We start from the raw sequence: 41,960 nt of genomic DNA on the forward strand, positions 1-41,960 counted from the left end.
ACCATGGAGGCGGGGATCACCCGATCCCATTCCGAACTCGGAAGTTAAGCCCGCCATCGCCGAAAGTACTGCGGAGTCAGTCCGTGGGAGGATAGGGCGTCGCGCTCGCGGAGGATGCTTTTGTCTTCTGCAGGCCCCCGGACCGACACGGCCCGGGGGCCTGCTGCGCGTTGGGGGGTCCTAGGGGGATGCCCGGTTGCTTGGCAACCTGTTGCTTCGATTGTTGCATTACGGTAATGCATATGCTAAGATGCATGGGACGGCGAAGGAGGAGCATGCAGGCGACGCTCAACATACGTATCGATGAGACGCTCAAGGAGCGCGGCGACCGTGTGCTGCGCGACAACGGAGTGAGCACCTCGACGGCAGTGCGATCCTTGTGGGCGCATATGGCGAGCACAAGGGAGCTCCCTGATTTTCTTCGCGCTGAAATCGATCGCCAGGATGGACGCGATCGAAAGAAAGCCGCCCTCAAGGCGTTTGCAGGCATCGCGGAGGGAGCGTGCTCGAACATGACGGACGCGGAGATGCACGCGATGTATAGAAGCCGATATGAATAGCGTGCTCGTGGATACGAACGTGTGGGTGGATATCGCGCTCAAGCGGCCGGACTTCTTCGAGGACTCGCTCGGCTCCGTTATGGCGTGCGTCGAGGAGGGCGCGCAGATATTCGTTGTGGGCACGTCGGTGAAAGACGTGTTCTATTGGGCAGAGAGGTCGGCCGGTGCCGAGGCGGGCTATCGAGCCCTGAGCATGCTGTTCGACATCGCCGACGTGGCAGTTGTAGACGGTCCGGTGTGCAAGAATGCGGTTTCGCTCGAACGTCCCGATTACGAGGACGGGATCATCTCCGCGTGCGCTCGGGCTGAGCAGGTGGAAGTCATCGTCTCGCGCGACGAGGCGGCGTTCAAAGACGCCTGCGCGCCCAAGTTCACGCCGCGCGAGCTGCTCTCGCACCTCGGATACGAGATGGTCGACTTTTGATTGTATTGACGAAAGACGTGGCTGTATTTTTGCATGGCGCCGGGTTTGGATTGAGTTTCAATGAGGCATAATGCGGAGAATCTCCTCGATAGAGCGAAGGCCCTTTCATGAGCACCTATCCCTCCAAGGACATTGAACGCGCAGCATGCACGGCGGCCGGTGAGGACGTACCACCGCGGGCGCTCGTGCGAGCGGTTGCGCCCCTAAGCCCCGCCGACGATGCGGGGTTCGAGCCGGGCTGCTCCGTGACCAGCGTGGACGGGCGTCCCGTGCGCGACCTTATCGACTGGCGGTGGCTCGCATCAGACGATGTGATCGAGCTCGGCTACATCGACCTCGACGGCGAGGCGGGCGTCGTGGAGCTCGAGCGCGAGCCCGGCGAGGACTGGGGCCTCGAGTTCGAGGGCGTCGTGTTCGACGGCGTCAAGCAGTGCCGCAACGCCTGCACGTTCTGCTTCATGCGCCAGCTGCCGGGCGACGTGCGGCCCTCGCTCACGCTGCGCGACGACGACTTCCGCCTGAGCTTCCTCTCGGGCACGTTCGTCACGTTCACGAACCTCTCGGCCGCCGACGAGGCGCGCATCCTCGAGCAGCGCATCTCGCCTTTGCGCGTGTCGCTGCACGCCTCGAACCCCGAGGTGCGCCGCCGCATCATCGGCCGCCACGCGGCCCACGGGCTGGACGCGCTCGACCGGCTGCTGGCCGCGGGCATCGAGTTCCACGCGCAGATCGTGCTCATGCCCGACGAGAACGACGGCGACGTGCTGGCCGAGACGCTCGAGTGGGCCTACGCGCGGCCGGGCGTTCTGGACGTGTGCATCGTGCCGCTTGGGTTCACGAAGCACCAGACCCGCTTCAGCCGCAGCTTCAACGACCCGGCCGCCGCCCGCGCGGCGATGGAGCGCATCGTGCCCTTCCAAGAGCGCGCGCTCGCCGAGCGCGGCACGATGTGGGCCTTCGCGGCCGACGAGTTCTACCACAATGCCTACGGCCCTGCGCTGCTGGAGAACCTGCCACCGGCGGAGCACTACGGCGACTTCGGCATGTTCGAGGACGGCGTGGGCATCATCCGCTCGTTCGTGGACGACTGGGGGCAGGCCGCAGCCGCGGGTCTGCCCGCGCGCGCTGCGGACGCGCTGCGTGCGGCCGGGATACGGGCGCGCTATGTGGTCGGCTGCGCCACGCGGCACTTCCTGGGGCCGCTCGTGGCGGCGAGCCCCCTCGCCGGCGTGCTCGGACCCCTCTACGTGAAAAACGAGTTCTTCGGCGGCAACGTCGACGTGACGGGGCTCCTCTGCGGCTGCGACATAGTGGCGGCCGTGCGCGGGGCCGCGCGCCAGGACGACGAAACGCGCACCCTGTTCCTCCTGCCGCGCGTCATATTCAACGACGATTCGGTGACGCTCGATGACATGAGTTTGGAGGATATGGAAAAGGACGCGGGCGCTCCCCTTGCCGTGGTATCCTGTAACGCGTCCGATTTCCTGCGGGAGATCGTCGACTTGGCCGGGCGCGAGAGCCCGGCCCCTGACCGAACCAACCTGTGAGGTGCCATCATGCCCCTGCCACTCGTCGCGGTGGTCGGACGGCCGAACGTCGGCAAGTCCACCTTCGTGAACCGCATAGCCCAGGCCGACGAGGCCATCGTCCACGAGATGCGCGGCGTCACGCGCGACCGCTCGTACCATGAGGCCGACTGGAACGGCGTCGAGTTCAAGCTCGTCGACACCGGCGGTATCGAGATGGGCGACGACGACGCCTTCCAAGGCTCCATCCGCGCGCAGGCCATCGCCGGCGCGAACGAGGCCGACGTCGTCATATTCATCGTGGACGGCAAGACCGGCATCAACGCCGACGACGAGGCCGTCGCCCGCATCCTCCGCAAGGCGGGCAAGCCGGTGTTCTTGGTGGTGAACAAGATGGACACCCCGAACCGCACCGACGAGCTGTGGGAGTTCTACCAGCTGGGGGTGGGCGATCCCTGGCCGGTGTCCTCCACGCACGGCCACGGCACGGGAGACCTGCTCGACGCCGTGGTGGATGAGCTGCGCCGCGCGGAGGTGCCCGCCGACGAGGAGGAAGAGCCCTCCATCAACGTCGCCATCATCGGCCGTCCGAACGCCGGCAAGTCGTCGCTCACGAACAAGATGACGAAGGGCGACCGCTCCATCGTGTCCGACGTTGCGGGCACCACGCGCGACGCCATCGACACGGCCGTCGAGCACGACGGCACCCTCTATACCATCGTTGACACGGCGGGCCTGCGCCGCAAGAGCCAGATCGACCAGGACGTGGAGTACTACGGCTTCGTGCGCGCCATGCGCGCCATCGACCGCGCCGACGTGGCGCTGCTCGTCATAGACTCCACGCTCGGCCTGACCGACCAGGACCAGCGCGTGGCGGGCTATGCGGCCGAGCGCGGCTGCGCCATGGTCATCGTGCTGAACAAGTGGGACCTGGTGGAGGGCCCAGAGGCCAAGGCCGACATACGCGAGCGCATTGCCGATCGCATGACGTTCGTGGGCTATGCGCCGGTCGTGGCCATCTCGGCCCTCACGGGCAAGAAGGTCGACCGCATCTGGGAGGCCATCGACAAGGCGTACGAGAACTTCAGCCAGACCATCCCCACGAACAAGCTGAACACGTGGCTCTCGGGCATCCGCGAGACGGGGCACACGGTGAGCAACGGCAAGGCCGTGCTGCGCATGAAGTACGTGACGCAGACGGGCACGTGCCCGCCGTACTTCACGTTCTTCGTGAACCGGCCCGACCTGGTCACGGACAACTACGAGCGCTTTTTGGAGAATCGCCTGCGCGAGGGGTTCGACCTCGTGGGCACGCCGGTGAAGCTGAAGTTCAAGAAGAAGGACTAAGGGGTACGATGCAGGATCTGCTGGTTGCGGCCGCGCTGTTCGTCGCGGCATTCCTCCTGGGCTCCGTCCCGTGGGGCCTCATCATCTCGAAGGTGTTCTACCATACCGATTTGCGCGAGCATGGCTCGGGCAACATCGGCACCACGAACGCCATCCGCACGATGGGCAAGGTGGGCGGCTACGCCGTGTTCGTGCTCGACTTCGGCAAGGGCCTGCTCTCGGGCGTGCTGGCCTGGTGGTTCAGCTGGCAGTTCCTGCCGGGCGGGGGGCTGGTGCCCGGCGCGCTCGTCAGCTACGACACCATGCTCGCCGTAGCGTTCCTCGGCTGCGTGTGGGGGCATATCTTCAGCCCCTGGCTGGGCTTCAAGGGCGGCAAGGGCATCGCGGTGGCCGTGGGCTGCCTGTTCGTCACGTTCGGCTGGGTGGGCGCCTGCCTGGAACTGCTCATATTCATCGTGCTGGTGGTGGCCACGAAGCGCGTGTCCATCGGCTCGATAGCTGCGGCGCTATCCTGCCCGTTCTTCTCGCTGTACTACTTCTGGGGCGACTGGATCGCCGTCGCCCTGTGCACGCTGGCGGGGCTGACGGTGGTGTGGGCGCACCGTGGGAACATCAAGCGATTGCGCGACGGCACCGAGAGCAGGATAGGCGACAAGAAGAAAGCGTAGGCGCAGGATGAAGATCGCGGTTATCGGGGCGGGGTCATGGGGAACGGCGCTGGCGCAGGTGCTGGCCGGCAACGGGCACGACGTGGGGCTGTGGGCGCGCAAGCCCGAAGTGGCGGCGGCGATCAACGCCGACCACCGCAACCCGCGCTACCTGAGCGATGTCACGCTGTCCGGGCGCATCGCGGCCGCTTCCGCGTATGAGGACGTGCTGGAGGGCGCCAGCGCCGCCGTGATCGTCACGCCTTCGAGCATCATGCGCGACGTGGCGGACCGGCTGGCCGGCCTCGTGGGCGAAGACTTTCCGGCGATAGTCTGCTCGAAGGGCGTCGAGGAGGGCAGCGGCCTTCTGCCGGTGGAGGTGTTCGAGGCGGAGATGGGCAACGCGGCTCGCCTGGCCGTTCTCTCCGGCCCTAACTTCGCAGCCGAGGTGATACGCGGCATCCCGTCGGGCACCGTGGTAGCCAGCCCCGACGCGGGGACGGCGGCATTCTTCCAGGAGCTGTTCGCCTCCGAGACCTTCCGCACGTACGCGAGCGACGACGTGGTAGGCGTGGAGCTGTGCGCCGCCTTCAAGAACGTCATCGCCATCGCGGTGGGCGTGTCCTACGGAATGGGGTTCGGCGACAACACCGCCGCCATGCTCATGACACGCGGGATCGCCGAGATGAGCCGCCTCGTTGTGCGCTGCGGCGGCCAGGCGCTCACCTGCATGGGGCTGGCGGGCACGGGCGACCTCGTGGCCACCTGCACCTCCGAGCACTCGCGCAACCGCCGCTTCGGCAGGCTTTTGGCCGAGGGCGACACGCTCGAGGGGTTCACGGAGCGCACGCACATGGTGGTGGAGGGCGCGCTGGCCTGCCGGACGCTCAAGACCCTGGCCGACGCAACCGGTGTGGAGCTGCCCATCACCGATGTCGTGCGCAGCGTGGTGTGGGAGGGCGCCGATCCTCGCGACGTGGCCAAGACGCTCACGAGCCGGCCCCTCACCACCGAGTTCTACGGGCTCTAGGGTTCCGTCGGCCTGCCGGCCGACGGAACGCAGCCATCGCCGCGATCTCGGGCCCCACGGCCGGCCTCGCTGACTTGCTACGTCAACCAGGGAGTTCGAGAGTCGTCGGGTCTTTACGAGCCAAGAACGCTCAACTGGGCCATGCCGCCGGCGCCGCGGACGGAGCGGACCTTGCGGGCGGTGAAGCGCAGCCGGCGGTAGTCGGCGACCCAGCAGCCGGCCCCATCATCCCAGAGGTCGTCCTCGCAGGCCTGCTCCAGATCGTCGAGGATGGCGGCGCGCTCGTCCTCGCGGTACAGGTTTAGGCTCTTCGCGAAGAATTGCTCGGCGAACCGGCGCAGGCCCTCCCTCCCGTCGGGGAGCGGGGTGGGGCGGTCGAACGCCTCCATCAGCTCGACCTCGAAGCCGGCGATGCCCAGCAGGCGGCGGTATGCCCCCTCCCTTGGGAAGCAGAACCGTCCCGAGTAATCGCCGCTGTGCTTGCGCAGGGCTTGGGTGTAGCCCTCCTCGATGCGCGCGATGTTGCCGTGGGCGCCCATCTCGGCCACGAGCAGGCCGCCGTCGTCGAGCACGCCCGCCACGCTCTTGAGGAGCGCCACCTGGTCGGGCACCCAGTGGAACACGGCGTTGGAGAACACCACGTCGAATGCGCCCTCGAACGGCAAGGCGCAGGCATCGGCCTCGACGAGGGTGGCGTCGGGATGGCCGCCGCGCGCCTTCTCCAGCATCTCGGGCGAGGAGTCGATGCCGGTGACGGGGCCGATCTCGGCGAGCGCGTCCAGGTGCGCCCCCGTGCCGCAGCCCACGTCGAGGATGCGCAGGCGCTCCGCACCCTCGCCGCGCCGGGCGGCCTCGTCGCACACGAGCTGCACGAGCGCCGTGCCGTACGCCCCCACGTAGCCGTGCTGCCCGTCGTAGAGTTCCGCATCCCATTCCATGTTCGTCCCGCCCCTCTCGATTCGGTTGCATTGCCGTCAAGTATAGCGCAGGCGGGGCGGTTTCCTTGCCTCGTGCAGCTGGGGGCATTCTCCTGGGCGCGGGGCTCGCGGTGGGCGCGAGGTTTACCAGCCGGTTGCATGCCGCCTCCTTTTCGAGGCGGCGCGGCGTGCGCCGCCTGCCCCTCGAGCGTGCCTCGCACCTTGCGGAAGGGGCGCGCCCTGCGCTGCACGCCGTACTGCCCGGGCAGGGCATGCGGGATCCCCGTCCCTGCTCCGCCTTTTCTATGAGCGCGAGGGTGCGCTTTATCTAACGGGGCGGTGACAACGCGATGACCGGGGGCTTACCGTCGGGGGAATCGCGTTGCGGGACGTGCCGTGGTGGCTTAAGGTACCTCTTGTCCGAAACGACGACCCCCTCCGCTCCGGAAACGGCAGCGGACCGCATCGAGAAGGAGCACGCCATGCCCGAGCTAGCAAACCCGTTCGTCGCGAACGTTCCGCGCACGATGACGAAGCAGGAGCTCGTGCAGGCTGTGCGCGTGGAGCTGACCGGCGAGCTGGAGGCCCAGATGCTCTACGAGGCGCATGCGGCGGCCACCGATGACGAGGTGGCGCGCAAGGTGTTCCTGGACATCGCCGACGAGGAGAAGGAGCACATGGGTGAGCTGCTCGCACTGCTCCAGTACCTCGACCCGGCCGAGGCCGGGCACCTGGCGGAAGGCGTGGGCGAAGTTGAGGGCATGATGGCCGAGCTGGGCATCGACAAAAGCGTGGCCGACGATCTCATGGGATCGTCCATACGCAACGACACCGGCACCCAAGAGGAGCTGGAGTCGGGCAGGAACAGCAAGTAGAAGACAACCTATTCGAGTGACCCGTCGTCTCGTCTCTCGTGTGAACCCCCCTCTCTCTCAAACCTTCGACGGGCACGTGAAGCATGCGCACCTTCCCCTTCTCCTCAGTGCGTACTGCATGGCCCTCCTCCGGACCCCCCATCCGGAGGAGGGTCTTTTTGCGCAGACGGGATGCGTTTCTGATATCCTTTGGGAATGATCGGGCGGAGAACGCAGATAGCGGGAATGGCCGGGGTTTCCGGCTGGGCTCGGAGGGAGAGGGATGCTCCATGAGGAAAAGGCTTCTGATTGTCGCCTTGCTGGCAGCCGTGACGCTGATGTTCGGCCTGGCGGGCTGCGGCTCGGGGGATACGGAGGGCCGGGAGGCCCAGGAGGCCCAGGAGGATGTCGAGGGGCTGCCGGCGTGGGCGGACGAGGCCGCCGTCACCGCGCAGGCGCGCGACGCGATAGACCTGTTCGTTGCGGGTGACTACGAGGGCTTGGCGTCGCTGTTCGGCGATCCTGCGCCGGCTGCCTCGGATTTCGAGAAGGCTGCCCGGGCGGCCGAGGACGTCGGCGGCTTCGAATCGTACGGCGACGTGTCCTTCGCGCACTACGACGGGGGCGCGGACGGCATGGCGGCCATCGTGGTCCAGCAGGCGCATTGCGAGAACGACGACCTGGTCTACTCCGTCGGCATCGCCGAGGACGGCAGGCTCGTCGGATTCCGCCTCAGCTAGGTGCCTTGTCGTGGAAGGAGCGACTTTATGAAGAAGAGGATGCTGGCAGCGGCAGCGCTCATGGCTGCGCTGGCCGTGCTGTGCTTGGCGGGCTGCGGGTCGAGCGCCTCGGACGAGAACTACCGGGAGGGGCTGCCGGCGTGGGCGGACGAGGCTGCCGTCACCGAGCAGGCGCGCGAGATCATCGAGCTGGTGAATGCGCGCGATTTCGACGAGGTGGCTGCCCGTTGGGACGACGGGAACGCGACCGCCGAGAAGCTGGAGCAAGGCCTGGGCGGCGCCCTCGACCAGTTCGGCTCGTTCGAGGGCTTCGCAGACGTGAGGTACGGCCAGAGCGAGCCAGGCGGCCGGTCGGCCGCCACCGTCGTCCAGCGCGCCGATTACGAGAACCAGAAAGCCCAGTTCAATGTGAGCTTCTACGAAGACGGCTCCCTGGCTGGGCTCTACGTGTACAAGGTGGAGGGCTAGGCGCGGCCGCTAGGCCCCCGCATCGGCTCCCGCCCCGTCGCCGGCCGCCCTGCGGCGCAGCTCGTCCCGCAGGGCGGGTACGTCCGTGCCGAGCTTCGCCAGCTTCACGGCGCCGGTCCAGGGCGCGGCGGCAGGCTCTACCAAGCCGGGTTTGAACGCGAGCATGGTCACGGTCAGGTCGGCGGCGAACGTCGGCCGTGCCGCGGTGCCGGTTTGGGCCGCAAGGCCGCTCGGCACGTCCACGGCCACGGCGAAGGGCGCCCCCTTCGCCTTCGCGGGCAGCGAGCGCCGGGGCCGTTCGTGCTCCCCGCGCTCGTGCGTGCGCTTGCGGTGGCGGCCGCGTCCCTTGCCACGCGCGCCCTCGAAGCGACGGCGGTTGGCAGCGCGTATCCAGCTTGCATACGGCTCGCGAACCTCGTCGCCGCTGAAGCCGGTGCCCAAGAGCGCGTCCACCACGGCCTCGGCCCGGTCGACGGCATCTGCCAGCACGTCGGCGTCGGGCGCGATGAGCACCGAGAGCGGCAGGTCGCGCGCCGCCGCGTCGGAGAACGCCGCGAGCGCCGTTGTGCGCGCCGGCTCGGCATGCAGGCGCTCGGCCAAATCGGGCGCCACGAGCGTCACGGGGTAACCCGCCTCGGCCAGCGAGCGGGCGCACACCCAGCCGTCGCCGCCGTTGTTTCCCGAACCGGCGAGCACCACGACGGGGGAGGGGTCGGGCACCCAGGCGCGCACCTCGTCGGCAACGGCGGCTCCCGCGTGCTCCATGAGCGTGGCGAGCGGCGTGCCGTCCTCGGCGATGCGGCGCTCGAGAGCGGCCACCTCGGCCACGTCCATCACGGCCCGGCGCTCCCGTGCGACCTCGACGCCGGCCACGGTCATGACCCGCGTGTTCGACAGCACGCCGTTGAGCATGACGAACGGACGCTTCAGCGCCGCCGCGCGCACGGCGCGCACGCCGAGCGACACGGCCCAGGCGGCCATGAACGCGAGCCAGATCCAGATGATGCCCGCTTGGTGTCGTGCTGCGAATGCCGCGAGCGCACCCATCTCGCCCATTCGGTCCGTGTCCAGGCCCACGATGCCCGACAACAGGGCGAACGGCACCCAGGCGAACAGGAGCAGCAGGCCGTAGCGCGCCGCAGGTTGGTACCAACGCGCCGGCGAGGCGTCGGGGCGCACGATGCGCAGCTTCAACAGCTTTTGACCGAGCGTCTGTCCGCGGGTGAGCGCCGGCACGATAGCGAAGAGCACGGCGAGCGAGGCCAGCTCTATGCCCCACACCGCCGCGTCCCAGCTACCGCCTGCGGCCTCGACGGCAGCCTGCGCTCCCAGCATCCTGAAAACGCTGGCGAAGAGACCGGCCGCCGCCTGGGACGCTAGCATATCGACCAGAAACGACAACGCGCGCCGGGTGACGCTGGCGCGCAGCCCCTCCTCGCGCGCCTCCATGTTCACGAGCCGCATGTCGGGCAGCACGCGCATCGCGGGCCCCACCGCCCAGAAGCCCACCATGGCGCCGAGCGTGTTCAGCATGAGGTCGTCCACGTCGAACAGGCGGTACGGGTGCACGTAAAGGCCCCACAAGCCCGTGATCTGCGAGGTTTCGTAGAACAGCGTGGTGGCGAACCCGATGAGCAGCGTCTGCCACCACGTGCGCCTGAAGTAGTAGCGCAGGTACATTCCCAGGGGCACCAGCAGCAGCACGTTGAAGAGGGCCTCGTAGACGTTGGGGTTGCGCAGCAGGCCCGGCCAGGTGGAGGGGTCCGCGAGCGAGGCCGTGGAGCTGTCCGCGATGAGCTGGACGAAGTGGAACGGCACGAGCTGCGGGTGCGCCGCATAGGGCACCACGGCCGAGCGGTTCTCCGGCAGCGGCAGGATGACCATGTAATAGGCCACGAGCATATAGAACACGAACGAGTACACGACGAGCGTGCGCAGCCAGGGGATGGAGCCGAACTTGCGGTACTGGTAGACCATATAGGGCAGCGTGATGGCGAAGGCGATCAGCGGGAAGGTCACAAGGCCGAACACGATGTTGCCGGTGTAGACGCTCATGGAACAGGTTCTCCTTGGGGGTCGGGTGCGCAGGGGCCGTGCGCGGGGCGTGTCCGCACGGCGCACGTGACGATTATAGGCGATGGCGTGCGGGCCGCCCCCCGCGCCATCGCCTCGACGCTTCGGCTGCGCGGCTTCTCTGCACCGCGACCCGGCTCATGCGGTTCTGAACGGTCCTCCGCCTGGGAGCGGGCGTCGGGCCCCGCGTCCTCCCCCTCAGGCGCGCGCCGTCGGCTCCTTCGCCTGCGCCTCGGCCCGTAGGGTGCGTCGTTCCAGGTCCAGCAGGTACGCCTTGGCCTTCGCGTCGTCGCCGTGCCCCGAGGGGGCCCCGTTTGCGCCGATCACGCGGTGGCTGGGCACGATGACGGGCAGCGGGTTCTTGTTGCAGGCGCTGCCCACGGCCCGGCACGAGCGAGGGCTGCCGATGGCTGCCGCTAGGTCGCTGTAGGAGCGCGCCTCGCCGTAGGGCACCTCGCGCAGGGCCTCCCACACGCGTCGCTGGAACTCCGTGCCGGCGGGGGCGAGCGGCAGGTCGAACGCGCGACGCTTGCCGGCGAGGTATTCCTGCAACTGGTTGGCGGCGCGGTTCGTGAGCTCGGTGGCGAGCTTGCGGCCCTCCAGCTCGCGCTCGCCGAACGCGAGGGCCGTGAGCGCCCGCCCGTCCGAGGCGATGGTCACGTGCCCGAGCGGCGTGCGGTAGGCGAAGTAGGTGGGGGCGGGGCCGGTCATGGCGCACCTTCTCTCGGTCGTGGACGGTCTCCATTATAATGCGCGCGCGGTCCTCGCGGCGCGCCGGTGGTCCCTTCTGCATCAAGGCGTCACCTTCGGGGGGCGTGCGGCAACAGGACGCGCTCCCTCCCGCGTCCGCACGGCGGGAAATTTCCGTAGCTGCGGTATACTTGGCCTTGACCTGCGTTTCGATACCGGAAGTTGTCAGGGGCGCCGCAAAAAAGAAGCCGCAAGTTGGTTGAGCGGGCACCGGGGCGCCTGCATGATAGGTTCATCGATCGCACGAACGAAGGACGGGTCTATGAGCTTTCGCGACAACATGCAACATCTGCGCGCCACGCGCAACATGACGCAGGAGCAGCTTGCCATGCTGCTAGGCGTCAGCCGCCAATCGGTGTCGAAATGGGAGGCCGAGCGCGCGTACCCGGAAATGGACAAGCTGCTGCGCATGTGCGCCCTGTTCGAATGCACGCTCGACGAGCTGGTGTGCGGCGACCTGACCGCGCGCCCGGCCGCCGAGGCGGCCAGCGTGCCGGCGGGGAAGCCGCAGGACGTGACCGGCTACGACCAGGCCATGCGCACGTTCGCGTGGAAGCTCCCGCTCGGCATCGCCGTCATCATCCTGGGCGCCGCGCTGGCGCTGCTGCTGTCCGATCCCGCGCTCATGCCGATGCTTGAGGTGCGGAACTTCGCAACCGTGCTCGTGTTCGTCGGCGCGGCCGCCGGGCTCGCGCTCGTCCTTCCCGCGTCGTTCGAGCGCAGCGCGTTCCGCAAGGCGCACCCCTTCGTCGACGACTTCTACACGGCCGACCAGAAAATCCAAGCCCGAACGACCCTTTCGACGGGCCTCGTGGCGGGCATCGCCCTCGTCTTGGCGGGGATGGCTGCGACCATCGTGCTGCAAGCGGACGTGTGGCTCGCAAGCGCGGTGTTCTTCGCCTGCGCCGCGGCTGGCGTGTTCGTCATCGTGCGCAGCTGCCTGCTGGGCTCGCGCTGCAACCTCGCGCGCTACAACCGCAGATCGCTCGGAGGCGTGAGCGAGGAGCAGATCGAGGCCATGGACGACGACCTCGCCGAGCGCGCCCGCCGTGCGAAGCGCGAGAGCGGCACCTACGCTGCCGTCATGTGCGTGGCGACGGCGGTCGGCCTCGTGCTGGCGTTCACGCCCGCGGCGGCCTTCTTCCTGCTGGCGTGGCCCGTCGGCGGCATCGTGTGCGCCGCGATCAAGGCGTTCCGTTCCTCGCGGAGCAGCCGCTAAGGCGTCTCGCACGCCATTCCAAACCGCTCGTTCATATGGTTCAACCCAAGGCGAAGGCTCCTTCGCCCTGGTCGATGATGCCAAAATCCAAAGGAGAACGCATGAATGCTGTAGGAGAGCGCACGCGTGCCACCGTAGTAGCACGCGAGGTCAGGAAATCGTTCAGCGCGGGGAGGGGGAGCAGGCGGCGGGTCGTCGACGTGCTGCGCGGCGTCAGCCTGCGCGTCGAGCCCGGCGAGATGGTCGGCATCGTGGGGCCCAGCGGCTCGGGGAAGTCGACGCTGCTGTACTGCCTGTCGGGGCTGGAATCGGCCGACGCCGGCTCCATAGAGGTGATGGGCCGGCAGGTCGTGCGCGCAAGCCGCACCGCGCTGTTCAAGACGCGTCGCGACCACGTGGGCTTCATCTTCCAGTCGTACAACCTCGTGCCCTCGCTGAGCGCGGGGGAGAACGTGTCGCTGCCCGCGCGCCTTGCGGGCCGTCCGCTCACGACGGAGCAGACGGCCGCCGTGCTCGCAAGCGTGGGGCTGGAAGGACGCGCGAGGAGCCGGCCCGCGGATATGTCGGGCGGCGAGCAGCAGCGCGTGGCCATCGCCCGCGCGCTCGCGGGCGGGGCCGACGTGATCTTCGCCGACGAGCCCACCGGCGCGCTGGACTCGCGCAACGGCCGCGAGGTGCTGGGCATGCTGCGTGGCATCGCCGACGACCCGCAGCACTCGGTGGTGATGGTGACCCACGACCTGGAGGCTGCTTCGCTGGCCGACCGCGTCCTCGTGCTGAAGGACGGCCGGGTGCTGCGTGAGCTGGGACGCTCCGCCCCGGCGGAGATCCTCGAGGCGCTGGAGGCGGCACGATGATCCGGCTTGTGCTCTGCGACCTGCGCGACCATGCCGCCACGTGGACGGGCGCGTTTCTGGTGGCCGTGGCCTGCGGCTTCATCGGCGGCTTCGCGGCGTCGCTGATGGCCACGGCGAGAACGTACCCGAACACGGAATCGCTCGCGGCATCGGTGCTCGTGTTCTCCTCGGTCGCGGCGGTGGCGGTGCTCGTGTCGGCGGCGGGCCTGACGGTCGCGGCGCAGCGTCGAAGCTACGCGCTCTGGCAGTTGGCGAACGTGGGTCCGCGCCGGGTGACCGCGGCGGTGCTAGCGCAGCTGGCCGTGGTAGCGATGCTGGGCGCGGTGGCCGGCACGCTCATCGAGGCCGTCTCGTTCGCCCCATTGTTCCCGCTCGTGTTCAGCTCGCCCCAGTACCAGCCTATCGACCACGTGGTTCCCGACGCAGGGCTGCCGTTCATGCCCGCGGTGTGGCTTGCGGTGGCGTGCGTGTTCCTCGTCGGGGGTTCGAAGGGAGCCCGCAGCGCGGGGAGGACGCCGCCTCTCGACGCGCTGCGCGAACCGGAGCCGGCGCGGAAGGGCATGACGTGGCTGCGCGTCCTGCTGTTCGCGGGGTTGGCTTTCGGCACAGGGCAGTTTGCCGCCTCCCTGCTCGGGAAAGACCTGGACGCTTTGGGCAATTCGCTGTTCCTTCCGCTCTTCATGGCGGCCACGCTCGTTCCGGTGGCTCCCGTGGTCTTCTCCTCCCTGCTGGGGGTTTGGACCTCGCTCGTTCCGCAGGGTCGCTCGTGCGCCTGGTGCCTGGCGCGGCACACCGCGCGCTTCGGCCTTTTGGCCAGCACGTCGGTGGAGACGCCCATAATGGTGGGGTTCGGGCTGGTGGCCGGGATCTTTTCGCTTAGCAGCTCATTGACGGCCGTCATACGGCAGCAGGGCTCGACCCTCAACGCTTCGCTCGACTTCACCTCGGCCATCCTGCTGCTCGGCGGCCCCATCCTCCTGTGCGCCGTGGGCGCGGCAGTGAGCGTGGTCATGTCGTCGAAGACGCGCACTCGCGACGTGGCCCTGCTCGTCGCGAGCGGCGCACGGCCGGGAACGCTGCTGGGGGCCGCCGTGTGCGAGGCGCTCATCCACGCCGTCACCGCCACGTTCGTGGGGGCTGCGGTCGTGGTTGCGTCCAATGCCGTTATCGCCTGCGCGGTGGGACTGCCCCTGTTCGCGAACCTCGCGTTCGGCGAGGGGCTCGTCGTCTCGTTCGCAGGATTCGCCCTCGTCTTGGCAGCGACCCTCGTACCTACGTGCGCTGCTCTCGGCCGAGCGCCTGCAGCCGTGCTGGCGGCGGGGGAGTGAGGCTCTCGTGTCTCCCTCCGGACAGCCGGTCGAGGCGGGAGCGCGGGCGAAGCTGTCCCGGCGCATACGGGCGGTCTCGGGGATTCTCGGTTCTCCGGGACGGTGCGGCTGCGGCCGGAGAGGGCCTTGGGCGTTCTGGCGGGACCTTGCCATCTACTTCTGCGTGTTCAGCGTGGCGGGGCACTGGATGGAGATCGGCTATTGCACGCTCATCCGCTTCGGGCTCATCCCCGGCACCTATGACCCGGGCTCCCAGATATGGTCGGATTGGCTCTACCCGTTCTGCGTGTACGGCTTCGGCGCTGTAGCCTGCGTGCTCGTGCTGTTCCCCGTCAAGAACCGCCTTGAGCGGCATTTCGGGGGCCGTGTCGCGCCGCTGTTCGCGAGCTTCGCCACGAACACGCTCGCGTGCACGCTCATCGAGCTGGCCATGGGCCTCGTGCTGAACCGGCCCGGTCCCGACGGCATGCTGCCGCTGTGGGACTACAGCGACATGTTCTGCAACTTCATGGGCCAGGTGTGCCTGCAGAACGCCCTCGCGTTCGGTGCGGCAGCCACGCTCATGACCTGGGTCGTCCACCCGAAGCTTGCCGCTTTTCTACGGCAGGTGCCCGAAGGTGCCTTGAACCTCGTGTCCGCCGGCATGGGGGCCGGTTTCTGCCTCTTGCTTCTGCCATAGCCTTGCGTCGCGCCGCCGGCACTGCCCGTCGGCGGCGCGGGCGACCAGGGAGACACGCAATCGCCGATTCCTTGCAGGAGGTAATGCCGGTGCGCTCGGTCCTTCCAGGTGCTAGCCGTGCCGCCCACGTGTGGTTTTCTTCGCGTACCCCCTGCCGGGCATGCGGTGGCGCGGGGCGTTGCGCTAGAATGGGGACGGTCAAAGAGCCTGCAACGCCCGGATAAGGAGTTCCTCATGTTCGAACCGGTGAAGATCGCACCGTCCATCCTGTCGGCCGACTTCATGAACCTCGGGCGCGACATCGCCCTCATCGAGGAGGCGGGCGCGGGATACGTGCACGTCGACGTCATGGACGGGCACTTCGTGCCGAACCTCACCATGGGCGTGCCGATAGTGAAGCAGTTGAAGAAGGCCACGTCGCTGCCGCTCGACGTGCATCTTATGATAGACAACCCGTTGGAGCAGCTGCCATGGTTCCTCGATGCGGGCGCCGACCTTGTCACCGTGCATGCCGAGGTCCTGGACGCCGACGGGCTCGCCCGTGCCGTGGCCTCCATCCATGCGGCCGGGGCCAAGGCGGCCGTCAGCCTCAAGCCGCGCACGGCGCCCGGCGTGCTGGCGCCCGTCATCTCCGACGTGGACATGGTGCTGGTCATGAGCGTGGAGCCTGGTTTCTCCGGGCAGAGCTACATCGAAAGAAGCGAGGACAAGGTGGCCCGCGTGGCCGCGCTCGCACGCTCCGTGGGCGCCTCGCCGCTCATCCAAGTGGACGGCGGCATCGGCGAAGCCACGGCGCCGCTCGTGGCCGGGGCCGGGGCCGACGTGCTCGTGTGCGGCAACGCCGTGTTCGCCGCCGAGGATCCCGCACGCGCCCTCGCCGAGGTCGCCGCGGCGGCCGAGGAAGCGCGCCTGGCCGCGCTCGCGGCACGGAAGGAGGCGTAGGCGGCATGCCTTCCTTCGACGCGAACGACTACGTCTACCTGGACTGGGCCGCCACGGCGCCGCTGTGCGAGGAGGCCGCCCGGGCCATGGCGCCCTACCAGGTGCCGGGCCGCGCCAACCTGGCCGTGGGGGGCAACGCGAACTCGCTGCACGCCCCCGGCCGCACCGCATTCGCCGCCCTTGAGGACGCGCGCCGCTCGCTCGCCCGCGACCTGGGCGCCTCGCGGCCCGACGAGATCGTGCTCATGTCGGGTGCCACCGAGGCCGACGATGCGGCGCTGCTCGGCATTGCCCGCGCGGCCGCCGCCGAGCGCCGCCGCCGCGGCGGCGACTTCGTGCCGCATGTCGTGACCACGGCCGTGGAGCACGACGCCGTGCTCGCCCCCGCCAGGCGCCTCGAGGCCGAGGGCTTCCGCGTGACGCGCCTGGCGCCGAATCGCCAGGGCTTCGTGGAGCCGGCCGCGCTCGAGGCCGTGCTGGACGAGGACGCCGTGCTCGTGAGCGTGCAGGCCGCGAACAGCGAGGTGGGGAGCATCCAGCCCATCGCGGCGCTGGCCCGCGCCGCGCACGGCGTGGGCGCGCTCTTCCACACCGATGCCGTGCAGGCGCTCGGGAAGGCGCCCGTGGACGTGGGGGCGTGGGGCGTGGACGCCGCGTCGTTCTCGGCCCACAAGGTGGGCGGCCCCAAGGGCGTGGGCGCGCTGTACCTGAGGGCTCGCACCCCCTTCGAGCCGCAGGCGATCGGCGGCGGCCAGGAGTCGGGGCGCCGCAGCGGCACGCAGAACGTGGCCGGCGCCGCGGGCTTCGCCGCTGCGGTCCACGCGGCGTGCGGCCTGCAGGAGCGGGAGGCGGCGCGCCTGAGCGCGCTGCGCGACCGGCTCTATGCGGGATTGGCCGCCCACGACGCCGTGGAGGCCACGGTGGACGTGGCTCCGGGCAGCGTGGAATTCCTGCCGAACATCGTGCACGTGCTCGTGCGCGGGCTGGAGAGCGAGACGCTCATCCTGCGCTTCGACCTGCGCGGGTTCGGCGTGTCGGGCGGATCGGCCTGCTCGTCGCACTCGCTCGCGCCCAGCCACGTGCTGCATGCGCTCGGTATCGACGACGACCGCGCGCACGGGGCGCTGCGCATATCGATGGGGCGCGGCACGGCCGAGGAGGACGTCGATGCCTTCCTCGGGGCCGTAGCCGGCGTATTGGATTGGAGCTAGGGAACATGGAGCTGGTGACCACGCACACGCACACCTCGTTCTGCGGGCACGGCGAGGGCACGGTGGAGGAGCTCGCAACCGCGGCCGAGGCGGCCGGCGTCACGACCCTCGCCGTGACGGAGCACTACCCGCTCTCGAAGGCGTTCGACCCGCGGGACTACCTGTCCATGCCGGCCGCGCGCATGGAGGAGTACCTGGCGGCGATCGGCGAGGCGCGCGAGCGGCACCCGGGCCTCGAGATCATCGCGGGCTGCGAGCTGGACTGGCTCGGAGCCGACGACGACCGCACCATCGCGGCCGACGACCTGGCCCCGTTCCAGCTCGTGCTGGGCTCGGTGCATTTCGTGGACGCCTGGCCCTTCGACGATCCCTCGCAGCGCGGCCGCTGGGACGAGCCGGGCGCGCCCGACGCCATCTGGCGCCGCTACTTCGAGCTGTGGTGCGACGCCGTGTCCTCGGACGTGCCGTTCCACGTGATGTCGCATCCCGACCTGGCCAAGAAGTTCGCCTACTACCCGACCTTCGACGTGGCGCCGCTCTACGAGCAGGCCGCCGAGGCGTGCGCGGCCGCGGGGCGCATGGTGGAGGTGAACACGTCGGGGTCGTACTACGCCTGCAAGGAGATGTTCCCCGCGCCGGCGCTCCTGCGCCAGTTCTGCCGCGCGGGCGTGCCGTGCACCGTGGGCACCGACGCGCACCGTCCCGACCATGTGGCGCGCGACGTGGAGGCGGCCTACCGCCTGATGTACGAATGCGGTTATCGAACGGTAACGGTTCCCACCGCCACGGGCGACCGGCGCGAGATCGACCTCATACTGTGAAGCAAATGGTCGGCGACGTGCGGGAAGGAAGATGATCGACATGGCTGGATCGAAGAAGGACAAGGTGCAGAAGGGCCTCGCCCAGCGGGCTTCGGGGCCGCTCTCGAGGCAGACGTCCACCGTGACCGTGGGCGCGCTGGAGCGCGCGCTGCTCAAGGAGTTCCCGGCGGCCGACGCCGAGGCGTGGGACCGCACCGGCATGACGGTGGGCGACCCGGCGCGCCTCGTGGAGGGCGTGGCCGTGGCGCTCGACCCCACGGTGGACGCCATGGAGGAGGCCGCTTCGATGGGGGCGAACGTGCTCGTGACGCACCATCCCGCCTTTTTGCAGCCGCCCGACTCGTTCTCGCCGGCCTCCTCGGTGGCGGCGAACCCCGGGGCGCTCGTATGGGCCGCCGTGGCGCGCGGCGTGGCGCTGCTGTCGTACCACACGGCGCTCGACGTGAGCGCGCAGGCCCAGCGTGTGCTGCCCGGCATGCTGAACCTGCAGTTCCGCAGCGTGGAGGTGCCGCTGGCCTCCTCGAAGCGCAAGGGCTACGGCCAGCGCTGCACCGTGAGGGCGGGCGACGGGCCGCTCACGCTCGGGCAGCTGGCCGCACGCTGCACCTCGGTGTTCGCGCGCCAGCCGCGCGTGTGGGGCGACTTCTCCCGCGAGCTGGAGCGCGTGGTGACCACGACGGGCTCGGCGGGCGACGTGGCGGCCACGGCGCTGCACGACCAGGTGGACTGCCTGGTGTGCGGCGAGATAAAGTACCATGAGGCCCTGGCGCTCTCCCAGGCGGGGCTGACCATCGTGGAGCTGGGGCACGATACGAGCGAGCTGCCGCTGGCGGCCGTGCTGGCCGCGGCCGTGGAGGGCGCGGGGGTGCCCGGCGAGCTCATCACCATCATCGACCAGGGAGACAACTGGTCGTATCCGGAGACGACGCGCGTCTAGGCGCGTCGGGGGATTAGGCGCGCGAGCGCCGAACGAAGAGAAGGAAGCACATGCAAGCAACGACCGACGACCTGACCAACTTGCTGCGGATGCAGCAGATCGACCTCGACCTGATGAAGGCGAAGAAGAAGCTCGAGGAGCTGCCCCAGCGCGCGACCATCCTTGCGGCGCGCCAGAAGAAGCGCACCATCGAGCAGAAGCGCGAGCAGGTGGCCGAGATGCGCGCCAGGGCCGAGGGCATGGCCGCGAAGCTCGAGGCCGAAGATGCCGAGCTGGCCGAGAAGCAGCGCCGGGTGCAGGAGGCCATCGACGGATCGCTCGGCAACTACCGCAACGTGGAGGCGCACACCAAGGAGCTCAACGGCTTCGCGAAGCGCCGCAACGCGCTGGAGGTGGAGCTCACGCGCCTGGGCGAGGAGCTGGCGAAGATCGAGGGCGTGCAGAGCCAGGTGTCCCAAGCGCTCGCCGAGGTCGATAAGCAGGAGGCCGCCGCCATCGTGTCGTTCCAGCGGGAGGGCGGCGCGCTGCAGGCCGAGATCGTGCGCATGAGCGCCGATCGCGAGGGCATGTCCGCCGAGCTGTCCCCCGAGCTGCGCGATACCTACAACCGCACGGCTTCCCGCACGGGCGGCGTGGCCGTGGGCCTTCTTACCGAGGGGCGCTGCGGCGTGTGCCGCACCGTCATCGACGGCGGCCGCCTCATCGACCTGAAGGCGGAGGCGCCGCTCGGCACGTGCCCGCACTGCAAGCGCCTGCTGGTGGTCATGTGATGGAGGGGCCGACGGTGGAAGGCGGAGTCGTGGAGCCCGACCGGGATACGGCGCAGGAAACCTGCGCCGTGCAGAGAAATGCCCCCTACGACGGCCCTGGCAAGCTTTCGGGCAGCATGCACCTGCACGTGGGCGGGGGCCACTACGAGCTCACGGTGAAGGACCATTTCGACGCGGCCCATGCGCTGCCGGGCTACGATGGCCCCTGCCAGTATCTCCATGGACATACCTGGGAGGTGGAGGCGACCATCGCGGGGCAGCATCTCGACGAGGTGGGCATGCTCTACGACTTCAAGGACGTCAAGCGCGACCTGCATGGCGTGCTGGAGAACTTCGACCACCGCTGCCTGAACGACGTGCCGCCCTTCGACGAGATCAACCCCACGGCCGAGCACCTGGCCCGTGTGGTGTTCTACGAGCTGGAGAAGACGTTTCCCGCGCATATCTCGCTTGTGGAAGTGGCCGTCTGGGAGAGCCCGGCAGCGAAGGTGGTCTACCGGCCGTAGGATGGGCCCCTCTTCAGCCGCCCCCCGGGAGGGGGCGGCTGAAGGCGAGGAAAAGGCGTCCAACGCAAAAAAGCCCGCGGTTGCGGGCTTTCGCTTGCAGGGCGGGAGACGAACCGGTTAGGCGCGCTCGACCTTGCCGGCCTTCATGCAGCTCGTGCACACGTTGGCCTTGCGGACGCGGCCTTCCTTGTCCTTGATGGTGATCTTCTGAATGTTCGGACGGAACACGCGGTTCGTCACGCGGTGCGAGTGGCTGACGTTGCGTCCCGCAACCGGATGCTTACCGCAAACTTCGCAAACTTTAGACATCGTTATCACTCCAGGTTCGTCTTGTTTCCGCACGGCTAAAATACCGTTGATGACAAAAAAGCCTTCATACTATAGCACATAAAACGAATGCCTTACAAGAATTTTTCGTGTAGTATGGACGGCGCCCAGAACAGGCCCGACGCACAGCGTTTCGCCCATGCGGTATACTTCGTCCATAGCCTGCGTACGTCCGCGCGGATTCGCGCCCGCGCTTCGAAAGGAAGAGCCATGAGCACTGTGATACCCGGCAACCTGCACGTTGCCAACGACGTCTTGGCCGACATGGTCGGCAACGCTGCGCTCGAATGCTACGGCGTCGTCGGCATGGCCGCCCCGTCCGCGGCCGACGGCATCGCGAAGATCCTGCCCACGTCCCGGCTGCGCCGCGGCGTTGTGGTCACCACGACCGATGCCGGCGTCCACGTGGAGCTCTACGTGGTCATAGAGTACGGCACGAACATCAACACCGTGTCGCAGAACCTCGTGGACCAGGTGACGTTCGCCCTGAAAGAGTACGCCCGCGTGCCCATCGACGGCGTCGAGGTGCACGTCCAGGGCGTCAAGGTGCGCAAGTAGCCGCGCGAAGAGAAGCGTATAGAGACGAGCCCCGCGCCTGCGGGCGGCCCGCCCCGAGGCGGCCGAGGGGGCGCGGGGTTTACCGCCGAGAGAGAGACAGACCTACCATGCCAGAATCCTATACCGCGAACGACCTGCTCAACGCCATAGCTGCCGCGAGCAAGACGCTGAGCGAGCGCAAGGACGAGATCAACCGCCTGAACGTGTTCCCCGTGCCCGACGGCGACACGGGCACGAACATGTCGCTGACGCTGGAAACCGTCGTCGAGAACCTGGCGAACCTGCCCATCGGCGCCGGCGGCACCGAGATCCGCAAGGCCATCACCACGGGCGCCCTCATGGGCGCGCGCGGCAACTCCGGCGTCATCACGTCGCAGATCCTGCGCGGCCTGTGCGAGGGCAGCGTCGGGCACGAGGCCGTGAACGCCGAGAGCATCGACTCCGCGTTCTCCCATGCCGTCGACGTGGCGTTCCAGGCCGTGCGCAAGCCGGTGGAGGGCACCATCCTCACCGTGCTGCGCGACAGCGCGGCGGCCGCCAAGCGCGCCCGCAAGAAGAAGCTCTCCACCGACGAGGCGCTGGAGGCCGTGGTGGCCGAGGCCTACGCGTCGGTGCAGCGCACGCCCGACCTGCTGCCCGTTCTCAAGGACAACGGCGTGGTCGACGCGGGCGGCTACGGCCTGGCCATCTTCTTCGACGCGTTCGCCGCGGCTCTCACCGGCAAGGAGGGCCCGCTGGGCGACGAGCTGGCCTTCGCGCGGGGTACGGCCCCGAAGGTGGAGATCGAGCAGATCAACGACTGGGAGGGCTCGGCTTACCGCTACTGCACCGAGTTCCTGGTGAACTCCGACACGCTGGACGCGGAGGAGGGCCTGGATTTCCTGGGCACCATGGGCGACTGCGAGCTGCTGGTGGGCCAGAACCCCAACTTCAAGGTGCACGTGCACACGAACACGCCCGACAAGGTGCTCGCCTACATGCTGGAGCGCGGCCAGATCGCCGAGGTGCACATCCACAACATGCAGCTGCAGAGCGCCGCTCGCACCGACGCGCTGGCGGCCGAGGGGGAGGCCGCGCGCAAGCCGATCGGCTTCGTGGCCGTGGCCGCGGGCGAGGGCAACGCGAAGATCCTCAAGAGCCTGGGCGTGGACGTGGTGGTCTCGGGCGGCCAGACCATGAACCCCTCGACGAAGGATCTGCTGGACGCCGCCAACGAGGTGAATGCGGACGCCGTGATCATCCTCCCGAACAACAAGAACATCATCATGGCCGCTCAGAGCGCGTGCGGCCTGTCCGACAAACCGTGCGCCGTCGTGCCCACCACGAGCGTGCCGCAGGCGTTCTCCGCGCTGTTCGGCCTGGACGAGGACGCGAGCCTCGAGGAGAACGTGGAGGCCATGACGGAGGCGTACGCCGACGTGCGCACCGGCGAGGTGACGCGCGCCATCAAGGACGCCAAGGATGCTCACGACAACCCCATCCGCGAAGGGGACGTCATCGGCATCGCCGACGGCTCCATCGAGGCCGTGGGCTCGGCCGTGGAGGACGTGGTCATGGACCTTCTGGCCCGCATGGACGCCGACGAGGCCGACACGCTCACGCTCCTGGCCGGCGAGGACTTGGACGACGCGGCCTTGGGCGCCCTCGTGGCGCGCATCGAGGAGGCGTACGACGAGTTGGAGATCGACGCGCACCGTGGCGAGCAGCCGCTGTACCCGGTGGTCATGTCGGTTGAGTAAGGAGTTCCGCCGTTCTGCCGAACGGCGGAACGGGCCGACGCTGCGGGGCGTCCTCGTGCCGGATCCCGGCCCTTGTGCACCGCGCGGCGCGTACCGAAGTACGCTTGGCAGTGCGGCGGGCCGATCTCCGGCACGAGGACGCCCCTCGCTGACTTTCGAACGACCTGGAGACGCACATGGACGCACCTGACCGCTTGGCAGCCACCCTCGCGCTCGACGAATCCGTCGGGCGCGTCCGTTTGGTGAGCCCGGCGCGCGCCCGCGCGCTCGAGGCGCTGGGCGTGCGCACGGTGCGCGACTTGGTGACGCACTTCCCCCGGCGCTACATCGACCTCTCTCGGCGCGAGACGGTGGCCTCGGCCGCCATCGGGGAGCAGTGCACGGTGGAGGGCACGGTGCACGAGATAAAGCTGAAGCGCCCCAAGCCGAAGCTGCCGCTTGTGGAGATAACGCTCGTGGACGGCACGGGCACGCTCATGGTGACGGCGTTTCGCCAGCCGTGGCTCATGGACCAGGTGCGTGCCGGCATGCGCATCGCCGTGGCGGGAAAGCTGGAGTTCAACTACGGTTTCAAGCGCATGACGAACCCCTACCTCGAGGCGCTGGAAGGCGCCGAGGGCGCGGCTGCCGGCATGGTCATACCCGTGCACCCCGCCACCGAGAAGCTGTCGGCCGCCTGGGTGCGCCGGCTCGTGGGCAACGCGCTTACGCAAGTGGCGGGGCTGTACGACCCGCTGCCGCTGGAGCTGCGCGCGAAGTATCGCCTCATGAGCCGCGGTGCGGCGCTCGCGGCCATCCACTTCCCCCGCAGCATGGACGAGGCTTCCGAGGCGCGGCGGCGCCTCGTGTACGAGGAGCTGCTGTTCCTGGAGCTCATGCTCATGGAGGAGGGCCGGGAGCGCGCCGAGGGGTGCGAGCCCGTGCGCCACGTGACGGACGGCCCGCGCCTGACGGCGCTCGCCGCAGCGCTGCCCTGGGAGCTCACCGACGAGCAGAAGGCCGCGCGCGACGACATCCTGGCCGCGCTCGCGGCGCCCGCCACGGCGAACCACCTGCTTCTGGGCGACGTGGGAACGGGCAAGACCGTCGTGGCCGCGCATGCGCTGGCCGCCGCGGCCGACACGGGCGGCCAAGCGCTGCTCATGGCCCCCACCGAGGTGCTGGCCCGCCAGCATGGCAAGAGCCTGGGGCCGCTGTTCGACCAGGCGGGCATCTCATGGGGGGTGCTCACCGGATCCACGCCCCCCGCCGAGCGCGAGGCGGTGCTCGCGCGCGTGGCGGCGGGAGAGGTGGACGTGCTCGTGGGCACGCACGCCCTCTTGGAGGACGACGTGCGCCCGAGGCGGTGCACGCTCGCGGTCATCGACGAGCAGCAGCGCTTCGGCGTGGACCAGCGGGCGAAGCTGCTGGCGAAGGGCGAGGCGCCCGACGCGCTCTACCTCACGGCCACGCCCATCCCGCGCTCGCTGGCGCTGGCGCTCTTCGGCAACCTCACGCTCTCCTACATCAGGCACCGCCCGCACGACGCGTCGGCGCGCACGACGAAGGTTGTGGCGAAGCAGGAGCGTGGGCGCGCCTACGACGCCGCGCTCGCCGCGCTCGCGCGCGGGGAGCAGGTGTACGTGGTGTGCCCGCTCGTGGGGGCGAGCGCCGAGGAGCGCGACGCGAAGGCCGGCAAGCGCGCGGGGCGCGAGGGCGACGAGGACGAGTACGCCTACGCCGCCATCAGCATCGAGGACGACGCCGACCTGGACGGCGGCAACGTGGCGGCCGCCGAGCGCGAGGCCGCCTTCCTGCAGCAGAAGACGTTCGTGGACTGGAAGGTGGAGCTTCTGCACGGGCGGCTGCCCGCTGCGGAGAAGCAGGACGTCATGGCCCGCTTCCGGGCAGGCGAGACGCAGGTGCTCGTGGCCACGACCGTCATCGAGGTGGGCGTGGACGTCCCGAACGCCACGGTCATGATCGTGGAGGACGCCGACCGCTTCGGCCTGTCGCAGCTCCACCAGCTGCGCGGCCGCGTGGGGCGCGGGGAGAAGCCCGGAGAGGTGTACCTGGTGAGCGCGTCGCGCACGGATGCGGCGCTGCGCCGTCTGGCGGCCATGGAGACCACCGACGACGGCTACGAGCTGGCGGCCTACGACCTGTCGCTGCGCCGCGAGGGCGATATCCTGGGCAACCGCCAGCACGGCGCCTCCGCGCTCAAGCTGGTGAACGTGGTGCGGGACGGCAAGGTGATCGAGGCGGCGCACGCCGACGCGCGCGCCCTGCTGGAAGAGGACCCGCGGCTCGAGGCGCCCGCGCACCGCGCGCTCGGGCGCGAGGCGCGGCTCGCGTTCAAGCGCGCCGGAGAGGTTCAAGGGGGCTGACATGCGCATCATTGCAGGAGAGTTCAAAGGGCGTACGATCAAGGCGCCGAAGGGGGACGGCACGCGCCCCACGACCGATCGCGTGCGCGAGTCGCTCATGAGCGCCGTGAACAGCGCCTGCGGCGGCTTCGAGGGCGCGACGGTGCTGGACGCGTTCGCCGGGTCGGGTGCGCTCGGGTTGGAGGCGCTCTCGCGCGGCGCCGCCTGCGCGCACTTCTTCGAGCGCGACGGCGCGGCGCAGCGCGTGCTGTGCGGCAACGTGCGCGCGCTCGGGTTGGAGGCGCGCCGCGCGCGCATCCACCGCGGCGACGTGCTGAGGGACCCGCCCGCCCATGCGCGCCCCCCGTTCAGCCTCGTGTTCCTGGACCCGCCCTACGCGCTCGCCGCGCAGGATGCGCTCGGCCTGGCGGCAACCCTCGCGGCCGACGGCGCCCTCGCGCCGGACGCGCTCGTGGCGTACGAGCACGGGGCGGGCACCTGCGGCGAGGCCGACGCGGCCGCCGCCGCCTGCGGGCTCGCCCTTGCATCGCGCAAGAAGTACGGCGATACTGTCGTGGACCTGTTCAGACCGAAGGAGCTTTGACCTGTTATGAGACGAGCACTCACGCCCGGAACGTTCGACCCCATCACCAGCGGGCACCTCGACGTCATCACGCGCGCGGCACAGCTGGTGGACGAGGTGGTGGTGGCCGTAGCCGCCTCCCCTAAGAAGAACCCGCTGTTCTCGCTCGAGGAGCGCGCCGAGCTCGTGCGCCAGGCCACGAGCCACCTGCCCAACGTGCGCGTGGAGCCCTTCGACGAGCTGCTCGTGGACTTCGCTGCCCGCATGGAGGCCACCGTGGTGGTGAAGGGCCTGCGCGCCATCACGGACTTCGAGTACGAGTTCCAGATGACGGCGCTCAACTACCAGTTGAACCAGGAGCTGGAGACGCTGTTCATCATGTCGCCCCCGCAGTACATGTACCTGTCTTCGTCCATCGTGCGCGAGATTGCCAGCCTGCACGGCGACGTGAACGGCTTCGTGCCCCCGTGCGTGAAGGGCGCCCTCGAGGCCAAGTTCGCGGAGTAGGCCCAAGGAGGGCCGCGCGGGTTCCGGTATGGCAACGAGAATACGACAGGGGCCTTCCGACCGGGTAAAATGTGCACGGTTTGTGCAGTGACGTTGGGTTATGGGTTCAAACCTGCTAGAATACTTTGACGCATGCGCGCAGGAAGACTCAAACCCCGTGCGCCGACGCACTTGAAACGCAGCACGCTTGGGTGGAAGGACAATCATGGACGAAACAGGAGTCTTGGGGCTGCTCGAGGAGCTCTCGATTCTTCTCGAGGACTCGAAGCCGGTCTTCGGCAAAAGCAACTTGCGCCAAGTCGACATAGCCGCGGCGTTCGAGATCATGGACGAGATCCGCGACACGTTCCCGAGCGAGTTCGCGCAGGCGCGCCAGATCGTTCGCGAGCGCCAGAGCCTGCTCGACGACGCCGAGGCCGAGGCCAACCGCATGATCGAGGACGCGCGCAGCCAGGCCATGACCATCGCCAGCGAGCAGGAGATCGTGCGCATCTCCCAGCAGCAGGCCGACCAGATCCTCGCGGACGCCCGCGAGCTGGAGCGCCAGACGCGCGCCGGGGCCGAGGATTACGCCGACGAGGTGTTCGGGCACGTGGAGCAGAGCCTCGACACGCTGCTGAACAACGTGCGCCGCTGCCGCGACCGCCTCAACGCCAACTCGCTCGCCGCGGGCCGCTGATGGAAACGACGCGCATCCCCATACCCTCGGAGCTCTTCGCACCTGCGGAGAGCTCGCATTTTGAGGGATCGTACACGGTGCCCGTCTTGAAGGCGGGGCCCGACTTGTACGATTTCGCCGAGCCGCTGTCCTGGCAGGTGGACGTGACGAACACGGGCGACGCGCTGCTGGTCACCGGCACCGTGGAGGGAGAGGCGAGGACGTCGTGCGCGCGCTGCGTCGACGACTTCTCGTTCCCCGTGACGGGCGAGGTGGAGGGCTACTTCCTGCTCGGCGCCGACAAGGAGGCGCCCGAGGACATGGACGACGACGAGTTCGACGTGCTGCCCGAGGACAACGTCATCGACCTGGAGCCGCTGCTGAACGCCGCGCTGCTGCTGGAGTTCCCGCTCGTGCCGCTGTGCGACGACGAATGCAAGGGCCTGTGCCCCACGTGCGGCGCGAACCTCAACAAGGGGCCGTGCGGCTGCGCGCCCGCCGAGGGCGACGGGGGCGACGACGTGCCGCCCAACCCGTTCGCCGTGCTGAAGGATTTCCCGTTCGAGCAGAACTGACCTCCTTTCCGCCATCGTGGAAGGTCTGTCCCTGCTATTTTCGATGAACCTGCCCGCGCCATTTTGAAACGCCCGCCCCCGGCGGGCGTTTCCTTTTCCCGACAGAGCAAGAAAAGTAGAGACGTGCGCCTCGTCGTTCTGGTTCAATGGAGCATCCGGGCCGAAAGGGAGGAAGGGAGGCTGGCATGGAGCCGGAGCACCTGCGCGCGGTGGAGCGGGCGGTGGCGTGTATCGAGGCGCACCGGGGCGGGCGGCTCGACCTGGACGCCATTGCGCGCGCTGCCGGCTACTCGAAGTTCCATCTGCATCGCCTGTTCGGCGAGGCGACGGGCATGACCGTGCATGCGTACGCATCGCGCCGACGGCTCACCGAGGCCGCCCGTGCGCTCGTGGAGACGGAGCGGCCCGTAGCCGACATCGCCCGCGACGCCGGCTACGACAGTCAGCAGACGTTCTCGGCGGCGTTCGCCGCGCTGTACAAGGCGCCGCCTGCGCGCTTCAGGGCGTGCGGTGCGTTCTACCCCCTGCAGCTGCCGCTGAAGCTGGACGCACTTGCCGGCGGGCTGAACGGCCCGCCGGCAGGTGCGGCTGATGGTCGGGCAGGCGAGGCGGGCGGCTGGGCCGACGGGGCCGGCCCCTGGGAGGCCAGGGCCGCGACGCCCGCCGACGTGCCGGCCTGGATGGATCTCATGCGGCTCGCCGTGGACGGCTTCCCCTGCCTTGACGAGCGCCGGCACGAGGCCTGGCTGCGCGAGGCCGTGGCCCGTGGGCAGGCGCTCGTCGCCCGCGGCGCGGGACCGGCGGCCCTCGCGGGCGCGGCGGCCTTCGACCCCGGGCGGGCCCGCATCGACGTGCTGGCGGTGCATCCGCGGCAGCGGCGGAGCGGAGGCCCGGCCCGCGCGCTCGTCGCGGCCGTGCAGGCCGCGGTGCCGGGGCGCGACCTGGCCATCGCCACGTACCGCGCGGGCGACCGCGCCGACACGGGGTACCGGCGCGACCTCGCGGCTCTCGGGTTCGAGGAGGCGGAGCTGGGCACCGAGCTCGGCTATCCCGTGCAATGGTTCCTGCTGCGTGCGGAGCCGCAGGATGAAGGCGGGAACGGGAGGAGGAATATCCTATGAGCGAAGGGCGTGCCGCCGTCAGGGCGGAGGAGGAGGCGCGGCTTGCCGAGACGCTCGGTCTCGTGCGCGCAGCCCTCGGTAAGGCCGAGGCCCTGCATGGGCGGATAGAGGACGGCTACCGCGAGGCCAAGCGCTACCAGGTGGCGTACCGCGGAGAGATCGACCCTGCGGAGGCCTTCCAGAACGAGCTGGCGCTGGCCGAGGTCGACCGGCGTGCCGCACGCTCGCACGAGGCGGCCGCGCAGCTGCGCAAGATGCTCGATGCGCCGTACTTCGCGCGCGTGGATTTCGCGGCCGGCGGGGAAGGGGGGCCGGAGACGTTCTACCTAGGGCGTTTCTCGTTCGCAGCGGAAGGCCGCACCGTGGTGTCCGACTGGCGCTCGCCGGTGGCGGGCCTGTTCTACGAGCACGACGAGACGGGCCCGGCGGCCTACGACGCGCCCTCGGGCCGCGTGGAAGGCCTGCTTTCGCTCAAGCGCCAGCTGGGGGTGGAGCGGGGCGAGCTCGTGTACGCGGCGGACAGCGCCTCGAGCGTGCGCGACGAGGTGCTGGCGCGCGAGCTGGGGCGCGCCTCCGACCGGAAGATGCGCGCCATCGTGGCGTCCATCCAAGCCGAGCAGAACCGCATCATACGCGACGAGGAGCCGGGCACGCTGGTCATCCAGGGCGCGGCAGGCTCGGGCAAGACCTCCATCGCGCTGCACCGCGTGGCGTACCTGCTGTACCGGCGCCGTGGCGAGCTTTCGTCGCGCCAGGTGGCCCTCCTCTCGCCGAACCGCGTGTTCGCCGACTACATCGCCGGCGTGCTGCCGGAGCTCGGCGAGGAGCCCATCGAGGCATTCGATCTGCGCGGCGTCGTGGAGCGGGCGCTCAACGGCTCCGTGCGCGTCGCGCCCGCGCGCTCGAGCGTGGACGCTGCGGACGAGGCATGGCGCGAGCGCGCCCGCTTGAAGGGGACGGCCGCGTTCGCCGACGCGGTGCTCGCGTTCCTCGAACGGGTTCCCGAGGCGGCGTTCGCGGCCGAGGACCTGACGTTCGGCCGACGCGTCGTCGAAGCCGCGTGGATCGATGCGCGATTCCGCGCGCACGGGGGCCTCGCCTTGGAGGAGCGGCTCGACCTCGTGGCCGCGAGCGTGGTCTACGAGCTGGAGTCCACGAGCGTCGGGCGCGACCGCCACGCCGTGCCGACGAAGCGGGAAGCGCGTCGGCGCCTGGCCGGCATGCTGCGCGCTAAGGACGCGCTTTCGCTCTACCGCCTGTTCCTCGCCGACCAGGGCTGGGAGGGTGCGCTCAAGGTCGGGCCGAAGCGCACGGTGGAGTGGGAGGACGCCGCGCCGCTCGCGCTCTTCAAGGGCGCGTTCTCGGGCTTCGAGGCCTACGACGGCGTCAAGCACCTCGTGGTGGACGAGATGCAGGACCTGACGCCGGTGCAGCATGCGCTCGTGGCGCGGCTGTTCCGTTGCGGCAAGACCGTGCTGGGCGACTGCTGCCAGGTGGTGGACGAGTGCGTCTCTGCCGCGCTCGAGGACGTTGCCCGGGCCTATGGCGCCGCGCGCGTCGTGCGGCTCACGCGCAGCTACCGTTCCACGAGCGAGATCGTGGCGCTCGCGAACCGCGTGAAGCCCGCCGCCGGCCTCGAGGCGGTGGAGCGGCATGGCGACGTGCCGCGCATCATCGACTGCGCGGACACGGCCGAGGTGCTCGCGCGGACGCTCGAGGCCGCCCAAGCCTTCCGCGCGAGCGGGCGCAAGACGCTCGGGATCCTGCACGCTTCCGAAGAGCTGGCCGCGCGCTACGCCGAGCTGCTCTCCCGCGACGTGGACGTCCACCTGCTGACCGAGCGCACGGAGACCTTCGAGAAAGGCGTGTCGGTGGCGTCCGTCAAGATGGCGAAGGGCCTCGAGTTCGACGAGGTGGTCGTGCTCGACGCCGACGAGCGCTTCTTCTCCGGCGAGCTCGGACGTTCCCTCCTCTACGTCGCGGTCACGCGTGCCCTTCATCGGCTGACCGTCCTGCACCGGGGAAGGCCGAGCAGGTTCCTGGCGGAGTAGGGGCGTCCGCCGTCCTGGGGGCAGCGACGAGGGCGCGACGCGAGGCGCGAGGGCCGTTCGAGATTCGCGGACGAGAACGAAGGCCCTGGCAACGGGAGCGGTGCTCGAAGTCGTTCGCGCAGCAAAACGCTCCGCATATCGCCGGTTCGCGCGTTGCGGACGCTTCCCCTGTGGAACTTATGCTCCCGCAGGTTCCCTATTCGTCCATGACGATGCAGGCAAGGGGATCGAGCGGCACGGTTGTGGGGCGGTCCCTGCCCGCGAGGGCGTGTTGCGGGCATTCTGGGAAACCGCATGAACATCCTATATGGAAGAGGCTGAAGCGATTTTGCGTTCCCACGCCTCGAGCTCGCTCTCCTTGTGCTAATATTGAATTCTAATTCAATGAAAGGAAGTTCAACAAATGGTGTCGAGGCAGGAGCAGCGGGAGCGGCGCCGCGAGGAGATCCTCCGAGCGGCGATGCACCTGTTCGTGCGCAAGGGCTATGCGGGCACGAAGGTGGGCGACATCGCCGAGGCGGTGGGCATGAGCACGGGGCTCATGTTCCATTACTTCGAGTCGAAGGAAGCGCTCTACGAGGAGCTCATAGGCCTGGGCGTGGGCGGGCCGATGGCGATGATGGGCAACAGGGCCGAGGTCGACGCGATCGCGTTCTTCGAAGGGGCCGCCGCGAGCATCCTGGCCTTTTTGCGCGAAGACCGCTTCATGGCCGACATGTTCGTGCTCATGGGCAACGCGCTTATGGACGACGCCATCCCCGAGCGCGCGAAGGAGCTGCTCGCGGGCTTCGACATGAACACGCCCACGGCCGAGATGGTGCGTCGCGGCCAGCGCGAGGGCACCGTCCGCGCGGGCGACCCGACGGCGCTCTCCATCGCGTTCTGGGCGGCCATCCAGGGCATCGCCGAGGAGCTGGCCGTGTATCCCGATATGCCGTGCCCGGAACCGGAATGGATCGTCGACATCGTGAGGAAGAGGTAGGGGAATGGATCAGCTGAAGAGCGAGCACGCAAGCGCGAGCGCGGCCAAGCGAACGGATGTTTCACGTGAAACATCGGAGGAGCGATCGTCGCGCGCGACGGGCGCGACGGGGGCGGGAGCTTCGTCGAAGCGCGTCGCCGTCGTGGGCGCCGGCATAGCAGGGCTCGCGGCCGGGGTGTACACGCGCCAGAGCGGCTTCGACGTCACCGTCTTCGAGCCGCACGCCATCCCCGGCGGCGCATCGACCAGTTGGAGCCGCAAGGGGTACCTGTTCGAGGGCGGCATGCATTGGCTCACGGGATCGTCGCCGAAGACGGCGCTCAACGCGGTGTGGAACGAGATCGGCGCGCTCGATGCGGACGTGCCGATATACGTGCGCGACCCCTTCCTCGCCTACGAGTTCGAGGGGAGAACCGTCTACCTGTACCGCGACGTCGACCGCCTCGAGGAGCACCTGCTCGACGTCGCGCCCGAAGACGCGCGCCAGATACGGCGCCTCGTCAAGGACGTGCGCGCGTTCATGAAGGTGAGCATGCCCGTCTTCGACCTCAAGGGCGTGAAGGCGGCCGTGCCGCGCAAGGCGGGCATGGGGGAAATGCTTGCCATGCTGCCGGCGATGGCACGCATGCCCGCCTACGCGAACCAGACCGCCCGTGCGTTCGCGGATCGCTTCTCCAACCCGCTGCTGCGCACCCTGTTCGCGAGCATGGTCGGCGAGGACATGAGCGCGATGGGACTCGCGTTCACGCTCGCGACGCTCGCTGCGGGCGACGGCGGGTACCCGCTCGGCGGCTCGCTCGCCATGGCCCGGCGCGTCGCTGAGACGTTGGAGCGGCTGGGAGGTCGGATCGAGTACCGGAGCCTCGTCGAGCAGGTTGCCGTGCGGGACGGGCGAGCGGTGGGCGTGGTCGTGGACGGCGAAGAGCGGGCGTTCGATGCCGTCATCGTGACGCAGGATCTGCGCATGGCCGTCGACGAGCTCTTCGACCCGCCGATCGTCGAGCCTTGGGCGGAGCATTTGCGGGAGCACGTGCATCCGATCCTCGACACGTTCGTGAGCCTCGGCATCCGAAGCGACCTCTCGGACGTGCCGGAATGCGTCGGGTTCCCCCTCGACGAGCCCGTTTTCTGCGGAGGGCAGCGACATGACGCGCTTTCCTTCAACAACTACGCCGCCTACGAGGGCTACGCGCCCGAGGGCTGCACGGCCATGACGCTGTTCATGAACGGCGACACGTACGACTGGTGGGTCGCGCGCAAGGACGACGGCACCTACGTGCAGGAGAAGCGCAAGCTCGCCGAGGCAGTGATCGCCGCGGTGTCGAAGAAGTGCCCGCAGGTGGAGGGCAAGGTGGAGGTATGGGACGTGGCCACGCCGCTGACCTACGAGCGCTACCTGCGCTCGTACAAGGGCTCGTGGATGTCGAACATGCTCCCCGGCGAGAAGGCGCGGAGCTACCCGGCGAAGCCCGAGGGCATCGCGGACGTGTACTTCGCCGGCCAGCGCCTCGTCGCCCCCGGCGGCCTGCCCACCGCGGTCGACACCGCCCGCACCGCCGTCCAGCACCTCTGCCGCGACACCGGCACGGTGTTCCAAGGGGCGCTCTGACGGGTCGCCCCGCGGCGGTCCTCGGATGTTTCACGTGAAACATCCGTTCGTTTCAATTTGCGGCGCGCCGGGTCATGGACCCGACGCGCTCTTTCCTCTTGCGAGGCGCATTCCGCTCGGGATGACGCAAGGGGCTCGTCAACCGGAGGATGCACGCCGGGCGGCGACTCATTGACGACGCCGCCTCCGGCTCCGTCGCCCAACGCAGTCTCGCCTACCATATGAGGGATAGGCAAGGCGACGAGGCGGGGAGGCGGACATGGCGAAGCGCGAAGCGGAGGGCGGCGGTGTGGATCCCTCCCAGGTCGTGCGCCACTTCCTGTTCGCTCTCGCGGCCGGCGGGGCCGGCGCGGCGGCCTCCATCGCGCTCTCGCTCGCCGTCGACCTCGCGGCGCGGCTCTCCGGGCGCTTCCCGTGGCTGCTCCTCGCGCTGCCGGCGCTCGGCGCGGCCTCCGTTCTGCTGTACCGTGCGCTCAAGCTGCCCGCGCACCTGGCCACCGACACGCTGGTGGACCGCCTGCGCCGCAACGACCGCGTGCCGCCCGCGCTCGCGCCGGGCATCCTCGCGGGCACGTTCCTCACCGTGCTCGGCGGCGGGTCGGTGGGCAAGGAGGCCGCGGCGCTGCAGATGGGGGCGTCGCTCGGCGCGCTCGTCGGCCGCCCCTTCAAGCTGGCCCCCGTGCGCCGGGGCGCGCCGGCCATCCCCCAGGGCTACGCGGCGGCCACGGGCATGGCGGCGTGCTTCGGGGCGCTCTTCTTCGCGCCGCTCGGCTCGACGATGTTCGTGCTCGAGCTCGCCCGGTTCGACCGGACGGTCGCGCGCCACGTGCCCACGCTGCTGCTCGCGTCGTTCGCGGCGTTCAGCATCGCGCGCTTGACAGGCATCGGCGACGTGATCCCGCGCGTCGCCGTGCCCGTCTTCTCGTGGCCGCTCGTCGCGCAGTGCGTGCTCGTGGGCCTGGCATGCGGGGCGGCGGGCACCGTGTTCGGCACGGGGCTGCGTCTCGCGCGCCGCGTCGTGCGCCGGCGGGTGGGCCGGCCGCTGGTGGCCGCCGTCGCGGGCGGCCTCCTGTTCGCGGGCATCGTGCTGGCGTTCGGGTGGCAGGGCTTCGAGGGCACGGGCATGCCGCTTCTGCGCGGCGCGCTCGCGGGGCATGCGGGCGGCGCCGATTTCGCCGTGAAGGCGGGCCTCACGGTGCTCGCGCTCGGCTTCGGGCTCAAGGGCGGCGAGATCATGCCCATGTTCACGGTGGGCGCGCTTTTGGGCTGCGCGCTCGGCGGCCTCACGGGGGCGGCGGCGCCGTTCTCGGCCGCGCTCGGGCTGGCGGCGTTCTTCGGGGCCGCGAGCCGCTGCCCGCTGGCTGCGCTTCTCATGGGCGCGGAGATATTCGGCCTGGCCGCCGCGCCCTATCTGGCGCTCGCGGTGGCGGTGGCCTACGCGGGCAGCCGCGACGTGGGCGTGTTCGGGCACGGCACGGCGAGCGAGCTCGCGCGCCTGCGCGCACGGGCCCGCGATCTCGCGTGGCGCCGGGAAGGGCGCTGAGGCATGGGGCGCGCGACGGGCCGCCTTCCCGGCCAGCTGGCGCGCCACGCCGCGTTCGCGCTCGCGGCCGGAACGGCCGGGGCGCTCGCCGCGTCGCTCGCCACCCTCGCGCTCGACGCGGCCTCGGCGCTCCCCACGCGCTTCCCCTGGCTGCTGTTCGCGCTGCCGCTTCTAGGGGCGGCCTCCATCGGGCTCTTCAAGCTGCTCGGCCTGCCGCTCGGCGCGCAGCCCGGATCGGTGGTGGAGGACGTGCGCGACGATGGCCGCGTGCCGCTCGCCCTGGCGCCTGCGGCGCTCGCCGGCACGCTCTTCACGGTGGCGGGCGGGGGGTCGGCGGGAGCGACGGCAACCTCGCTCGCCATGTCGTCCTCGGCGGCGTCGGAGCTCGGCAGGCTCGCGCGGGTCGAGCCCCTGGCGGCGTCCGGCGCGCGGGCGCCCCGCCGCGGCTGGACGGCGGCCTGCGGGATGGCGGCGGCGTTCTCGGCCCTGTTCGGCGCGCCGCTCGCGGGCGCCGCGTTCGCGCTCGAGCTCGTCCGGTTCGACGGCGCCGTCGCGCGCCATCTGCCCGCCGTGCTCACGGCCTCCCTCGCAGCTTGGCTCGTTTCGCTGCCGCTCGCCGGCGGTTACGCGCTCCCTGCGGCGGCGCCCTCGGACGCGTCGTGGCGCGCGGGCGCGCTCTGCTTGCTGGTGGGCCTCGCGAGCGCTGCGGCCGGCACCGTGTTCGGCTGGTCGCTGCGCGCGCTCAGGTGGGCCTTCGGCCGGGCCCGCGCCCATCCGGCCCTCGTGGCGGCTGCGGGAGGCGCGCTCATCTGCGCGCTCGTGCTCGCCTTCGGCTGGCAGCGCTTCGAGGGGTCGGGCCTCGCGCTTCTCGCCGTCGCCTTCGCCGGGGACGCCGGCCCCTTCGACTTCGCCGTGAAGGCGCTGCTCACCGTGGTCACGCTCGGCTTCGGCTTCAAGGGCGGCGAGGTGATGCCCGCGCTTTCCGTGGGCGCGCTTTTGGGGGCCTCGTGCGCGGGGCTCATTGGCGCCGCGCCGCCGTTCGCAGCGGCCATGGGGGCCGCGGCCTTCCTCGCGGCCGCCGCACGCTGCCCGCTCGCCGCGGTGCTCCTGGCCGGCGAGGCGTTCGGGTGGGCCGCCGCGCCGTGGGCCGCGCTCGCCGTGCTGCCCGCCTATCTGGGCAGCGTGGACGTGGGCATGTTCGGCCGCGGGATCACGGCGTGGCGGACGCGCTCGCGCGCTGCCCGCGGGCAACGAGAGGATCGACGACGCGGGAGAGGACGGTAAGCGCTACAATGGCAACCATGGACACCAAGAAGAATCCCCCAGCCCACGCAGTCGATCCCGCGGCCCCTTCGGGCGCCGACGAGCCGCGCGTTTCCGCGCGCCAGGTGCTCGCGCGCTTCGTCGCCTATTACAAGCCCTACAAGTTCCTGTTCTTCTTCGACCTCGTGTGTGCCTCGGTGCTCGCGGCGGTCGATCTGGCCTTCCCGCAGTTCCTGAACTTCTTCACGAGGCAGTTCTTCCTGGAGCCGCCCGAGGTCATCCTCTCCACGCTCGGGTGGATAGCGCTCGGGTTCGCCGCGCTGTACGCCCTGCGCACGGCCTGCCAGTACTTCATCACGGCGTGGGGCCACATCATGGGCGCGCGCATGGAGGCCGACATGCGCATGGACCTGTTCAAGCAGTACCAGCGCCTGTCGTTCAGCTACTACGACCGCAACAACACCGGCGAGATGATGAGCAAGCTGCTCACCGACCTGTTCGACATATCGGAGCTGGCGCACCACGGGCCGGAGAACCTGTTCATCTGCATTCTGAAGATTGCAGGCTCGTTCGTGCTGCTGTTCATGATAAACGTGCCGCTCACGGCCATCATGCTGGCGGCCACGGCGGTCATGGCGGCCTACGCGTTCTGGCGCAACTACAAGAAGCGCGTCATCTTCACGGAGAACCGCAGGAAGATGGCCGACATCAACGCGCGGCTGCAGGACTCGCTCGGCGGCATCCGCGTGGTGAAGTCGTTCGGCAACGAGGGCGTGGAGATCGGCAAGTTCAGCGGCACGAACAAGCGCTTCGTGGACACGAAGGAGAGCTCGTATAGGTTCATGGGCGCGTTCCATGCGGTGAACTCGGTGTTCACCGGCGTTCTGTACACCGTGACCATCGTGGGTGGCGGCTACTTCGTGGCCACGGGGGGCCTGGCGCCCGCCGAGCTCGCCATCTACGCCCTGTACATCGGCATCTTCCTGTCGCCCATCGAGCAGCTCATCAACTTCACCGAGCAGTTCCAGAAGGGCTACGCGGGCTTCCGCCGCTTCATGGAGGTGCTGGCCGTGAGGCCCGACGTGCGCAACCGGCCCGGCGCCCTGCCGCTTGCAGCCGCCGAGGTGGAGCGCGGGCGGGCGGACGAGTTCGTGGCCGGAGAAGTGCGCTACCGTGGCGTGCGGTTCGGCTACGACGGCGAGCACGAGGTGCTGCGCGGTCTGGACCTGGCCATACCGGCCGGTACGACCGTGGCGCTCGTGGGGCCGTCAGGCGGCGGCAAGACCACCACGTGCTCGCTTCTGCCCCGGTTCTACGACCCGGGCGCGGGCTCGGTGGAGATCGACGGCATCGACGTGCGCGACGTGACGGTGGAGACGCTGCGCGAGGCCATCGGCATCGTGCAGCAGGACGTGTACCTGTTCGGCGGCACCGTGCGCGAGAACATCGCCTACGGGCGCCCCGATGCCTCGGACGACCAGATCGTGGAGGCGGCGCGGCGCGCGAACATCCATGAGTTCGTCATGGGCCTGCCGGAGGGCTACGACACGTTCGTGGGCGAGCGCGGGGCGCGGCTGTCGGGCGGGCAGAAGCAGCGGATCGCCATCGCGCGCGTGTTCTTGCGCAACCCGCGCATCCTCATCCTGGACGAGGCCACGAGCGCGCTCGACAACGAGAGCGAGCGGGCCATCCAGGCGTCGCTCGAGGAGCTGTCCGAGGGCCGCACCACGCTCGTCATCGCGCACCGGCTGTCCACCATACGCGGCGCCGACCTCATCGCGGTGGTTGAGGACGGCCGCGTGGTGGAGCAGGGCACCCACGACGAGCTGCTGGAGCTGGGCGGCACGTACGCGCGCTATTACGAGATGCAGTTCGGTCGCCCGTCGGAAGGGCTCTGAGCGGCCCTTCGCGCCCTCGGGGCCCCGCCGTGTGGAGCACGTGTGGCATGTCGAAGAAAAGCGCAGATGGGGCCTTGCGCGGCGCATGAACCTTTGGTACTATACCGTTTCGCATGTTTACTAAGCGAGGACGGGCGGCACGGGTTCGCCCGGCTTACAGAAGGAGCATAGATCATGGCAGTACCTAAGCGCAAGATGGGCCGTATCCGCACCCATAACCGTCGCAGCAGCAACGATAAGATCGGTGCGCCCGCCCGTTCCGTGTGCCCGCAGTGCGGCGAAGTGAAGCTTCCGCACCGCGTGTGTCCGAACTGCGGCTTCTACAAGAACCGCGAGGTTATCGAGACGGAATAGCGCATCCGCGCTTTGGCGCGCGCTCTTCGGCCGCGTTGAAAAGCCTCCCCGCACGTCAGCGCCCGCTGATGCATGGGGAGGCTTTTTCAGGTTGGTTGAGCAAGGCGCGTGCGGTCGGGGCCCGGCAGGGCCGCGGTTCTCGCAGGAGGCCGGCCTCGCGGGAGGCCGTCGGCAGGAGGAGGCAATCAATGTCCGAGGAAGTCACGATAGCGGTCGATGCCATGGGGGGCGACGATGCCCCGGGCGTCGTGCTCGACGGCGTGGCGCAGGCGCTCGAGGCCGACGGGGCCCTGCACGTGGTGCTGTGCGGCCCGGCCGAGGTGGTGGAGCCGTTCGCGGCGGCGCACGAGCGCTGCGAGGCGCGCGCGACGACCGAGGTCGTCGGCATGGGCGAGCACCCGGCCGAGGCCGTGCGCAAGAAGAAGGACTCGTCTGTCGTGGTGGGCTGCCGCCTGGTGAAGGAGGGTGCCGCGCAGGGCTTCTTCTCCGCCGGCTCCACGGGCGCCTGCCTGGCGGCGGGGACGCTCGTCATGGGCCGCATCAAGGGCGTGTCGCGGCCGGCGCTGGCCACGGTCATCCCGTCGCCCGTGCGCCCGGTGGTCATGTGCGACATCGGCGCGAACGCCGACTGCAAGCCCGCCTACCTCGTGCAGTTCGCCCAGATGGCCACCATCTACGCCGAGCGTATCGTGGGGATAGAGAACCCGCGCGCGGCGCTGCTGAACATCGGCGAGGAGGAGGCGAAGGGCTCCCAGTTCGCCCAGGAGGCCTACGCGCTGCTGAAGGAGCAGCTGCCGAACTTCGCCGGCAACGCCGAGGGCGGCGACATCCTCCCCGCGAAGTTCGACGTCATCGTGACGGACGGCTTCACGGGCAACGTGTGTCTCAAGACCATCGAGGGCACGTCCAAGACGCTGTTCAAGACGCTCAAGGGCGTTATGATGAAAACCCCCGTCACGAAGCTGGGGGCTCTTGCCATCAAGGGCGGCCTGAAGGAGCTCATGGCGCAGGTGAGCCCGGACACGTACGGCGGTGCGCCGCTCCTGGGCGTGAAGGGGGCGCTGCTGGTGGGCCACGGCTCGTCGAATGCCTTCGCCGTGAAAAACGGCGTGCTCACCACGGCCGGCGTGGTGCGCGCGGGGGTTTCTGAAATAATCGCGCAGACCGTGGCGAAGGGCGCGTAGTCGGCTACAATGAACCGAACGGCAAGGTGGCCCCGGCGCGTCCGCGTCCGGGGCCTTCCTTGCGCCCGGCCCCCCGTCCTGCCGGGGGCGCGGGGCGGCCGACGGACCGGAACACGCGAACGAAACGACCAGCAGAGGGCCGAACCTTCATGATATTGACCGAAGAGCAAGAACAGAAGCTCGCCAGAGCGCAAGAGATACTCGACTACCGCTTCGATAGCGAGCACCTCCTGCTCTCTGCCATCACCCACCCCTCGGCAACCGAGGGCAAGTCCGTCAAGTACTCCTACGAGCGCCTGGAGTTCCTGGGCGACAGCATCCTGGGCGCCATCGTTGCGGCCATAGCGTTTCACCGCTTCCACGACCTGGACGAGGGCGGGCTCACGCGCATCAAGGTGGCGCTCGTGTCGGGCGCGAGCCTGTCGGACGTGGCCGACCGCCTGGGCTTCGCGGACGTCATCGTGTTCGGCTCGTCGGAGACGGGCACGGGCAAGCGCGGCCTGCACTCCGCGCTGGAGAACGTGTACGAGGCCGTGGTGGCGGCGCTCTACCTGGACGGCGGCATCGGGGCCGCGCAGGAGTTCGTGGAGCGCACGCTCATCCCGCGCATGTCGCTGGACATGGCGCGCGAGCCGGAGAACCCCAAGAGCGCCCTGCAGGAGAAGCTGCAGGAGGACGGCATAACGCCCACGTACAAGCTCGTGGAGACGCAGGGGCCGCCGCACGACCGCACGTTCGTGGCGCAGGTGTTCGCCGGCACGCAGGGCCTGGCCCGCGGCACCGGCCGCACGAAGAAGGAGGCCGAGAGCCAGGCGGCCAAGAGCACGCTCGCGCGCCTCGGCGAGTTCTTCGGGCTGGGCGTGGACGAGGAGACGCGTGCCGAGAAGGCCGAGGCCGCGAAGCTGGCCAAGGCCGAGAAGGCGGCGGCGCGCGCCGAGGAGAAGGCGCGCAAGAAGAGCGAGCGCGCCCAGGCCAAGCAGCGCAAGCAGGGGTAGGCCGTGTACCTGAAGTCGCTCGTCCTCAAGGGTTTCAAGTCGTTCGCCGACCGCAGCGCGCTCGCGCTCGAGCCGGGTATCACGGCCGTGGTGGGCCCGAACGGCTCGGGCAAGTCGAACATCTCGGACGCGGTGCTGTGGGTGCTGGGCGAGCGCAATGCGAAGAACCTGCGCGGCCAGGCCATGGAGGACGTCATCTTCGCGGGCTCGTCGGCGCGCAAGGCCACGGGGCTGGCCGAGGTGGACCTCGTGCTGGACAACTCGGACGGCACGCTTCCCGTGGATTTCGCCGAGGTGGCCATCACGCGCCGCATGTACCGCTCCGGCGAGAGCGAGTACCTGATAAACGGGGTGGTGGCGCGCCGCATGGACGTGCTGGACATCTTGCACGACACGGGGCTCGGCACGGGCACGCACTCCATCATCAGCCAGGGCTCGCTCGACTCCATCCTGCAGTCCAAGCCGGAGGACCGCCGCGCGCTCATCGAGGAGGCCGCGGGCGTGCTCAAGCACAAGCAGCGCAAGGCCAAGAGCGAGCGGAAGCTGGAGCACATGGACCAGCACCTCGCGCGCGTGAAGGACGTGGCGGCCGAGGTGGAGCGCCAGCTGGGGCCGCTCGAGCGCAAGGCGAAGCGCGCGCGGGCCTACCAGGGGCTGTCCGCCGAGCTCTCCGAGCTCACGCTGGCGCTGGCCGTGGACGACCTGCGCGTGCTGCAGCGCGCCTGGGACGAGGCTGTGGAGCGCGAGCGGGCCTTGGACGAGGAGCTGGCGCAGAAGAAGGCCGCCATCGCCGAGGCCGAGGCGCGCGCCGAAGAGCTGCAGGAGCGGATACGCCGCGAGAGCGCCGACGCGGGCGAGCTGGCCAAGACCCATCGCCGTGCGTCGTCGGCCGTGGAGCGCTTCGACGGCGCCACGCTGCTGTTGCATGAGAAGCGCCGCGCTGCGCAGGCCCGCGAGGCCGAGCTGCGCGTGGCGCTGGAGGCGGGCAAGGCGCGCCGCGCCGCGGCCGAGGCCGAGCGCGCGCAGGCGGCGGCTCAGGTGGGCGAGGTGCGCGCCGAGCGC

The 41,960-nt window shown here is 69.6% G+C and carries 41 protein-coding genes and 1 rRNA gene; 38 read left to right on the forward strand and 4 right to left on the reverse strand.

The window, feature by feature from the left end:
- The 7 genes from rrf to LB310_RS14985 all read left to right on the forward strand — a co-directional run.
- Positions 1–108 (forward strand): 5S ribosomal RNA (gene rrf, locus LB310_RS14955); the annotation flags it as partial.
- A 167-nt stretch (positions 109–275) separates the two neighbouring features.
- The gene (locus tag LB310_RS14960) at positions 276–560 is read left to right on the forward strand and encodes a type II toxin-antitoxin system RelB/DinJ family antitoxin (protein ID WP_162457467.1); all 285 of its coding nucleotides are present in this window, start codon (positions 276–278) and stop codon (positions 558–560) included.
- Positions 553–984: a PIN domain-containing protein gene (locus tag LB310_RS14965; RefSeq protein ID WP_087192172.1), complete on the forward strand. Its 432-nt coding sequence runs from the start codon at positions 553–555 to the stop codon at positions 982–984. The genes LB310_RS14960 and LB310_RS14965 overlap by 8 nt, the downstream gene beginning before the upstream one ends.
- A gap of 107 nt (positions 985–1,091) precedes the next feature.
- A complete protein-coding gene (locus tag LB310_RS14970) occupies positions 1,092–2,531 on the forward strand; it encodes a DUF512 domain-containing protein (RefSeq protein WP_301155322.1) in 1,440 nt (479 codons plus the stop codon).
- Positions 2,532–2,540: 9 nt separating this feature from the next.
- The gene (der, locus tag LB310_RS14975; RefSeq protein ID WP_087192170.1) at positions 2,541–3,857 is read left to right on the forward strand and encodes a ribosome biogenesis GTPase Der; all 1,317 of its coding nucleotides are present in this window, start codon (positions 2,541–2,543) and stop codon (positions 3,855–3,857) included.
- Positions 3,858–3,865: 8 nt separating this feature from the next.
- Positions 3,866–4,525, forward strand: coding sequence for a glycerol-3-phosphate 1-O-acyltransferase PlsY (gene plsY, locus LB310_RS14980; protein ID WP_087192169.1), 660 nt, complete (start codon positions 3,866–3,868; stop codon positions 4,523–4,525).
- A 7-nt stretch (positions 4,526–4,532) separates the two neighbouring features.
- Entirely contained in the window at positions 4,533–5,534 is a 1,002-nt protein-coding gene (locus tag LB310_RS14985; RefSeq protein WP_278805409.1) for an NAD(P)H-dependent glycerol-3-phosphate dehydrogenase, read from the forward strand.
- A gap of 113 nt (positions 5,535–5,647) precedes the next feature.
- Here the strand turns inward: LB310_RS14985 and LB310_RS14990 are convergent, their stop codons facing one another.
- Positions 5,648–6,472 (reverse strand): class I SAM-dependent methyltransferase, encoded by an 825-nt coding sequence (locus LB310_RS14990; protein WP_301155323.1) that lies wholly within the window; start codon positions 6,470–6,472, stop codon positions 5,648–5,650.
- Between the two features lie 461 nt (positions 6,473–6,933).
- On the opposite strand from LB310_RS14990, the gene LB310_RS14995 reads away from it, so the two are divergent.
- From LB310_RS14995 to LB310_RS15005, 3 genes are all read left to right on the forward strand, one after another.
- On the forward strand, positions 6,934–7,326 hold the full coding sequence (locus tag LB310_RS14995) for a demethoxyubiquinone hydroxylase family protein (RefSeq protein ID WP_087192166.1): 393 nt from the start codon (positions 6,934–6,936) through the stop codon (positions 7,324–7,326).
- Between the two features lie 269 nt (positions 7,327–7,595).
- On the forward strand, positions 7,596–8,045 hold the full coding sequence (locus tag LB310_RS15000; RefSeq protein ID WP_278805411.1) for a hypothetical protein: 450 nt from the start codon (positions 7,596–7,598) through the stop codon (positions 8,043–8,045).
- A gap of 27 nt (positions 8,046–8,072) precedes the next feature.
- Complete coding sequence (locus tag LB310_RS15005; protein WP_087192164.1) at positions 8,073–8,513, forward strand: DUF3887 domain-containing protein; 441 nt, start codon at positions 8,073–8,075, stop codon at positions 8,511–8,513.
- A gap of 9 nt (positions 8,514–8,522) precedes the next feature.
- Here LB310_RS15005 and LB310_RS15010 read toward each other — a convergent pair whose 3' ends face one another.
- Positions 8,523–10,568, reverse strand: a complete 2,046-nt coding sequence (locus LB310_RS15010) for an NAD(P)H-hydrate epimerase (protein WP_278805412.1) — start codon at positions 10,566–10,568, stop codon at positions 8,523–8,525.
- Between the two features lie 216 nt (positions 10,569–10,784).
- A complete protein-coding gene (locus LB310_RS15015; protein ID WP_087192162.1) occupies positions 10,785–11,297 on the reverse strand; it encodes a methylated-DNA--[protein]-cysteine S-methyltransferase in 513 nt (170 codons plus the stop codon).
- Positions 11,298–11,598: 301 nt separating this feature from the next.
- Here LB310_RS15015 and LB310_RS15020 point away from each other — a divergent pair, with 301 nt between their 5' ends.
- The 10 genes from LB310_RS15020 to queD all read left to right on the forward strand — a co-directional run bounded on the left by LB310_RS15020 (position 11,599) and on the right by queD (position 20,606).
- Positions 11,599–12,555 carry a helix-turn-helix transcriptional regulator gene (locus tag LB310_RS15020; RefSeq protein WP_301155324.1) on the forward strand — a complete coding sequence of 319 codons (957 nt, stop codon included), beginning with the start codon at positions 11,599–11,601 and terminating at the stop codon, positions 12,553–12,555.
- 101 nt (positions 12,556–12,656) lie between these two features.
- A complete protein-coding gene (locus tag LB310_RS15025; protein ID WP_301155325.1) occupies positions 12,657–13,412 on the forward strand; it encodes an ABC transporter ATP-binding protein in 756 nt (251 codons plus the stop codon).
- Complete coding sequence (locus LB310_RS15030) at positions 13,409–14,740, forward strand: FtsX-like permease family protein (protein WP_301155326.1); 1,332 nt, start codon at positions 13,409–13,411, stop codon at positions 14,738–14,740. The genes LB310_RS15025 and LB310_RS15030 overlap by 4 nt, the downstream gene beginning before the upstream one ends.
- 7 nt (positions 14,741–14,747) lie before the next feature.
- Entirely contained in the window at positions 14,748–15,419 is a 672-nt protein-coding gene (locus LB310_RS15035; protein WP_301155327.1) for a putative ABC transporter permease, read from the forward strand.
- A gap of 234 nt (positions 15,420–15,653) precedes the next feature.
- Complete coding sequence (gene rpe, locus LB310_RS15040) at positions 15,654–16,361, forward strand: ribulose-phosphate 3-epimerase (RefSeq protein ID WP_301155328.1); 708 nt, start codon at positions 15,654–15,656, stop codon at positions 16,359–16,361.
- 5 nt (positions 16,362–16,366) lie between these two features.
- Positions 16,367–17,572, forward strand: coding sequence for a cysteine desulfurase family protein (locus LB310_RS15045; protein WP_301155329.1), 1,206 nt, complete (start codon positions 16,367–16,369; stop codon positions 17,570–17,572).
- A gap of 5 nt (positions 17,573–17,577) precedes the next feature.
- Positions 17,578–18,393 carry a histidinol-phosphatase HisJ family protein gene (locus tag LB310_RS15050; protein ID WP_087192156.1) on the forward strand — a complete coding sequence of 272 codons (816 nt, stop codon included), beginning with the start codon at positions 17,578–17,580 and terminating at the stop codon, positions 18,391–18,393.
- A gap of 40 nt (positions 18,394–18,433) precedes the next feature.
- Positions 18,434–19,330 (forward strand): Nif3-like dinuclear metal center hexameric protein, encoded by an 897-nt coding sequence (locus LB310_RS15055; RefSeq protein WP_301155330.1) that lies wholly within the window; start codon positions 18,434–18,436, stop codon positions 19,328–19,330.
- 50 nt (positions 19,331–19,380) lie between these two features.
- A complete protein-coding gene (locus LB310_RS15060) occupies positions 19,381–20,100 on the forward strand; it encodes a zinc ribbon domain-containing protein (RefSeq protein WP_301155331.1) in 720 nt (239 codons plus the stop codon).
- 14 nt (positions 20,101–20,114) lie between these two features.
- Positions 20,115–20,606 carry a 6-carboxytetrahydropterin synthase QueD gene (queD, locus tag LB310_RS15065; RefSeq protein ID WP_278805420.1) on the forward strand — a complete coding sequence of 164 codons (492 nt, stop codon included), beginning with the start codon at positions 20,115–20,117 and terminating at the stop codon, positions 20,604–20,606.
- A 117-nt stretch (positions 20,607–20,723) separates the two neighbouring features.
- On the opposite strand, the gene rpmB is transcribed toward queD, so the two are convergent.
- Positions 20,724–20,915 (reverse strand): 50S ribosomal protein L28, encoded by a 192-nt coding sequence (gene rpmB, locus LB310_RS15070; protein WP_041240000.1) that lies wholly within the window; start codon positions 20,913–20,915, stop codon positions 20,724–20,726.
- 228 nt (positions 20,916–21,143) lie between these two features.
- Here rpmB and LB310_RS15075 point away from each other — a divergent pair, with 228 nt between their 5' ends.
- The 18 genes from LB310_RS15075 to LB310_RS15160 all read left to right on the forward strand — a co-directional run.
- Positions 21,144–21,491, forward strand: a complete 348-nt coding sequence (locus LB310_RS15075) for an Asp23/Gls24 family envelope stress response protein (protein ID WP_015538882.1) — start codon at positions 21,144–21,146, stop codon at positions 21,489–21,491.
- Between the two features lie 107 nt (positions 21,492–21,598).
- Positions 21,599–23,230 carry a DAK2 domain-containing protein gene (locus LB310_RS15080; protein ID WP_096228405.1) on the forward strand — a complete coding sequence of 544 codons (1,632 nt, stop codon included), beginning with the start codon at positions 21,599–21,601 and terminating at the stop codon, positions 23,228–23,230.
- A 176-nt stretch (positions 23,231–23,406) separates the two neighbouring features.
- Positions 23,407–25,596 (forward strand): ATP-dependent DNA helicase RecG, encoded by a 2,190-nt coding sequence (locus LB310_RS15085; RefSeq protein ID WP_154270845.1) that lies wholly within the window; start codon positions 23,407–23,409, stop codon positions 25,594–25,596.
- A 1-nt stretch (position 25,597) separates the two neighbouring features.
- Positions 25,598–26,179, forward strand: coding sequence for a 16S rRNA (guanine(966)-N(2))-methyltransferase RsmD (rsmD, locus tag LB310_RS15090; RefSeq protein WP_096228407.1), 582 nt, complete (start codon positions 25,598–25,600; stop codon positions 26,177–26,179).
- Between the two features lie 6 nt (positions 26,180–26,185).
- Positions 26,186–26,665 carry a pantetheine-phosphate adenylyltransferase gene (gene coaD, locus LB310_RS15095; RefSeq protein WP_087192123.1) on the forward strand — a complete coding sequence of 160 codons (480 nt, stop codon included), beginning with the start codon at positions 26,186–26,188 and terminating at the stop codon, positions 26,663–26,665.
- Between the two features lie 205 nt (positions 26,666–26,870).
- A complete protein-coding gene (locus LB310_RS15100) occupies positions 26,871–27,344 on the forward strand; it encodes a hypothetical protein (protein WP_015538879.1) in 474 nt (157 codons plus the stop codon).
- A 77-nt stretch (positions 27,345–27,421) separates the two neighbouring features.
- On the forward strand, positions 27,422–27,898 hold the full coding sequence (locus LB310_RS15105; protein WP_278805423.1) for a DUF177 domain-containing protein: 477 nt from the start codon (positions 27,422–27,424) through the stop codon (positions 27,896–27,898).
- Positions 27,899–28,083: 185 nt separating this feature from the next.
- Positions 28,084–29,019, forward strand: a complete 936-nt coding sequence (locus LB310_RS15110) for a helix-turn-helix transcriptional regulator (protein ID WP_278805424.1) — start codon at positions 28,084–28,086, stop codon at positions 29,017–29,019.
- Positions 29,016–31,070 carry an ATP-binding domain-containing protein gene (locus LB310_RS15115; RefSeq protein ID WP_278805425.1) on the forward strand — a complete coding sequence of 685 codons (2,055 nt, stop codon included), beginning with the start codon at positions 29,016–29,018 and terminating at the stop codon, positions 31,068–31,070. The genes LB310_RS15110 and LB310_RS15115 overlap by 4 nt, the downstream gene beginning before the upstream one ends.
- Before the next feature lie 403 nt (positions 31,071–31,473).
- Positions 31,474–32,052: a TetR/AcrR family transcriptional regulator gene (locus tag LB310_RS15120; protein WP_278805426.1), complete on the forward strand. Its 579-nt coding sequence runs from the start codon at positions 31,474–31,476 to the stop codon at positions 32,050–32,052.
- 4 nt (positions 32,053–32,056) lie between these two features.
- Positions 32,057–33,661 carry an NAD(P)/FAD-dependent oxidoreductase gene (locus tag LB310_RS15125; protein ID WP_278805427.1) on the forward strand — a complete coding sequence of 535 codons (1,605 nt, stop codon included), beginning with the start codon at positions 32,057–32,059 and terminating at the stop codon, positions 33,659–33,661.
- Between the two features lie 259 nt (positions 33,662–33,920).
- On the forward strand, positions 33,921–35,204 hold the full coding sequence (locus tag LB310_RS15130; protein WP_278805428.1) for a chloride channel protein: 1,284 nt from the start codon (positions 33,921–33,923) through the stop codon (positions 35,202–35,204).
- Positions 35,205–35,207: 3 nt separating this feature from the next.
- On the forward strand, positions 35,208–36,488 hold the full coding sequence (locus LB310_RS15135) for a chloride channel protein (protein ID WP_278805429.1): 1,281 nt from the start codon (positions 35,208–35,210) through the stop codon (positions 36,486–36,488).
- 8 nt (positions 36,489–36,496) lie between these two features.
- Entirely contained in the window at positions 36,497–38,365 is a 1,869-nt protein-coding gene (locus tag LB310_RS15140; protein ID WP_278805430.1) for an ABC transporter ATP-binding protein, read from the forward strand.
- Between the two features lie 174 nt (positions 38,366–38,539).
- Entirely contained in the window at positions 38,540–38,719 is a 180-nt protein-coding gene (gene rpmF, locus LB310_RS15145) for a 50S ribosomal protein L32 (RefSeq protein ID WP_041238879.1), read from the forward strand.
- A 188-nt stretch (positions 38,720–38,907) separates the two neighbouring features.
- A complete protein-coding gene (plsX, locus tag LB310_RS15150; protein WP_123674136.1) occupies positions 38,908–39,903 on the forward strand; it encodes a phosphate acyltransferase PlsX in 996 nt (331 codons plus the stop codon).
- Between the two features lie 149 nt (positions 39,904–40,052).
- Positions 40,053–40,898 carry a ribonuclease III gene (gene rnc / locus LB310_RS15155; protein WP_015538874.1) on the forward strand — a complete coding sequence of 282 codons (846 nt, stop codon included), beginning with the start codon at positions 40,053–40,055 and terminating at the stop codon, positions 40,896–40,898.
- 3 nt (positions 40,899–40,901) lie between these two features.
- Positions 40,902–41,960, forward strand: a 1,059-nt coding sequence (locus tag LB310_RS15160; RefSeq protein WP_301155332.1) for an AAA family ATPase, incomplete at its 3' end; no start/stop codon positions are given.

Origin of the sequence: Gordonibacter sp. RACS_AR49, assembly GCF_030418435.1 — a bacterium.
GTDB lineage: Bacteria > Actinomycetota > Coriobacteriia > Coriobacteriales > Eggerthellaceae > Gordonibacter > Gordonibacter urolithinfaciens.

Coding starts and splice junctions, on each gene's coding strand:
- LB310_RS14960 (WP_162457467.1), top strand. CDS start 276: ATGCAGGCGACGCTCAACATACGTATCGATGAGACGCTCAAGGAGCGC.
- LB310_RS14965 (WP_087192172.1), top strand. CDS start 553: ATGAATAGCGTGCTCGTGGATACGAACGTGTGGGTGGATATCGCGCTC.
- LB310_RS14970 (WP_301155322.1), top strand. CDS start 1,092: ATGAGCACCTATCCCTCCAAGGACATTGAACGCGCAGCATGCACGGCG.
- der (WP_087192170.1), top strand. CDS start 2,541: ATGCCCCTGCCACTCGTCGCGGTGGTCGGACGGCCGAACGTCGGCAAG.
- plsY (WP_087192169.1), top strand. CDS start 3,866: ATGCAGGATCTGCTGGTTGCGGCCGCGCTGTTCGTCGCGGCATTCCTC.
- LB310_RS14985 (WP_278805409.1), top strand. CDS start 4,533: ATGAAGATCGCGGTTATCGGGGCGGGGTCATGGGGAACGGCGCTGGCG.
- LB310_RS14990 (WP_301155323.1), bottom strand. CDS start 6,472: ATGGAATGGGATGCGGAACTCTACGACGGGCAGCACGGCTACGTGGGG.
- LB310_RS14995 (WP_087192166.1), top strand. CDS start 6,934: ATGCCCGAGCTAGCAAACCCGTTCGTCGCGAACGTTCCGCGCACGATG.
- LB310_RS15000 (WP_278805411.1), top strand. CDS start 7,596: ATGAGGAAAAGGCTTCTGATTGTCGCCTTGCTGGCAGCCGTGACGCTG.
- LB310_RS15005 (WP_087192164.1), top strand. CDS start 8,073: ATGAAGAAGAGGATGCTGGCAGCGGCAGCGCTCATGGCTGCGCTGGCC.
- LB310_RS15010 (WP_278805412.1), bottom strand. CDS start 10,568: ATGAGCGTCTACACCGGCAACATCGTGTTCGGCCTTGTGACCTTCCCG.
- LB310_RS15015 (WP_087192162.1), bottom strand. CDS start 11,297: ATGACCGGCCCCGCCCCCACCTACTTCGCCTACCGCACGCCGCTCGGG.
- LB310_RS15020 (WP_301155324.1), top strand. CDS start 11,599: ATGAGCTTTCGCGACAACATGCAACATCTGCGCGCCACGCGCAACATG.
- LB310_RS15025 (WP_301155325.1), top strand. CDS start 12,657: ATGAATGCTGTAGGAGAGCGCACGCGTGCCACCGTAGTAGCACGCGAG.
- LB310_RS15030 (WP_301155326.1), top strand. CDS start 13,409: ATGATCCGGCTTGTGCTCTGCGACCTGCGCGACCATGCCGCCACGTGG.
- rpe (WP_301155328.1), top strand. CDS start 15,654: ATGTTCGAACCGGTGAAGATCGCACCGTCCATCCTGTCGGCCGACTTC.
- LB310_RS15045 (WP_301155329.1), top strand. CDS start 16,367: ATGCCTTCCTTCGACGCGAACGACTACGTCTACCTGGACTGGGCCGCC.
- LB310_RS15050 (WP_087192156.1), top strand. CDS start 17,578: ATGGAGCTGGTGACCACGCACACGCACACCTCGTTCTGCGGGCACGGC.
- LB310_RS15055 (WP_301155330.1), top strand. CDS start 18,434: ATGGCTGGATCGAAGAAGGACAAGGTGCAGAAGGGCCTCGCCCAGCGG.
- LB310_RS15060 (WP_301155331.1), top strand. CDS start 19,381: ATGCAAGCAACGACCGACGACCTGACCAACTTGCTGCGGATGCAGCAG.
- rpmB (WP_041240000.1), bottom strand. CDS start 20,915: ATGTCTAAAGTTTGCGAAGTTTGCGGTAAGCATCCGGTTGCGGGACGC.
- LB310_RS15075 (WP_015538882.1), top strand. CDS start 21,144: ATGAGCACTGTGATACCCGGCAACCTGCACGTTGCCAACGACGTCTTG.
- LB310_RS15080 (WP_096228405.1), top strand. CDS start 21,599: ATGCCAGAATCCTATACCGCGAACGACCTGCTCAACGCCATAGCTGCC.
- LB310_RS15085 (WP_154270845.1), top strand. CDS start 23,407: ATGGACGCACCTGACCGCTTGGCAGCCACCCTCGCGCTCGACGAATCC.
- rsmD (WP_096228407.1), top strand. CDS start 25,598: ATGCGCATCATTGCAGGAGAGTTCAAAGGGCGTACGATCAAGGCGCCG.
- coaD (WP_087192123.1), top strand. CDS start 26,186: ATGAGACGAGCACTCACGCCCGGAACGTTCGACCCCATCACCAGCGGG.
- LB310_RS15100 (WP_015538879.1), top strand. CDS start 26,871: ATGGACGAAACAGGAGTCTTGGGGCTGCTCGAGGAGCTCTCGATTCTT.
- LB310_RS15110 (WP_278805424.1), top strand. CDS start 28,084: ATGGAGCCGGAGCACCTGCGCGCGGTGGAGCGGGCGGTGGCGTGTATC.
- LB310_RS15115 (WP_278805425.1), top strand. CDS start 29,016: ATGAGCGAAGGGCGTGCCGCCGTCAGGGCGGAGGAGGAGGCGCGGCTT.
- LB310_RS15120 (WP_278805426.1), top strand. CDS start 31,474: ATGGTGTCGAGGCAGGAGCAGCGGGAGCGGCGCCGCGAGGAGATCCTC.
- LB310_RS15125 (WP_278805427.1), top strand. CDS start 32,057: ATGGATCAGCTGAAGAGCGAGCACGCAAGCGCGAGCGCGGCCAAGCGA.
- LB310_RS15130 (WP_278805428.1), top strand. CDS start 33,921: ATGGCGAAGCGCGAAGCGGAGGGCGGCGGTGTGGATCCCTCCCAGGTC.
- LB310_RS15135 (WP_278805429.1), top strand. CDS start 35,208: ATGGGGCGCGCGACGGGCCGCCTTCCCGGCCAGCTGGCGCGCCACGCC.
- LB310_RS15140 (WP_278805430.1), top strand. CDS start 36,497: ATGGCAACCATGGACACCAAGAAGAATCCCCCAGCCCACGCAGTCGAT.
- rpmF (WP_041238879.1), top strand. CDS start 38,540: ATGGCAGTACCTAAGCGCAAGATGGGCCGTATCCGCACCCATAACCGT.
- plsX (WP_123674136.1), top strand. CDS start 38,908: ATGTCCGAGGAAGTCACGATAGCGGTCGATGCCATGGGGGGCGACGAT.
- rnc (WP_015538874.1), top strand. CDS start 40,053: ATGATATTGACCGAAGAGCAAGAACAGAAGCTCGCCAGAGCGCAAGAG.